Below are 55,221 nucleotides of genomic sequence, written 5' to 3' on the forward strand. Positions count from 1 at the left end.
CTCCGCCCGATCTCCAGCAGCGCGCGGCGCAGGATCGGCATGGGCTTGGTGAACCAGAAGTGGGTGTCCTCACGGAAGGCCACGCCCAGGCGGGCCCGTGCCACCAGGCGCTCCAGGAGCCGGCGCTGCCGGAGGCCGCGCCGGTCCAGCAGCCGCTTCATCGCCGCCTCGGCCAGGTCCTCGGCCGGGGGCGCGGGCGGCCGGGAGGCCAGCACGGCGATCAGGTCGCGGACCGTCCGCGGCGAGTCGGCCCACGTGGGCGGCGTGATGAGCACCGGGCTGACGGTCTCGCGGTTGCCGAACTCGGCCAGGAACGCGGGCAGCCGGTCCTCGACGTCCTCGCCGCGGCGCACGCGCTCGGCCAGCTCCTCCAGGGCCCGGTTGGCCGCCTGCGTCCGCGTCTCGGCGCCCATGACGAGGTCGGCCATCAGGCCGGTACGGCGCAGCAGCCGCAGCGTCAGCAGCAGCCGGGCCAGCGCCAGGCCCGCTCCCGGCAGGTAGTCGGCGCGCAGGCCGGTGATCGGCTCGACGAGCCTCAGGGCCCGCCTGGGCACGCCGACCAGCCGCTCCCACGGCAGGGCGGTCAGGTCCAGGCGCTCCAGTTCGCGCAGGTCGCGCAGGAAGCCGACGAAGCGCGGGTCCTGCTGCCAGCGCTCCAGGCGATGGCGGCGGGCGCGCCACAGCAGGATGAACGGCGCGGCCAGCACCCGCGGGGTGGGCCTGGGCGGCTGGGGGACCAGCCGGTAGACGACGCCGTCGACCTCCTCCAGGGCGCCCTCGAACAGGCCGCGCAGGCCGAGGCCGCGGGTGATGGACGCCATCATGCCCATCGGGCCGTGCGGCACCCAGGTGCTCATGTCGATCGGGTACGGCCGGACCGGCAGGTACTCCAGCAGCACCGAGCCGAGCCGCCGCTGGATCGCGTTGAGCTTGACGGGCGGGGGCGGCAGCGCGGTCATCGGGCGCGCCTGCACGAGCACGACCTTCTCGCCCGCGAGCGCCCACTCGATGTCCTGCGGGCGGCCGAAGTGGCCGGCCACGGCCGTGCCGAGCCGGGCCAGCTCCTTCAGGGTCGCCTCGCCCAGCAGCGGCTCGCCGGTCGCCCGGCCCTCCTCGCGGCCCACGCCGCCGCCGGGCGCGCTTGTGATGACCACCTCGCGGCGGCCGGGCGACCAGTCGCGCACGGCGCCGTCGCGGTCCAGCACGTAGTGGTCGGGCGTGACGAGCCCGGAGACCACGGCCTCGCCGAGCCCGCTGCCGGCGTCCACGACCAGCTCGGCCCGCTCGCCGGTCACCGGGTTGGCGGTGAACAGCACGCCGGCCGCCTCGGCGGGCACCATGACCTGCACCACGACCGCGATGCGCACGTCCGCCGGGTCGATGCCGAGGCGGGCGCGGTAGGCGACGGCGCGCTCGCCCCACAGCGAGCCCCAGCACCGCCGCACCGCCCGCAGGACCGCCTCCTCGCCCACGACGTTGAGGTAGGTCTCCTGCTGGCCGGCGAAGGCGGCGCCGGGCAGGTCCTCGGCGGTCGCGCTGGAGCGGACGGCGACCGGCCCCGCGCCCAGGGCGGCGTAGGCGTCCAGGATGGCCTCGCGCAGCTCCGCGGGCAGCTGCGCGGCCTCGACCGCCTCCCTGCCGGTGGCTCCCCGTACGGCTGCCGCGTAGGCGTGGGTGGTGACCACGAAGCCGTCGGGCACCGGGAATCCGGCGCGCAGCAGCTCGCCCAGGTTGGCGCCCTTGCCTCCGGCCAGCGCGAGGTCGGCGGCCTGCACGGCGCCGAGGGGGAGGACGAGGGGTGGTGTCATGACGGGCCTCCGGTGTGGGCGGTGGTGCGCAGCGGTCGCGCGGGCAGGGCGAGGGTGAGCAGGAAGGCGAGCCCCAGCAGTGGCGTCATGGCGGCGAAGACGGGCGGGAGGGCCTGGCCGAACGCGGCGGCGACGGCCTGCCGCGCGTCCTCGGGCAGCCGGGCGATGGCCTGCGGGGTCAGCTCGGTGACGGCGCCGCCGTACAGCTCGGTGAAGCGCCAGGTCGCCAGCGCTCCGGCGGCGGCCACCCCGAGCGAGGCGCCGACCTGCCGCAGCAGGGTGACGGCGGAGGTGGCCGCGCCGAGGTCGGCGTATGGCACGGCGTTCTGCGCGGCCAGCACCATGACCTGCATGACCAGGCCGACGCCCAGGCCGAGCAGCAGCAGGGCGGCCATGGCGGGCACGGTGCTGTCGGTCACGCTGTCGGTCACGGTGGTCGCGGCCAGCAGCGCCATGCCCGCCGTGGCCAGGGCGGTGCCGGCCACGGGGTAGGCCTTGTAGCGGCCGGTCCTGGTGATGAGCCGCCCGGAGCCGACCGTGGTGACCAGCACCCCGGCCATCAGCACGGTGACCACCGTGCCGGCCCCGGTCGCCGTGGCGCCCTGCGCGATCTGCAGGTAGGCGGGCAGGTAGGTCAGGGTGCCGAACAGGGCGAAGCCGATGAGGAAGCCGGTGGCGGCCGGGACGGCGAAGGCGCGGTCGCGGAACAGGCGCAGGGGCAGCACCGGGTCGGCGGCGCGCCGCGCGGTGGCCAGCCAGGCGAGCCCGGCCGCCGCCGCGAGGGCCAGCCACCCCGGGCCGCCGCCGGGGGCGGCGGTGACGCCCACGACCAGGCCCACGACGGTCAGGGCCAGCGTGAGCGCGCCGGCGTAGTCGACCGGCGGCCCCGCCGGGGGCCTGGGCAGGCGCAGGGTGCGCGTCAGCACCACCAGGGCGGCCAGCCCGAGCGGCGGGTAGACGGCGAAGATCCACCGCCAGCCGAGCCCGTCGACGACCAGCCCGCCCAGCACGGGGCCGCCCACGGCGGCCACGACGTAGGCCGCGCCGATCAGGCCGAGGTAGCGGCCCCTCTCGCGGGGGCTGACGAGCTCGCCGAGGACGGCCTGGGCGCCGATCATGAGCCCGCCGCCGCCCGCGCCCTGCACGGCGCGGAAGGCGACCAGCTGCGGCATGGTCGTGGCCAGCGCGCACAGCACCGCCCCGGCCACGAAGATCACGATGGCGGCCTGCATGAGCGGCTTGCGGCCGAACCGGTCGCCGAGCTTGCCGTACAGGGGCATGACGGCCGTGGCCGCCACGAGGTAGGCGGTCGCGACCAGCGGCATCTGGTCCAGCCCGCCGAGGTCGCCGGCCACGGCGGGCAGGGCGGGGGTCATCACCGTCTGGTCGAGCGCGCCCATCAGCATGGCGATGACCAGGCCGGGCAGGGCACGGGTTACGGGCGGCACGCCGCCTCCTCAGGTAGAGAACGATGCGTTCACTATTAGAGTACGCATCGTTCTCTAGGTTTTCCAGAGGTGTTTCCCCGGCCGCGGGCCATACACTGATCCCCATGCGCGCTCCCGACTGACCCGGCCGCTGCCGTCCCCTGACCACGACCTCCGGGAGCCTCTCCCCATCATGATCATTGCCACTGACATCGAACTGCGCGCCGGCTCGCGGCTGCTGATCGAGAACGCCACCTTCCGCGTCAATCCCGGCGACAAGATCGGCCTCGTCGGCCGCAACGGCGCCGGCAAGACCACGCTGACCAAGGTGCTGGCGGGCGAGGCCCTGCCCGCCGCCGGCAGCGTCACGCGCACCGGCAGCGTCGGCTACCTGCCGCAGGACCCGCGCACGGGCGACCTGCAGATCCTCGCGCGCGACCGGATCCTGTCCGCGCGCGGGCTGGACGAGGTGCTGCGCAGGCTACGCGAGGCCGAGCAGGGCATGTCGAGCCCCGACGAGCGGGTCAGGGAGAGGGCGGTCAGGCAGTACGGCAGGCTCGAGGACCAGATGCACGTCCTGGGCGGCTATGCGGCCGAGGCCGAGGCGGCCTCGATCGCCTCCAGCCTGGGCCTGCCCGACAGGGTGCTGCGCCAGCCGCTGGAAACGCTTTCCGGCGGCCAGAGAAGGCGCGTCGAATTGGCGCGAATTCTCTTCAGCGGCGCGGAGACTCTCCTCCTCGACGAGCCGACAAACCACCTCGATGCCGACTCAATCAGCTGGCTTCGTGATTTTTTGCGATCCCATCAGGGTGGTTTGGTGATCATCAGTCACGACGTCGGCCTCCTTGAAGCGACGGTCAACCGCGTCCTGCACCTGGACGCGAACCGGTGCGTGATCGACGCCTACAACGTCGGCTGGAAGGCCTACCTGGCCCAGCGCGAGACCGACGAAAAACGCAGAAAGCGCGAGCGCGCCAACGCGGAAAAGCAGGCCGGCGCGCTGCTGGCGCAGGCCGACCGGATGCGCGCCAAGGCCACCAAGGCCAAGGCCGCCCAGGACATGGAGCGCCGCGCCCGGCGGCTGCTGGCCGCCACCGAGGAGGAGCGCAGGAGCGACAAGGTCGCCAAGCTGCGCTTCCCGCAGCCGGCGCCGTGCGGCAGGACGCCGCTGCAGGCGGTGGGGCTGTCGAAGTCCTACGGGTCGCTGGAGGTCTTCACCGACGTCGACGTGGCCGTCGACCGCGGCAGCCGGGTGGTCGTGCTGGGGCTCAACGGCGCGGGCAAGACCACGCTGCTGCGCATCCTGGGCGGGCTGGAGCGGCCCGACGCCGGCGAGGTGCGCCCCGGCCACGGCCTCAAGCTGGGCTACTACGCCCAGGAGCACGAGACGCTCGACCCCGAGCGCACGGTGCTGGAGAACATGCGCTCGGCCGCGCCGCCGGAGGTGACCGACTCGGAGCTGCGCAAGCTGCTCGGCTCGTTCCTGTTCTCCGGCGACGACGTCGACAAGCCCGCCGGGGTGCTGTCCGGCGGCGAGAAGACCCGCCTGGCGCTGGCCACGCTCGTGCTCTCCAGCGCCAATGTGCTGCTGCTCGACGAGCCCACGAACAACCTTGATCCGATCAGTCGTGAACAGGTGCTGAACGCCCTAAGATCCTATTCTGGGGCGATCATCCTCGTTACCCACGACGAGGGTGCCGTAGACGCCCTGTCACCTGATCGGGTGATCTTGCTGCCGGACGGAACAGAGGACGCCTGGAGCGAAGAATTTTCCGATCTTGTGGCACTTGCCTGATCTTAATTTGAGCGGGTACGGATCTTTTCCTCTGGAGTAGGTAGCCGATCCCGCCGAAATGACTGATCATGGCGGAGTAACGCTGCGGAAGTCTGGCACTACAGGAGGTACTCGTGGCCGAGACTCTGAAGAAAGGCACCCGGGTCACCGGGGCCGACCGCGAGAAGCTGGCCGGCGATCTCAAGAAGCGCTACGCCGCGGGTGAGTCCATCCGCGCCCTGGCCGCTTCGACCGGCCGATCCTACGGGTTCATCCACCGCATCCTGTCGGAGTCCGGTGTGACTCTGCGCGGGCGCGGCGGAGCCACCCGAGGCAAGTCCAAGAGGTAACTCTGGACCAACATGGAACGCGCGTCCGCAGCCGCACGTCCCCAGTCAGCCGCCTCCGCCGCGCCCGAGCAAAGTTCTAGTAAGCTCGGGCGCGGCGGACCAGCGACTCAAGGGAGGCTGCGCGTGCAAGGGGGGAACCTGGAGGCCGTCGGCCTCCGCTTCGAGGTGGACGGTGAGATCGCGACGATCACGCTGGACCGGCCGGACAAGCGCAACGCACAAACGTTCGCCCTCTGGTCGGCCCTGGCCGGCATCGGAGAGACCCTGCCGGAGCAGGTCCGTGTCGTCGTGGTGAAAGGTGAGGGACCGTCCTTCTCGGCAGGTATCGACCTGTCCATGTTCGGGCAGATGACCGGCGCGACCGATCTCGAACGGCGGATCGAGGAGTTCCAGCAGGCGTTCCTGTGGCTGCGCCGTCCCGAGATCGTCTCCATCGCGGCGGTGCAGGGACACGCGATCGGGGCCGGCTTCCAGCTGGCGCTGTCCTGCGACCTGCGCATCGTGGCCGACGACGTCAAGTTCTGCATGAAGGAGCCCGCCCTGGGCCTGGTCCCCGACCTGACCGGCACCAAGCCGCTGGTCGAGCTGGTCGGCCTGGCCAAGGCGGTCGACATCTGCCTGACGGCCAGGACCGTCGGGGCCGAGGAGGCCTACCGGATCGGGCTGGCCGAGAGGGTCGTGGCCAGGGACGAGCTGGACCAAGCCGTCCAGGACAAGGCGGCCGAGCTGCTGTCGGTCGACCGCGACGCGGCCGCGGCCACCAAGAGGCTGCTCCAGGGCGCGAGGGGGCGCACCCTGGAGGACCAGTGCGCGGCCGAGCGCGCCGAGCAGATTGAGCGGCTCCGCTCCCTCGCGCGGCTCGCCGAGGTCCGCCGGTAGCGGCCGTCGGGGTCCGCGGACAGCGGCCCGCCGGGGTTCGCCCGCAGCAAAGCGCGGAATCGCCGCGCCCTGCCGTACGCTTCACTGACCATGGTGATGATGGGCGGGGGGTTCGGCTCCCAGGCGATGCGGTCGCTGCGGCGCGACGAGTCGGTCATGCGGCAACGGCTCCGCCCGGGCACGGTCCGGCGGATCGCCCGCTACGCCCGGCCCTTCTCCCGCCAGATCGCCGCCTTCCTGCTGCTCGTCGTGGCCGGCGCCGTCATCGTCGTCGCCAACCCGCTGCTGATGAAGGCGATCATCGACGACGGCATCCTGCCCAGGCGGGCCGGGCTGGTCGTCGGGCTGGCCGTCGCCATCGCCGCCCTGGCACTGGTCGACGCCGTTCTCGGCCTGGCCCAGCGGTGGTTCTCCGCCCGCATCGGCGAGGGCCTGATCTACAACCTGCGCACCGAGGTGTTCGACCACGTGCAGCGCATGCCCGTGGCGTTCTTCATGCGGGCGCAGACCGGCGCGCTGGTCTCCCGGCTCAACACCGACGTGATCGGCGCACAGCGGGCGCTGACCAGCACGCTGTCGTCGGTGGTGTCCAACGTGATCAGCCTGGTGCTGGTGCTGGGCGCCATGTTCGTGCTGTCGTGGCAGGTCACGCTGATCGCCCTGGTGCTGCTGCCGATCTTCATCGTCCCCGCCAAGTACGTCGGCCGCCGCATGTCGGCCCTCACCCGCGAGCAGATGCAGCTGGACGCCGAGATGAGCTCGGTGATGACCGAGCGGTTCAACGTGGCCGGCGCGATGGTGGCCAAGCTGTACGGCAGGCCCGAGGAGGAGGCCGAGGTGTTCGCCCAGCGGGCCGCGAGGGTCCGCGACGTGGGCGTGACGGTGGCGATGTACGGCGCGGTCTTCCGCATCGCGCTCGGCCTGGTCGCCGCCCTGGCCACGGCGCTGGTCTACGGCATCGGCGGCGTGCTGTCGGTCAACGACGTGTTCGAGCTGGGCACGCTGGTGGCTCTGGCCGCGCTGCTCATGCGCCTGTACGGCCCGCTCACCAGCCTGTCCAACGTGCACGTCGACGTGATGACCGCCCTGGTGAGCTTCGACCGGGTCTTCGAGGTGCTCGACCTCAAGCCGATGGTGGCCGAGAAGCCGGACGCCAGGCCGGTGCCGGACGGCCCGGTGACGATCGAGTTCGACGACGTGCACTTCCGCTACCCGGCCGCCGAGGAGGTCTCCCTGGCCTCCCTGGAGTCCGTGGCCCGCCAGGACACCGGCCCGTCCAACCCCGTGCTCAAGGGCGTGAGCTTCACCGCCCGCCCCGGCAAGCTGGTCGCGCTGGTCGGCCCGTCGGGCGCGGGCAAGACCACCATCACCGCGCTCGTCTCGCGCCTGTACGACGTCAACGAGGGCGCGGTGCGCCTGAACGGCCTGGATGTGCGCGAGGCCACCCTCGCCTCGCTGCGCGACACCGTGGGCGTCGTCATGCAGGACCCGCACCTGTTCCACGACACCATCGGCGCCAACCTCCGCTACGCCCGCCCCGGCGCCACCGACGAGGAGATCTGGGAGGCCCTGCGCGCCGCCCAGATCGCCGAGCTGGTGGAGGCGCTGCCCGAGCGGCTCGACACCGTCGTCGGCGAGCGCGGCTACCGGCTGTCGGGCGGGGAGAAGCAGCGCCTGGCGCTGGCCAGGCTGCTGCTGAAGGCCCCGCGCGTGGTGATCCTCGACGAGGCCACCGCCCACCTGGACTCCGAGTCGGAGGCGGCCGTGCAGCAGGCGCTGAAGTCCGCGCTGGCCGGGCGGACCTCGCTGGTCATCGCGCACCGGCTGTCGACCATCCGCGAGGCCGACGAGATCCTCGTCATCCAGGACGGCCGCGTGGCCGAGCGCGGCAGGCACGAGGAGCTGCTGGCGCGCGGCGGCCTGTACGCCGAGCTCTACCGCACCCAGTTCAGCACCCAGTCCGGCGGGGTCAGCCCGCCAAGTAGCCCAGCCGTGTGAGCTCCTGGCGGGCGACCTTCTCCACCAGCTCCCGGTCGGCCGGGCGCAACCGGCCGCCCGCCCGCCGGGTGCGCCTGCCGTACAGGGCCACCGTGGACACGGGCGTCTCCAGGAAGGCCGACAGGGCGGCCACGGCCGGGCCGGGGGAGGCCAGCAGCTCCTCGTAGCGCACGGTCATGAGCTGGTCGGGCGGCAGCTCCCGGCGCAGCTCGGCGCTCAGGCGCACGGCGCTGCGCCAGCGCAGCGCCGCCTTGCCCGCCACCGGCATGGCCTTCCAGCGCTCGCGGTGCTCGCCGCGGCTGACCCCCAGGAAGGGGTTGGGGAACTCGGTCTCCTCCGGCAGCATGGCCGGCTTGAACCACGCCAGGCAGGCCGGGTCGGCCAGCATGTCGGCGGCCACGTCGCGGCCGTCGCGGATGAGCTGCACGAACCGGGCGTCGGGGAAGGCCGCCAGCAGCGTGTGGGCGCTGTAGAGCAGGTCGGGGCTGGCGTCGCAGAACCGGGTGAGCGTCGCGGTGGACACGCACGGCCCCTCGCCGGTGACGCCGCCGGCCTCGCGGCACGCCTCGGCGCACTGGGCGCACGCCCCCGGCGCCACCTGCCAGGACTCGGCCATCGCGTCGCGCATCACCCGCACCGCCCCCGACGACCGGCCGATCGACGGCCGCCTGGCGAAGGCGTAGACCACGTGGGCCACGCAGGGCCGTCCCATGGTCACATGGAAGCCCGGAGAGCGCTTCAGGGCGCGCGCCAGAAGGTCCGTGCCCGAGTGCGGGGCGCCCAGGAGGAACACCGGCCGGCGGACCTTGATCCCGTTGACCACGAGGATGTGTCGCATACGGGGGTAAGTGTGGCACTGTTTGCCTGATGAACGTGACCGTCTTGACGGGCGCCGGGATCAGCACCGAGTCCGGCATTCCCGACTACAGGGGGCCGAAGGGGTTGTGGACCGCCGACCCCGACTACGAGAAGCTGGTCACCATCGACTACTACCTGGCCGACCCCGGCATCCGCCGCCGCTCCTGGGAGTTCCGCCGGGCCGGCCCGGCGCTGACGGCCGAGCCCAACGCCGGCCACCTGGCCCTGGTCGAGCTGGAGCGGGCCGGGCTGCTGGACCGGCTGATCACCCAGAACGTCGACGGCCTGCACCAGAAGGCCGGCAACGACCCGGCCAGGGTGCTGGAGCTGCACGGCAACATGTTCGGCGTGCGCTGCCTCGGCTGCGACGCGCGCTCCACCCTGCGCGAGACGCTGGAGCGCATCGACGCCGGGGAGGACGACCCGGCCTGCCTGGCGTGCGGCGGCATCCTCAAGACCACGACCGTGATGTTCGGCGAGCACCTGGACCACGACGTGATCTCGGCGGCCGTCTCCGCCACGCGGCGCGCCGACCTGTTCCTGGCCGTCGGCACCTCGCTGCAGGTGCATCCCGCCGCCGCCCTGGCCGGCATGGCCCGGCGCCTCGTCATCGTCAACGACCAGCCCACCCCCTACGACGCCGGCGCCGAGCGCGTGGTGCGCGAGCCGATCGGCGTGGCCCTGCCCGCTCTCGTCAAGGAGTTGATCCATGAGGCCCGGTGACACCGTCGCCGTCGTCTGCCCCTCCGGACCCGCCGACCCGCTGCGGCTGCGCCGCGGCGTGCGGCTGCTGGAATCGCTCGGGTTGAAGGTCGTCGTGGGCGAGCACGCGCTGGAGCGCGGCACGCCGGAGGGGCTGGGCTACCTGGCCGGCTCCGACGCCGGCCGCGCCGCCGACCTGCAGGCGGCCTGGTGCGATCCGGCCGTCACGGCGGTCTTCTGCGCCCGGGGCGGGTACGGCACGACCAGGCTCCTGGACCTGCTCGACTGGGAGGCCATGCGGGCGGCGGGTCCCAAGGTGCTCATCGGCTCCAGCGACATCACCGCCCTGCATCACGTCTTCGGCGTGGAGTTCGGCGTTCCGACCCTGCACGGGCCGATGCCCGCCTGCTCCACCCTCAGCGACGAGGACGGGCCCGAGCCGCTGACCTGGGCCAGCCTGCAGGCAGCGCTGTTCGGCGAGCCGCAGCCGGTCGCCGGCACGATGGCGCTCGCGCCCGGCCGCGCCGAGGGCGTGCTGGCGGGCGGCAACCTGTCCCTGCTGGCCGCCCTGTGCGGCACCCGCTACCAGCCGTCCTTCGACGGGAAGATCGCCTTCCTGGAGGACGTCGGCGAGGAGCCCTACCGCGTCGACCGCATGCTGACCCAGCTGCTCCAGGCGGGCGCGTTCGACGGGGTGCGCGGCATCGTGCTGGGCTCGTGGGTGGGCTGCGGCGACCCCTACCCGGTGCTGCGCGACCGGCTGCTCCCGCTCGGCGTGCCGATCCTGGCCGGGCTGCCGGTCGGGCATGGCAGCCCCCAGATGAGCGTGTGGTTCGGGGCTCTTGGGAGTTTCGATACCGAATCGTGCTCGCTGTCTGGTCGGCTGGGCGGCGCGGAGCAGGCAAGGTAGGACGGATAGGGGGACAAATCTGGAGAAAGGGCATGGAGGCGTGGACCGCACCTCACCGAGATCAGTCGAGGACGTGGACGTCGACTCACTCCTCGCCCTGGTCGCGGAGTCCCTGGGGTACACCTGCGTCTTCGCGCCGGACGGGGCGTCGCTGACGCTGCTGGGCGGCGCGGGCGCCGACGGGGACGGCCACCGGGAGATCCGCCGGGAGATCCCCCGGGAGATCACCGTCAGGGTGTCGGGGCTGCGCCGGGAGGCCGGCCGGCGGGCGCGCGAGGACTGGCCCATGCTCGTCTCCGAACACCTCGCCCGCCGCGTGGCCGACGCCGCCCTGCCCGATCCGTGCGACCTGGACCAGGTCAGGACCGCGCTGCGGGTCACCGTGGAGGCCGTCGACGACGTGCCCGACCTGTCCAGGGTCGTGGGCCGCCACCTGGGCAGCGACCTGGTCGAGCTGCTCACCGTGCGTTCGCGGCCGGTGCGTCCCGAGGAGGCCGGCTGCTGGCCCATCCCGCCCGCCCAGGCGCTGGAGGTCGCGCTGGCCAACATGCGCGGCGACCGGCGGCTGTCGGTCTCGCGCGCCGAGGAGCTGACCGGCGTGCGCGCCTGGCGGCTCAGCGGCGCCACCGCCTCGCACCTGCGCTGGCTGGGCGAGTACGTGGCCGTGCCGCGCGACGGGGTGCTGGTGGTGCTGCCCGACCGCGGTAGCGTGGTCGTCCACCCGGTGGAGGGCATCGGCGTCGTGCGCGCCATCGAGCGGCTGCGCATGCACGCGCTGCGCTCCGGCGGGCCCACCACGCAGGTGTACTGGTGGCACGAGGGCCGCCTGACCCGCATCAGGGCCGACATCGTGCTGCAGGAGGGACAGACCCGGCTGGTGGTCGTCCCGCCGCCGGACTTCGCGCGCGTGCTGGCCCGCCTGGCGGGCTGAGGCCCGGGCCGCTAGGACAGCGCCCGCGCGGCGTGGATGAGCGGCACGTGGCTGAAGGCCTGCGGGAAGTTGCCGACCAGCCGGCCGTAGCGCGGGTCGTACTCCTCCGCCAGCAGCCCGACGTCGTTGCGCAGCGCCAGCAGCCGCTCGAACAGCTCGCACGCCTCGTCCTTGCGCCCCTGCATGGCCATCACCTCCGCCAGCCAGAAGCTGCAGGCCAGGAAGGCGCCCTCGCCGCCGGGCAGGCCGTCCACGTCGTTGTCCCGCGCCACCGGGTAGCGCAGGACGAAGCCGTCGCTCATCAGCTCCCGCTCGATGGCCGCCACCGTGCCGGTCACGCGCGGGTCGTCGATCGGCAGGAAGCCCACGAGCGGGATGAGCAGCAGCGCCGCGTCCAGCTCCGAGGAGCCGTAGGACTGGGTGAAGGTGCCGCGCACCGTGTCGAACCCCTTGTCGCAGATCTCCTGGTGGATCCGCTCCCGCAGGGCGCGCCAGCGGTCGAGGGGCCCGACGCGGCCGAAGTTCTCCACGTACTTGATCGCCCGGTCCACCGCCACCCAGCACATGACCTTGGAGTGGGTGAAGTGCCGGCGCGGCCCGCGCACCTCCCACAGCCCCTCGTCCGGCTCGTCCCAGTGCTCCTCGACGTAGGCCAGCAGCTCGCGCTGGATGGACCAGGCGCGCTCGTCGGCCGCCAGGCCCGAGGTGCGCGCGGAGTACAGGCAGTTCATCACCTCGCCGTAGACGTCCAGCTGGAGCTGGTTGACCGCCGCGTTGCCGATGCGCACCGGCCGGGAGCCCTCATAGCCCGGCAGCCAGTCCAGCTGCATCTCCGGCAGCCGGCGTTCGCCCGCCACGCCGTACATGATCTGCAGGTCCTGGGGGCGGCCGGCGATGGCCCGCAGCAGCCACCTCCGCCACGCCTCGGCCTCGGCCAGGTAGCCCGAGCCGATCAGGGCGTCCAGCGTCAGCGTGGCGTCGCGCAGCCAGCAGTACCGGTAGTCCCAGTTGCGCACCCCGCCCAGGTCCTCCGGCAGGGAGGTGGTGGCCGCGGCGACGATGCCGCCGGTGGGGTCGTAGGTCAGCGCCTTGAGCGTGATGAGCGAGCGGATGACGGCCTCCCGCCAGGGGCCCTTGTAGGTGCAGTGGGCGACCCACTCGGCCCACATGGCCTCCGTCTCGCGCAGCTGGTCCTCGCAGGAGATGAGCTTGGGCATCGGCTCGTGCGAGGGGTGCCAGGTGAACAGGAACGGCAGGCGCTGCCCGGCCTCGACGGTGAAGGTGGCGCGGTGGGCGTAGTCGCCGCCGGTGAGCGGGACGGGGGAGTGCAGCCACACCGAGTCGGGGCCGCCGATGGCCTGCAGGTGGCCGTCGGAGCGGCGCACCCAGGGCACGATGCGCCCGTAGTCGAAGCGGATGCGCAGCTGCGTGGCCATCTCCACGCTGCCGCTGACGCCCTCGACGATCCGCACCACGTCGGGGTTGCGGTCGCGGGGCGGCATGAAGTCGATCACGCGGACGGTGCCGGTGGGCGTGTCCCACTCGGTCTCGAGGATGAGCGTGTCGGGCCGGTAACGGCGGCGCGTGCCCATGGGCCGGCCGGCCGGGCCCAGCCACCAGTGGCCGTTGCGCTCGCTGCCGAGCAGGGCCGCGAAGCAGGCGGGCGAGTCGAACCGGGGCAGGCACAGCCAGTCGATGGAACCGTCCCGGCCGATGAGGGCCGCCGACTGCATGTCTCCGATGAGCGCGTAGTCCTCGATCCGCATGCTTTGACGCTACTCGCCCGAGGCTGGATCAAGCGGGAACCACCTGGTGAAAAGGTGAGTTATCGGGCCGATGGCCACGGCGAACACCAGCGTGCCGATCCCGGCCTTGCCGCCCAGCAGCCACCCCAGCGCCAGCACGCCGGCCTCGATGAGGAAGCGCGCCAGCCGCACCGACAGGCCCAGCCGCACCAGGCCGGTCATCAGGCCGTCGCGCGGGCCGGGCCCCAGGCCGGCGCCGATGTAGAGCACGGTCGCGAAGCCGACGGTCACCACGGCCGCCGCCAGGTACAGCGCCGCCACGGCCCAGTGGCCGGGGTCGGGCAGCAGCCACAGCGTGGCGTCGGCGAACAGCCCCACCAGCAGCACGTTGCTGATCGTGCCCAGGCCGGGCCGCTGCCGCAGCGGGATCCACAGCAGCATCACCAGCGCGCCCACGATGATGATCCAGGTGCCGACCGACAGGCCCAGGCGGATCGACAGGCCCTGGTGGAAGACGTCCCAGGGGGCGCCGCCCAGGGCCGAGGAGATCTGCAGGCCGATGCCGGCGCCGTAGAGGGCCAGGCCGCCATACAGGCGCAGCAAACGGGTGGAGAGCGAGGTCGTCCGCATAATGGCCCCAGAGTGGCAGGCCATGGGCTTCCCATAACAGAGCCAATCCCGAAAAATGGCCTCATGAGGTTCGTGTCCGCTCCGCAGGTCGCCCGGCTCCTCGACGCGGACCGTACGGCCCGGCCGTACTACCGGGCGCTCGCCGACGCCCTGCGCGGCCTGGTCGTGGACGGCCGCATCCCCGTGCGGGTGCGCCTGCCGGCCGAGCGCGACCTGGCCAGGACGCTGGGCGTCAGCCGGACCACGGTCACCGCCGCCTACGACCTGCTGCGCGAGCGCGGCTACCTCGACAGCCGCCAGGGCTCGGGCAGCTGGACCACCCTGCCCGACCCGGCCACCACGGCGGACAACCCCTGGCTGTCCTCCGGCGGCGACGGGCTGCTGGAGCTGCACTGCGCCGCCCCCGCCGCGCCCGGCCAGCTTCAGCAGGCCGTCGCCGAGGCGGTGGCCGAGCTGCCCCGGTACGCCATGGGCGTGGGCTACGACCCGATGGGCCTGCCCGTGCTCAGGGAGCGCATCGCCGCCCGCTACACCGAGCGCGGCCTGGCCACCCGGCCGGAGCAGATCCTCGTCACCACCGGCTCGCAGGGCGCGCTGGCGCTGGTGATGAGCCTGCTGGCCGGCCCGGGCGACCCCGTGCTGGTGGAGTCGCCGACCTACCCGCACGCCCTCGACACCGTGCGCGGCCGGGGCGCCCGCCTCGTCCCGGTCGGCATCGGCGCGGAGGGCTGGCAGGCCGACCTGGTGACCTGCGCCATGCGGCAGTCCGCCGCCCGCCTGGCCTACCTCATCCCCGACTTCCACAACCCCACCGGCGCGCTGATGCCCGACGCTCTGCGCGCGGAGATCGCCGGCCAGGCCCGGCGCCTGGACATGACCGTCGTCGTGGACGAGGCCTGGGCGGAGCTGGCCGTCGACGAGGCGGCGCGGGCCGCGCCCCTGGCCGCCTTCGACACCGACAGCCGCGTAATCACGCTCGGCTCGGCCTCCAAGCTGTGGTGGGGAGGGCTGCGCGTGGGCTGGGTCCGCGCCACCGCCGCGCTGGCCCGCCGCCTGGCGGCCCACCGCGCCGCCCACGACATCGCGCCTCCCGTGCTGGAGCAGCTGGTGGCCGCCCGCCTGTTCGACCGCATCGAGGAGACCAGGACCGAGCGCCGCCGCACCCTGCGGGCCTCCCGCGACGCCCTGGTGGCCGCGCTGCGCGCCGAGCTGCCCGAGTGGTCCTTCAGGATCCCGCCCGGCGGGGGCACCCTGTGGGTACGGCTGGCCGGCGAGAGCGCCACCGCCCTGAGCGAGGCCGCGGCCTCCCACGGGGTACGGCTCGCGCCCGGCCCGTGGTTCGGGCTGTCCGGCGCGCTGGAGGGCTACCTGCGCCTGCCGTACACCCGGCCGGCGGCGGTGCTGGAGGAGGCGGTGCGGCGGATCGCCCGGGCCCGCCTGAGCGGCCCGCTGGGCGCGCGCCTGGCCGAGCCGGTCAGTCCGCTGGTGTGATGCCCCTGGCCAGCGGCGCCCGCCAGTTGAAGCGCATGGCGGCGATGCGCAGCGCGAAGGCCACCAGCGCGGCGGCCAGCGTGGCGGGCCAGCCGTGCAGGCCCGAGGCGAACTCCACGGCGCGCAGCGCCGAGCCGACCATGGCCGGGACGGCATACAGCTGGCGGTCGTACAGCAGCGTGGGGATCTCGCCCGCGAGCACGTCGCGCAGCATGCCGCCGCCGACCGCCGTCGCCACGCCCAGCAGGGCGGCGTGCAGCGGGCTGAGCCCCGCGCCCAGCGCCTTCTCGGTGCCGACCGCCGAGAACAGGCCCAGCCCCGCCGCGTCGAGCACCAGGATCGCGGGCATCACCCGGGCGACGTGCGGATGCCAGAAGACCACGATGACCGTCGCGGCCAGCGGGGTCAGCACGTAGCCGAGGTTCTCGAAGGCCGCCGGGCGGACGTTGAGGATCAGGTCGCGCACGACGCCGCCGCCCAGGGCGGTGATCTCGGCGAGCACGAGCATGCCCACGACGTCCAGGCGCTTACGCACGCCCATCAGGGCGCCGGTCAGGGCGAAGACGAAGATTCCGGCGAGGTCGAGAAGCTCTGACACGCTGCCGATGCTTTCACGCCACGGTGGGTCACGCCGCGGGGGCGTGGTCGTGCTCGGCCATCAGCCTCCGCAGCCGGCCTGCGAACACCGCCAGCACCACCGCCGCCAGCACGGCCGGCACGCCCAGCGCCAGGAAGAAGCCGCCCTCGCCGACCACCGGGACCAGGAACCTGCCGCCTGGCTCGGCCCGGCCTTGTGCCGTCATGGTCGCACCCCGTGCAGGCGATCCTCGCGGTGCCCCTTCCCTGGGGCTTGTGGCACGTAACGAGGTGTGGTGCGATGCAACCCATTGGTGCAAGAGAGCACTTACTGGGGAGGCGCCGTCATGGCCGACGTCCTGACCGACGTCCTGGAGACGAGGGCGGAGATCGAACGCGAGATCTCCGGCCTGACCGTTTGCGAGCAGCTCCGGCGGACCGCTGAGCGGTACCCGGACTCGCCCGCCTACTCCGACCCCGCCGAGGGCGGATGGACCACCCTGACCTACGGCGAGGCCCGCGGCCGCGTCCTGGAGATCGCCGCCGCCTTCGCCGCGCTCGGGCTGCGGCCCGGCGAGGCCGTGGCGCTGATGATGGTCAACAGGAGCGAGCACGTCCTGGCCGACCTCGGCGCGGTCCACGCGGGCGGCGTGACCTGCTCGATCTACTCCACCTTCGCGCCCGACCAGATCGCCTTCGTGGCCGGCGACGTGGCGGCCAGGTACGCCGTGCTCGGCGGCCCGGCCGAGCTGGCCCGCTGGGAGCCGGTGCTGGACCGGCTCCCCGGCCTGGAGAAGATCGTCGTTCTGGACGGCGCGCCGGCCGGCGACCGCTTCCTGAGCTGGACGGACTTCCTGGAGCTGGGCCGCGCCAGGCTGGCGGAGGACCCGGCCGAGGTGGAGCGGCGCTGGCGGGCCGTGACCGCCGAGGACGTCGCCACGGTGCTGTACACCTCCGGCACCACGGGCATGCCCAAGGGCGTCCCGCTGACCCACCACAACATCTTCTACGAGGTCGCCGCCACCGACCGCATGTCCAACCTCCCACTGCAGGGCACCCAGATCTCCTACCTCACCTACGCCCACATCGCCGAGCGCGTGCTCAGCCTCTACCTGCCGCTCACCAAGGTCTCCCACGTCCACTTCTGCACCGACCTGGCCAACCTCGGCGCCACGCTGGCGCAGGTGCGGCCGATGATGTTCTTCGGCGTCCCCCGCGTGTGGGAGAAGATGATGGCCAAGCTGCAGGCGCTGCTGGCCACCCAGCCCCCCGAGCAGCAGGACAAGGTACGGCAGGCGATGGCCGCCGGGGCGGCCTACGTCGAGGCCGGCCAGTACGGCAGGACCGTCACCCCCGAGATCCGGGCCGCCTACGAGGCCGCCGACTCGGCGCTGCTGTCGGTCGTGCGCGGCATGATCGGCTTCGATCGGGCCGAGTGGACCGCCACCGGCGCCGCGCCGTTCCCCGCCGACGTCCAGCGCTTCTTCGCGGGCCTGGGCCTGCGGGTCATCGACGTGTACGGCATGACCGAGACGACCGGCGCCTTCACCGGCAACAGCCCCTCGTGCTACAAGCTGGGCACCTGCGGCCGCGCCGAACCCGGCGTGGAGGTGCGCATCGCCGAGGACGGCGAGATCCTCACGCGCAGCCCGCTCAACACGCGCGGCTACCTCAACCGCCCGGAGGCCACCGCCGAGCTCATCGACGCCGAGGGCTGGCTGCACACCGGCGACATCGGCTCGATCGACGAGGACGGCTTCGTCAGCGTCGTGGACCGCAAGAAGGAGCTCATCATCACCGCGGGCGGGGAGAACATCTCGCCCGCCATGATCGAGAGCTACCTCAAGGAGCACCCGCTCATCGGCCAGGCCCTCGCCTACGGCGACAACCGGCCCTACCCGGTCGCCGTGCTGACGCTCGACGCGGAGGTGGCCCCCGGCTGGGCGCAGGGCCGCGGCATCGCCTTCTCCTCCCTGGCCGAGCTGGCCGAGCACCCCGACGTGCGCAAGGAGGTCGAAGCCGCCGTGCAGGCCGCCAACGAGAAGCTGGCGCGCGTCCAGCAGGTCAAGCGCTGGGCGCTGCTGGGCACGGAGTGGACGCCGGACACCGACGAGCTCACGCCCAGCCTCAAGCTCAAGCGGCGGGTGATCCACGCCAAGTACGCCGAGATCATCGAGTCGCTGTACTCGTAGCCCGCAGGCCCCGCCGCGGCACGGAGAGGGCTCGCGGCGGGGCCCGCGCAGCTCGCTCAGCGCTCGCTCACGCCGCCCGGGCGGCGGCCACGGCCCGGCGGGTCTCCTCGGCGACGAGGTCGGCGTTGATCTGGGCCGCCGCGGCCGCTCCCGCCGCGGCGGCGGCGCCGACCTGGGCGGACGGATCGGTCACGTTGCCCGCGACCCACACCCCCGGCACCTCGGTACGGCCGGCCGCGTCGGCGGGAACGTGCTCTCCCGCGCCGCTGGGATGCTCCACCGGGCGCAGCCCGAGCTCGCCCAGGAAGCCCGCACGCGCCACCATCCGGGGGGCCACGGCCAGCACCTCGCGGCGGACCAGCGTGCCGTCGCGCAGCCGTACCCCCGCGATCCGGTCGCCGGCGATCTCCAGGCCCGCCACCTCGCCCTCCACCACGCGGATGCCGCGGGCCGCCAGCTGCGCGGCCACCTCGCCGCCCGGCGGCTCGGCGGTGTGGCAGAAGAACGTGACATCGGAGCTCAGCTGCCGGAACAGCTGCGCCTGGTGCGCCGACAGCGGCCCGCTCGCCAGCACGCCGATGGCCCGGTCGCGGACCTCCCAGCCGTGGCAGTACGGGCAGTGCAGCACGTCCCGGCCCCACCGCTCGCGCAGGCCCGGCACGTCCGGCAGCTCGTCCACCAGCCCGCTGGCGACCAGCAGCCGGCGCGCCAGGACAGACCTGCCGTCGGCCAGCCGCACGGCGAACCGCTCGCCCTGCCGTACCGCCGAGACGACCTCTCCGGCCACCACCTCGCCGCCGTAGCCGCGGACCTCGGCCCTGCCGCGCTCCAGCAGCTCGGCGGGCGGCGTCCCCTCCCGGCCCAGCAGCCCGTGCACCCCCGTGGCGGGGGCGTTGCGCGGCGCGCCCGAGTCGATCACCACCACCGACCGGCGCGAGCGGGCCAGCATCAGCGCCCCGCTCAGGCCCGCCGCGCCGCCGCCGATCACCACCACGTCATAGCCGTCGTTCATGACCTTCACCTCCATGCCCCACCATGCGGGCCGCGCGCCCGCGGTGGCAAACTTTGTTGCCAATCTGGCAAAATGGCGGGCATGGAGGACGACCTCGACCGGGCCCTCGCGCAGGTCGGGCCGCGGCTTCGCGAGCTGCGCCGGGAGCGCGAGACCACGCTGGCCGACCTGTCGGCGGCCACCGGCGTCTCGGTGAGCACCCTGTCCCGGCTGGAGTCGGGCGCCCGCCGCCCGACGCTGGAGCTTCTGCTTCCGCTGGCCAAGGCGTACGGCGTCACGCTGGACGAGCTCGTCGACGCCCCGCCCACCGGAGATCCGCGCGTCCACCTGCGCCCGGTCACCCGCAACGGCATGACCATGCTGCCCCTGACCCGCCGGGCCGGCGGCATCCAGGCCTACAAGCTCGTGCTCCCGGCGGGAAGCGGCAAGAGGGAGCCGGATCCGCAGCGCCACGAGGGCTATGAGTGGCTGTACGTGCTCAACGGCCGCCTCCGGCTCGTGCTCGGCGACCGGGATCTCGTGCTCATGCCCGGCGAGGCGGCCGAGTTCGACACGCGCGTCCCGCACTGGTTCGGGGCCGCCGACGACGAGCCGGTCGAGTTCCTCAGCCTCTTCGGCACCCAGGGCGAGCGCGCCCACCTGCGCGCCCGCACCAGACCCCAGGATCCGCCCGGGCGATCCGCCTCCCGATCCCGGCAGTCGTGACGGACCTCGTCCGGGAGAGTGGCGAGGGGCCGCTTTTTTGCCGATCGGGGCGTGTGTCCTACACCTGGGCATGACCGGGCGGTTCCTACCGTCTTGATCATGACCAATCGACTGCTGCTCGCCGCGCTCGCGATCGGGGCGCTCACGGTGCCCGCCCCGGGCTCCGCCGCCGCGGCCGAGCCGGCCATCCGGGAGATCATCGTCCGGCCCGCCGAGCCCGTGGTCGGCCCGCGTGGGTCGGTGCGGCTGGTGATCGACGTCATCGCGCGCGGGGCCCAGAGCGAAAGCGGCGTGACCATCGACGTCGAGCCCGCGGGCAAGGCCGGGGGCGGGCGGTCCGGCTCCAAGGGGCCCGGCACGCAGCCGCCGCGGCCCAGCGTGCCGCCCGTCCTGCCCTCCGCCGAGCCCTCCGCCGAGCCCTCCGCCGAGCCTTCCGCCAAGCCTTCCGTCGTGCCCTCGGCGCCGCCCGTCGTGCCGTCCGCGCAGCCCTCCGGCGCGCCGCCGGGGTCGCCGACCGCGCCTCCCGTCGCGCCGTCGCCGCCGCCCGGCCTGCCCGTGCGCCCGCCTCTCGGCCAGTCTCCCGGCTACCTCGTCTACCCGGACGGCGCCGGGAGCGCGCAGCGGCTGGCGCTCGCCGTACCCGAACAGCAGGCGGCGGACGGCACGACGGACGGCACGGTGGACGGCTGGGAGACCTGGCGTTTCCTGCCCGCCCGCGGGCTGAACCGCTTCTACCCCTCGGGGCCGTGGACGGTCACCGCCACCGCGCACGCCGCCGACGGTTCGACCGCCACCCTGAGCACCACCTTCACCCTGCGCCGCGAGACCCGGCTGACGGACTTGCGGGCGGTGCGGGCGGGCGGCGGCAGGGTACGGCTGCGCGGCGCGCTGGAGCGCGTGGACCCGGCCGGGTACAGCGACTACTCGCCCTACGCCGGGCAGCAGGTGGAGATCCTGCACCGCCGGTCGGCCGGCGAGTCCTGGACGCGGGTGGCGACGGTGACGACCCGGCGGTCAGGGGAGTTCGCCAAGGTGGTTCCCGGCCGTGCGGACGGGGAATGGCGCCTGTACTTCCCGGGAAACGCGCACCATGCGCCAGATAGCACGAAAGCCCTTGAAGCCTGATAAATAAGATAAAAGCGATATAGCGGCGTATAACCGGCGTTGTGTAAATGTGATCGGCATTCCCGCAACCTTTCCCCGTCCCGCGTCGTCGTTGGGCGTAGGCGCGCTCCGCAGGAGGGCGTGCCGTCCGACGGGGAGAGGACTCTTCAGATGATGCGACGTCTGGCCGCCGTTGCCGCCTTGACCGCCGCGCTCGCGACCGCCCTGGCCACCGCCTCGCCCGCCTCGGCCACGACGCCTCCGGGGTACTGGGACGGCGACGACCGGGGCGCCACGCGCCTCAGCTTCGACGCCGCCCCCGAGCCCGCGTGGGCAGGGAAGGCGCTGTCGCTGGCCGGCAGGCTGTCGGTGGCCTGCGAAGAGGACTACATCGACGGGTTCGTGGTCGTCTTCCACGCCGACGACTGCAGCGCCGACGAGCGCTGGCACCGCCTGGGCTGGAAGAAGATCGTGATCCTGTTCCGCCCCGCCGGGTCGCACCGGTGGGAGTACGTCGACACGCTCAGGACCGACCGCTGGGGCTCCTTCTACACCGAGGTCCCGGCCTACACCTCGGGCACCTGGCGGGCGATCTTCGAGGGCTCGCACCACCTGCGGCCCAGCGAGGCCCGCGACTGGGTGAAGGTCATCCGCCACTGACCGCCTCGCGCGGCCCGGCGCCCGCCGGGCCGCGCGTTTCACTTGAGCTCGCGCGTTTAATTGAGTTGCGCGGGGTGCGCCGTCCCTGGCGTCATTGACCGAGGTTCGCGATCAGCGGGCGACTCGGAAGGGAGGCGACACACAGATGACGTACACGGAGGTAGCGGGCACCAGGCATCCCCTGCGGATGTGGGCGGACCCCGCCACGGTCGAGCCCGCGGCCATGCAGCAGCTGCGCAACGTCGCCGACCTGCCGTGGGTCCACGGCGTCGCCGTCATGCCCGACGTCCACCACGGCAAGGGCGCCACCGTCGGCTCGGTCATCGCCATGCGCAGCGCCGTCTCCCCGGCCGCGGTCGGCGTGGACATCGGCTGCGGCATGACGGCGGTCAAGACCAGTTACCGCACCTCGCAGCTCCCCGACAACCTGGCCTACCTGCGCGGCAAGCTGGAGCAGGCGGTGCCCGTCGGGTTCGCCCACCACAAGCGGCCGGTCGACCCGGCGAAGGTCCACGGCCTGCCCACCGCCGGGTGGAAGGAGTTCTGGAAGGCCTTCGACGACCTGGCGCCCGCCGTACGGGCCCGCCGCGACCGGGCCGAGGTGCAGATGGGCACGCTCGGCGGCGGCAACCACTTCCTGGAGGTGTGCGGCGACGACGAGGGCAACGTGTGGGTCGTCCTGCACTCCGGCTCGCGCAACATCGGCAAGGAGCTGGCCGAGCACCACATCGAGGTGGCGCGCGGGCTGAGCCACAACCAGGGGCTCGTCGACCGTGACCTGGCCGTCTTCCTCGACGGCACCCCCGAGATGGAGGCCTACCGGCGCGACCTGTTCTGGGCGCAGGACTACGCCCGCCGCAACCGCGCCGTCATGATGGGCCTGGTCTGCGACGTGCTGCGCCGCCACCTGCCGGGCATCACCTTCGAGGAGCCGATCTCCTGCCACCACAACTACGTGGCGGCCGAGCGGTACGACGGGGTGGACGTCCTGGTCACCCGCAAGGGCGCGATCCGGGCGGGCCGCGGCGAGCTGGGCATCATCCCCGGCTCCATGGCGACCGGCACCTACATCGTCAGGGGCCTGGGCAACCCGGCGGCGTTCAACTCGGCCTCGCACGGCGCGGGGCGGAAGATGAGCAGGGCCAAGGCCAAGAAGACCTTCACCCTCGAGGACCTGCAGCGCCAGACCCTGGGCGTGGAGTGCCGCAAGGACGCCGGGGTGATCGACGAGATCCCCGGGGCCTACAAGGACATCGAGGACGTCATGGCCGCCCAGACGGACCTGGTCGAGGTCGTCGCCCGCCTGCGCCAGCTGATCTGCGTCAAGGGCTGAGCGAGGGGGCCGGGGTCAGCTTCCCGGCGGCAGGAACACATACCGCTTCTTGCCGCCGGGAAGCCGCAGCTCGACCCGGGTCCACGAGGTGAGGAAGGGGGCGGGGGGCCGGCGGGTGGCCGTGATCACGGCCACCCGCTCGCCCCGCGCCATCGCGGCCCTGATGGAGGACGGCACGGACAACGCGCCGCCGTAGTTCCTGAAGACGGTCCTGAAGACGCCGTGCGAGGCGCACCGGGCCAGATAGCCGGTCTGGATGGCGTCGTGGCCGTACAGGAAGCACGGAGGGCGCAGGCCCAGCTGGGGGAGCCGGGAGGCCACCTCGGGGACGACGGCGCGCGCGGCGTGGACCTGCCTGCCGTGGACGTAGGCCGTCCTGCCCTGCAGGGCGAAGTAGCACAGGACCCCGGCGCAGGCGAGCACCGCGGTGCCGCGCCGCCGGCACAGCCACACGACGCTCACGGCCACCGGGAGCGCGAGCAGCGCGTAGGCGGGCAGCAGGAAGCGCGGAGCGGCGTAGCCGACGGTGAAGAGGTAGGCGAAGGCGAGCGAGGAGCCGCAGGCCAGGGCCGCCACGAGAGCACGCCGCCCCAGCCACGCGCCCAGCGCGGCGAAGACCGGCACGGCCGCGAACCAGGCGATGTGCGCCGGCGGGAAGCCCCCGCATTCGACGCCGAAGCGGCACAGCAGGGGCCCGTTCAGCGCGCGGAGGTGGTCGGGCAGGCTGAAGTGCAGCCCGGTCGCGTTCTCGGCCCCGGCCGCCCGCAGGCGGGCGAGCGGCCCGCCGAACAGGAGGGCCGCCTCGGCCATCCACTGCGCCCAGCCGATCGCGAGCCCGGCGGCCGTGGCGAGCGCCATGCGCGGGCGCCGCCGCGCGATGCCGTACCCGAGCAGCGGCAACGCCAGCCAGGTCGCGTCCGTGGGGCGGAGCAGCGAAGCCATCGCGAAGGCCGCCACGACCCCGGCGACGGCCGGGCGGGCTCTGGGGCGCGTCTCGGCCAGGCAGGCCAGGCCCACCCCGGCGACGCCGCAGTAGGCGACCCACATGTTGGGCATGGCCTCGTTGGCGTAGAACAGGGACAGCCACAGGCCGGCGAAGAGGGCGGCGGCGAGCGGCGCGACCGGTCCGGGGCGCAGCCGGATCCACGGCAGGTAGGCGAGGAACAGCGCGGTCCCGGACAGCAGGCTGAGATAGACCCGGATGGCGGTGACCGAGGGCGTGATCAGCGCGACCGGGGCGGCCAGGAGCTGGACGCCGCGGGCGCGCGGCGCGGTGTACTCGGCCGGGGGGACGCCGCGGGCCACCTGGCTCAGGTAGACGCTCTCGTCCCAGCCGAGCCCGATCCGGACGGTGAACGCCAGCTGAAGCGTCGTGTACGCGACGGCCACCAGCGCCAGCGCCGCGTGCGGCCGGTGCGCGGCCGGCCACGCCCGCGGGGCGCGCTCCCCGGCCCGCACAGCGGGGGCCGCCCGGCCCGCGGACGGATCAACGTCTGCCTCGTGCATGCCTCTCACGCTACGAACGGCGAGGTCAGGGCCTGTTCAGGGCAGGGTCGGCGCTCCGTATTCCCCTTCGCTGCCTTGGGCCGATCGTTGGAGCATCCGCCAAGGAATCGGGGGTGCGCGGACGGTGTTGTTCATAGGGTGACCCACCGGTTTTGGGGACTGTCGGCGCTCCGTCGTAGGCTGGCGCCCTGACCGGGAGAACAGGAGGTGACGCCCCGTGTTGCGAGACTCGTTCGGGCGGGTGGCGACGGATCTGCGGGTGTCCCTCACCGACAAGTGCAACCTGCGCTGCACGTACTGCATGCCGCCCGAGGGGCTCGACTGGCTGCCAACCGCGCAGGTGCTGACCGCCGACGAGATCGTCCGGCTCGTCCGCATCGGGGTGGAGATGCTGGGCATCACCGAGGTCCGCTACACCGGCGGCGAGCCGCTGGTCCGCCGCGAGCTGGTGGAGATCGTCCAGCGCACCGCCGCCCTGCGGCCCCGGCCGCAGATCTCGCTGACCACCAACGGCATCGGCCTGGCCCGCCTGGCCGAGCCGCTGCGGGCCGCCGGGCTGGACCGCGTCAACGTCTCCCTCGACACCCTCGACCGCGAGCACTTCAAGCGGCTGACCCACCGCGACCGGTTCGACGACGTGATCGCCGGGCTGCGGGCCGCGCACGAGGCGGGCCTGCGGCCGATCAAGGTCAACACGGTGCTCATGCGCGGCATCAACGAGGACGAGGCCGTCTCGCTGCTGCGCTTCTGCCTGGAGCAGGGCTACGAGCTGCGCTTCATCGAGCAGATGCCGCTCGACGCCCAGCACGGGTGGAGCCGCGCGGCCATGGTGACGGCCGACGAGATCCTGGCGAAGCTGTCGGCCGCGTTCGACCTGACGCCCGACCAGGAGGAGCGTGGCAGCGCCCCCGCCGAGCGCTTCCTCGTCGACGGCGGCCCGGCGCGGGTGGGCGTCATCGGGTCGGTGACGCGGCCGTTCTGCGGATCCTGCGACCGCGTCCGGCTCACCGCCGACGGCCAGGTGCGCAACTGCCTGTTCGCCAGGGAGGAGTCCGACCTGCGGGGGCCGATGCGCGCCGGGGCGTCGGACGAGGAGCTGGCCGAGCGCTGGCGCGCCGCCGTGCGCGGCAAGCGGGCCGGGCACGGCATCGACGACCCGTCGTTCCTGCAGCCCTCGCGGCCCATGTCGGCGATCGGCGGCTGAGCCGTACGGCGCACGGCAGGGTGGTTTCGACCCCGCTGGAGGGCTCCGCCGTGCCCGAACGGATCCTCCCCATCCTGCCGTGCCGTTCCATCGACGACGTCGGACCCTTCTGCGCCGCGCCCTCCGGACGGCGTGCGCCGGTTCCTCGGGACCGATCCGGCGGTGACTCCGTCCGTGGAGAACCGGAGGAGGGCAGGCTCGCGCGCTCGCTGAGGAACGTCCTCGTGATCGGGGAGTCCCGCGAGGACTACGCCCAGGCGGCCAGGATCCTGGACACGGCGCTGCGTTCCGCCGGTTCCGAGCCCGCCGTCGCGCCGGCGAGGACGCTCGTCGGCGCCTTTTGATCTACTTTGTAAAGGTGCCGGGCTGGTTGATCTCATGTCCAATCGGTCCCGGCCCGCCGGGGATTGGAGCACCGAGGGCGTCCCAGACGGCTCTGTGGCGGCTTCTGAGCCCTCCTGCGCCACACGGGATCATTACAAGGGCCGATGAGCGCCCAGGAGGGCTCTAAGAGCCCCTGACGCCGAGCTTCGCCTGCAGCAGACGGCAAAAGAAAAAGGCAAGGACGTCGAGCACTCCCTGCCACTTTCACCGTATACCGCACCGGGGGCCTTGCGGCAAGACCCGGGTCGTGCCGCAGAATTGGCGGCTCGGGCCAGGACCTGCGGAAACCAGAGGTTCGCCAAGCACGTGTGTCGTTGCCGGCGTCTGGGGCGCGCGGGATGCCGAGCCGCTGGCTGGACCCGGCGCGGAGGTGCGGGTGCGCGGGTGTGCGCGCCGCCGGACTGCGCGGCGGCCGGCCGGAATCCACTGTCGTCGAAGGGGTTTTCATGATTGACGTGATCGTGGTCGGCGGCGGGCCGACCGGCACGATGCTGGCCGGTGAGCTGCGGCTGCACGATGTGCGCGTGGTCGTGCTGGAGAAGGAGACCGAGCCGGCCAAGTACGTCCGCTCGCTCGGCCTGCACGTGCGCAGCATCGAGATCATGGACCAGCGGGGCCTGCTGGAGCGGTTTCTCGCGCACGGCCGGCAGTACAAGATCGGCGGTTACTTCGGCGGCATCCAGAAGCCGTGGCCCGACCGGCTGGACACCGCGCACCCCTACATCCTCGGCATCCCGCAGCCCATCACCGATCGCCTGCTGGAAGAGCGCGCCGCCGAGCTCGGCGCCGAGATCCGGCGCGGCTGCGAGCTGGTCGGGCTGAGCCAGGACGACCAGGGAGTGACCGCCGAGCTGGCCGACGGCACGCGGCTGCGCTCGCGCTACCTGGTCGGCTGCGACGGCGGCCGCAGCACGGTGCGCAAGCTGCTCGGCGTCGGCTTCCCCGGCGAGCCGTCCAGGGTCGATACGCTGCTGGGCGAGATGGAGGCGACCGAGGATCCGGCGAGGATCGCCGCCGCCGTCGCCGAGATCCGCGAGACCGAGAAGCGCTTCGGCCTCGGGTCCCTGGGGGACGGGGTGTACCGCGTCCTCGTGCCCGCCGAGGGGGTGGCCGAGGACCGCGCGGCCGCGCCGACCTTGGAGGAGTTCAGGCGGCGGCTGCGGGCGGTCGCGGGCACCGACTTCGGCGTGCACTCACCGCGCTGGCTGTCCCGCTTCGGCGACGCCACCCGGCTGGCCGAGCGCTATCGGGCCGGCCGGGTGCTGCTGGCCGGCGACGCGGCGCACATCCATCCGCCGGTCGGCGGGCAGGGGCTCAACCTCGGCATCCAGGACGCGGTCAACCTCGGCTGGAAGCTGGCCGCCGAGGTGGACGGCTGGGCGCCGGAGGGGCTGCTGGACAGTTACCAGGCCGAACGGCGCCCGGTGGCCGCCGACGTGCTGGACAACACCCGCGCGCAGATGGTGCTGCTGTCCACCGAGCCGGGGCCCCGGGCATTGCGCCGGCTGCTGTCGGAGCTGATGGACTTCGAGGAGGTGAACCGCCATCTGATGGAGAAGATCACCGCGATCGGGGTCCGCTACGACTTCGGCGAGGGCCACGACCTGCTCGGCCGGCGGCTGCGGGACGTGAGGCTGAAGCGGGGGCGCCTTTATGAGCTCATGCGCGGCGGCCGGGGGCTCCTGCTCGACCAGACCGGCCGGTTGTCGGTGGCGGGCTGGGCCGACCGGGTCGACCACGTCGTCGACGTCAGCGAGGAGCTGGACGTGCCCGCCGTACTGCTGCGGCCGGACGGCCACGTGGCCTGGGCCGGCGAAGCCCAGACGGATCTGCTCGACCGGCTGCCCAGGTGGTTCGGCGCGCCCGCCGGCTGAGCGCGTTTGTGGCCTGACAGGGCAGGCCGCCGGGGCCGATGCGAGCGGGCGCCGTGCGCCCGCTCCGGCCCGGCGGCGTAGCCTGGCCCCGTGACACAGCGGGCGGGCTACGACGCCGTCATCCTGGCCGGGGGAGCGGCCAGGAGGCTGGGCGGCGCCGACAAACCCGGACTGCGCGTGGCGGGCAGGACGCTGGTGGAGCGCGTGGCGGCGGCCGTGGCGGACGCGCGGCGGACGGTCGTGGTGGGCCCGCCGCGCGAGGTGCCCGGAGCGATCTTCACCAGGGAGGACCCGCCGGGCGCCGGCCCCGTCCCGGCCCTGCGGGCCGGCCTCGCCCACGTCACCGCCCCGGCCGTCGCGCTCCTGGCCGCCGACCTGCCGTTCCTGCGCCCCCACCACGTGCGGGCCCTGCTGGAGGCCGCCGAAGGCGCCGCGGGAGCTGTCCTGCTGGACGAGGACGGGCGCGAGCAGTGGCTGACCAGCGTGTGGCGGTCGGACGTGCTCAGGTCCGCCTTGGAGGGCTACGGCGGCAGCTCACTCAAGGGGCTCTTGTCCCCGCTTGGCCCGGTCCGTCGGCGGTTGCCGGGTATGCCATGGTTCGACTGCGACACCATCGACGATCTGGAGGAGGCTCGCATGAACGTGCTCACCGAATGGACGGCCCTGGTCTGCAAGGAACTGGGGCTGGACCCCTCGGCGGTGGACCGCGACGCGATCCTGGAGCTCACCAAGGAGGTCGCCCACGGGGTGGCCAGGCCGGCCGCGCCGCTGACGGCCTACCTGCTGGGCCTGGCGGAGGGCTCGGGCACCGCGCCGGCGGACGCGGTGGCGCGCCTGACGACGCTGGCGCGCAATTGGGAGCGGGCCACCACCGACACCTTGACGGACGGTTGACGGGCGCCCGAACTCGATCAGTCAAGCGAAGCTGAAGATTTCCTGGGAATTTGCTGCAAGCTCCCGGAAAGCGTTTCGGGAAAGCGGCCCTACCGGCCGTTATCGGACACCCTGTCAGAAAAAAGGTCCAGGAAAGGGCGACGCCGGGTGGTTACGGGGGCAAACCACCCGGCGTCGCGTCATCGGCGTTCCGACGGGGGCCCGGAACGCCGGCACCAGCACTCCGACGGGGGACCGGAGCGCTTGGTTAAAGCGTACACCTCCAACCCATGGGATGCGTCAAGAGTTAGTCACGACCCGATCTCGCGTCGATGCCGTGGTATCTCGGTTTGGTTAGCTTCCGGTGAGGTAAACGTGGGCGGAGGCAGCCCCTTACCCCGCTCATTGGCACCGATTACGGCTATGTATGGCAAAAAGACGGCGCCGGCGATGAACAGCAGCCGGTACGGCCAGGGCAGCGGCAACGCCACCGCCAGGATCAGGCAGATCGTGCGGATCCCCATCTGGATGAGGTACCGCTTCTCCCTGCGCCCGATGTCGGCGCTCAACGACGGCTGCGCGTCGGTCACCTGATGGACGACCCGCCTCCTGTGCCAGCCCTTCACGTCTCCACCCTACGCTTCGGTTATGACCGATCGAACGTACCGGGTGACCGAGATCGTCGGCACCTCCAGCGAGAGCGTTGACCAGGCCATCCGCAACGGGATCAGGAGAGCCGCGCAGACGCTGCGGCACCTGGACTGGTTCGAGGTGACCGAGATCCGCGGCCACATCGACCAGGGCGAGATCGCGCACATCCAGGTGGGGCTGAAGGTGGGGTTCCGGCTGGAGGACGCCTGAGCCACACTCGAGGGGTGAGGCTCCTCGCCGCGGCGCTCGCCGTACTCGCGCTCGTCTCCTGCGCGTCCGCACCCGCGGCGACCCCGCGGGGAGTGCTCCGGCAAAGCGCCCAGGACGTCGCCAGGACGGTCGCCACCCTGCGCCAGGTGGACGACCTGCCGCTGTATGAGATGACCTACCACGGCGGCTACGACGCCGAGGCGCCGCTGACGGAGGAGGAGCTGGCCCGCGGCTCGGAGGGCTGGGCCTGCTCGCTGTTCCTGCGCGGCACGGAGTTCGGGCGGAACTTCGACTGGGATCCCAACCCCGCCATGGTGGTCAGGGCCGACCCGCCCGCCGGCCACGCCTCGCTGTCGGTGGCCGACGTCTCCTACCTGCTGGGCCGCCCGGGCCCGCCGGACCTGCGCGACCCGCGGGACCGGCGCAGGCTCGCGCACGCCGTCCTGGCGCCCTTCGACGGGATGAACGAAAAGGGCCTGGCCGTGGGCCTGGCGGCGACGCCGGACGCCGAGCCGCCCGCCGACGACGGCCGCGTCACGGTCGGCAGCGTGCGGATCATCCGGCTGCTGCTGGACCGGGCCGCCACCGTGACCGAGGCCCTGGAGCTGATGAAGCGCTACCGGATCGACTTCACCGGCGGCCCGCAGGTGCACTACCTGATCGGCGACCGCACCGGCAGGGCGGCCGTCGTCGAGTACGGCCAAGGCCGCATGAACGTGATCGACGACCGCGTGCTGACCAACATCGCGATGACCGGCACCTCACGCCAGGACCGGCTGGCCGACGCCCGCTACCGGATGCTGGCCGAGGGTCTGCCGACCCGGGCGACGTCGCTGGAGCTGCTGCGGCGCGTCGCCCAGGGCCACACGCGGTGGTCGGTGGTCTACGACCTGGCCGCGGGCACGGCCAGGCTCGTCACGAACAAGCGGTGGGACACCGTCCACACCTTCGCGATCAGCTCGCCTGGCTGACCGTCGACATGTTGAAGTCCGGCACCCGCAGGGCGGGCATCCGGGTGCGGGTGAACCAGTCGTTCCACTCGCGGGGCAGCGTGGGCTCGCTCGCGCCGACCTCGGTGAGGCGGCCGAGCAGGTCCACCGGGCTCTCGTTGAAGCGGAAGTTGTTCACCTCGCCCACGACGTGGCCGTCCTCCACCAGGTAGACGCCGTCGCGGGTGAGGCCGGTCAGCAGCAGCGTCTGCGGGTCGACCGAGCGGATGTACCACAGGCACGTCAGCAGCAGGCCCCGCTCGGTCGCGGCGATCATCTCCGCCAGGCCGCGGCCGTCGCCCGGGCCCTCCATGACGAGGTTGTCGATGGAGGGCGTGACCGGCAGGCCGCTCAGCCGCGCCGAGTGGCGGGTCTGGCGCAGCGCCGCGAGCGTGCCCTCGGCCAGCCAGTCCGTCGGCGACAGCGGCAGGCCGTTGTCGAACACCGACGACTCGCGGCTGGAGGCGTGCGCGATCGTGAAGGGGGCGCAGGCCAGGCCCGGCTCCCCTGGATCGCTGCGCAGCGTCACCGGGATCGCGGCCAGCCGCTCGCCCACGCGGGTGCCGCCGCCGGGCTTGGAGAACACGGTGCGGCCGTCGAGCGCGTCGCGGGCGCCCATCGACCAGTACATGTAGACCATCAGGTCGGCGACGGCGCTGGGCGGCAGCAGCGTCTCGTACCGGCCGGCGGGCAGCTCCACCCGGTTCTTGGCCCACTCCAGCCGCTCGGCCAGCTGGGCGTCCAGCGCCGCGACGTCCACGTCGGCGAAGTCGCGGGTGGCCACGCCGCTCCAGGCCGAGCGCTTGAGGTCGGCCGACTTGGCGTTGACCTCCAGCCGGCCCGTCGGCTGGTCGTGGCGCAGCCGCAGGCCCCTGGTGGAGCCGACGAAGGTGGTGGTGAGGGTGTGCTCGGCGAAGCCGTACAGCCTCCTGCCGCCCCGCTCGGCGGCGGCGAACACCTCGCCCAGCGCGGGCGTGAAGCGGCCGAAGACGTCGATGTCGGTGGGCTGGAGCGGCTCGCCCCACGAGGCGCTGGGCTCGGTCCCGGCGATCAGGTCACCGGCGTCCTCGGCGGGCTGGGCCTCCCGCGCCGCCCGGTCGGCCGCGGCCACCAGCTCCTCCAGCTGGTCGGGCCGTACGGCGGAGCGCGACACCACGCCCGACGACCGCCCGGCGACGGAGATGACGGTGATCCTCGTCGACTCCATGGTGCCGTTGGTGGTCAGCGTGTTGCCCGCGAAGCGCAGGTTGGCGCTGGAGACGTGGTCGGCGATCACGATGCAGTCGTCGGCCCTGGACAGCTCCAGCGCCTTGTCGACCATCCCCTGCAAGCTCACTTGCCCGCCTCCTGAACCGTGTTGAGAATCCGGACGCCCCGGAACAGCGCGGCGGGGCAGCCGTGGCTGACCGGCGCGACCTGCCCGGGCTGGCCCTTGCCGCAGTTGAAGGCCCCGCCCAGCAGGTAGGTCTGCGGGCCGCCGACGGCCTCCATCGAGCCCCAGAAGTCGGTGGTGGTGGCCTGGTAGGCGAAGTCCTTGACCTGGCCGGCGAGCCTGCCGTGGTGGATGCGGTACGCGCGCTGGCCGGTGAACTGGAAGTTATAGCGCTGCATGTCGATCGACCAGCTCTTGTCGCCGACGATGTACAGCCCGCGCTCCACGCCCGCGATCAGCTCCTCGGTGCTCGGCCCGCCGGGCGCGGGCTGGAGGGAGACGTTGGCCATGCGCTGCATCGGCATGTGGCCGGGGGAGTCGGCGAAGGCGCACCCGTTGGACCGCCCGAGGCCCTTCATCAGCGCCATGCGCCGGTCCAGCTGGTAGCCGACCAGGATGCCGTCGCGCACGATGTCGAAGCTCTGGGCCTCGACCCCCTCGTCGTCGTAGCCGATGGTGGCCAGGCCGTGCACGGCGGTCCGGTCGCCGGTCACGTTCATCGGCGGCGAGCCGTACACCAGCTCGCCCAGCTGGTCGAAGGTGGCGAAGCTGGTGCCGGCGTAGGCGGCCTCGTAACCCAGGGCGCGGTCCAGCTCGGTGGCGTGGCCGATCGACTCGTGGATGGTCAGCCACAGGTTGGTGGGGTCGATGACCAGGTCGTAGGCGCCGGCCTCGACGCTGGGCGCGGCCAGCTTCTCGGCCAGCAGCTCCGGCAGCTGCGCCAGCTCGTTCTGCCAGTCCCAGCCGGTGCCGGTCAGATACTCGTAGCCGCGGCCGACCGGCGGGGCGAGCGTCGACATGTCCTCGAACCCCGACTCGCCGATCTTGACGGCGTTCAGCTCGGGGTGCAGGCGCACCCGCTGCTGCAGCGTGGAGGTGCCGGCGCTGTCGGCGTAGAACTTCTGCTCCTTGACCTGCAGCAGCCGGGCGCTGACGTGGTCGGCGCCCTTGAGCAGCGCGGCCGACCAGTCGGCCAGCAGCCCCACCTTCTCGCTCTGCGGCACCTCGAACGGGTCGATCTCGTAGGCCGAGACCCACTCCTGATCGGAGTACACCGGCTCGGGGGCCAGCTCGATGCGCTCGCGGTTGATGGGGGCGCTGACCTCGGCCACCCGCACCGCCTGCTCGGCGACCCTGACCGCGGCCTCCGGGGTGAGCTCCACGCCCGAGGCGAAGCCCCACGTCCCGTTCTTGACCACGCGCACGGCCAGGCCCAGATCGTCGGCGTCCAAGGCGCCCTCGAGCCGGGCGTCGTGGAGGGCGAGCGTCTCGGCCCTGATGCGCTCCAAGCGGAAGTCGGCGTGCTCGGCGCCAAGCTCGCGGGCGCGCTGGAGCGCGGCGTCGGCCAGCCGCCTCAGCGGCAGCGATCTGAAGTCGTCGTCGATCTGGCGCATGTCCACGATCCTAACCCCGTGATCTTGTGTCTCCCGGATAAGCGGATACCGGCCGGTAGCGGATAGCGTCAGGTCTCATGGCACGCTCTGTACTCGTCACCGGAGGCAATCGCGGCATCGGCCTGGCGATCGCCCGGGAACTCGCCGCGAACGGCGACGCCGTCGCGGTCACCTACCGCTCGGGGGAGCCGCCCGAGGGCCTGTTCGGCGTCCGCTGCGACGTGACCAGCACCGCCGAGGTGGAGGCGGCCTTCGAGAAGGTCGAGGCCGAGCAGGGCCCGGTGGAGGTCCTGGTGGCCAACGCGGGCATCACCCGCGACACGCTGCTGGCCATGATGAAGGAGGAGACCTTCACCGAGATCCTCGACGCCAACCTCACCGGCGCCTTCCGGGTCGCCAAGCGCGCCATCCGGCCCATGATGCGCCTCAAGCGCGGCCGGATCATCCTCATCTCCTCGGTGGTGGCCATGCTGGGCTCGGCCGGGCAGGCCAACTACGCCGCCTCCAAGGCCGGCCTGATCGGCTTCGGCCGCTCGCTGGCCAGGGAGTACGGCTCGCGCGGCATCACCGTCAACGTCGTGGCACCCGGCTTCGTGCAGACCGACATGACGGCCGACCTCGACCACGACGCGCTGGTCAAGAACATCCCGCTGGGCCGCCAGGCGCAGCCGGCCGAGATCGCCCGCGTCGTGCGTTTCCTGGCGAGCGACGACGCCTCCTACATCACCGGGGCCGTGATCCCCGTCGACGGCGGACTGGGAATGGGGCACTGAGCATGGGCATCCTCGACGGCAAGCGCATCCTCGTCACCGGCGTCATCACCGACGCCTCCATCGCCTTCTCGGTGGCCAGGCTGGCCCAGGAGCAGGGCGCGCAGGTGGTCCTGACCGGGTACGGCAGGCTGTCGCTGGTGGAGCGCATCGCCAAGCGGCTGCCGTCCCCGCCGCCGGTGGTGGAGCTCGACGTGCAGAACACCGAGCACCTCGACACCCTCGCCGACCGGGTGCGCGAGCACGTCGACGGGCTCGACGGGGTGGTGCACTCGATCGGCTTCGCGCCGCAGACCGCCCTGGGCGGCAACTTCCTCAACACGACCTGGGAGGACGTGGCCACGGCCCTGCACGTGTCCACCTACTCCTACAAGGCGCTGGCGGTGGCCTGCCTGCCGCTGATGAAGCAGGGCGGCGCGGTGGTCGGGCTGGACTTCGACGCCTCCAAGGCGTGGCCGGTCTACGACTGGATGGGCGTGGCCAAGGCCGGGCTGGAGTCGTGCAACCGCTACCTGGCCCGCGACCTGGGCCGGCAGGGGATCCGGGTGAACCTGGTGGCCGCCGGGCCGCTGCGGACCATGGCGGCCAAGTCGATCCCGGGCTTCAAGGAGTTCGAGGACAGCTGGCCGGAGAAGGCGCCGCTGGGCTGGGACCTGGCCGACCCGCTGCCGACCGCCAAGGCGTGCGTCGCGCTGCTGTCGGACTGGTTCCCCGCCACCACGGGCGAGATCGTCCACGTGGACGGCGGCGTCCACGCCATCGGCGCCTAGCGGGCCGCTCGCGAGGCGGGCGGCCTCGGGCGGGGGCGTCAGAGGCCGGCCAGGCGGTGGCGGCCGCCCGCGCGCACCGGCTGGAAGGGGATGGACGCGCTGTCCTCCTCGCGGCGGCGCCGCTGCTGCACGATCCGCGTGGCCAGCACGGCCGAGGCCAGCAGTGCGGCGGTGAGCGCGGTGCCCAGCACGTCGGGCCCGCGCTCGCTGGGCCGGACGACGTCCTGGCCGGTCATCGGCCCCTCGAGGCGCTCGGCGAACGGGTTGGGCCACAGCAGGTCCAGCCGTGGCAGGTCGGTGTCGGCCGCCCGCTGCGCCGGCTCGGCGAGGACCCGCTCGCCGGTGTCGATCAGGTGCGGCTCCCTGCGGGGCGGCCGGGGCGCCTCGGTGGGCAGCAGGGACTCCTCACGCGGAGTGGGAGAGCCGCTGGGCCGCGGCCTGGGCTTGGCGGGCCGTGCCGTGGGAGCCGGCGTGCGGCCGACCACGCCGTCCAGGACGCCCTCGCCCTCGCAGGCCAGCCCGGGCAGGCAGACCTCCTCCAGCACCGACGGCAGCAGGCCCGACGGGGTCGGCGTGGGCTCGCCACGCTGCGAGGGCGGCTGCCGCGTGGGGGTCGGCGCGACCTTGCCCACGGTCTCGTTGACGCCCTGGACGGCCTTGTCCGCGGTGTCGGTCACCGGGCCGAGGCTGTCGCCGGTGACCGCGTCGACGGTGTCGGTCACGTCGTCGACGAGGTCGCACAGGCGGTCGGTGAGACCGGATAACACGCCTTGCCCCCGGTCGCAGTCCCCGGCCGCGACTGCCGGGGCGGCGCTGAGCGCCACCGCCGTCAGGGCGACCGACAGGACTCCGGCCGTGCGTCGCATCGGGATCCTCCCCATAGCGGTACTGTCGGGGACATCTTTACGGACATCCCCATCGCTCCCCACGGAAAGTTGCGATTCGGTATCGACTAGTGATACGCGAGTCGGTATCTCGTTCGGTTTCTCAGTCGCTTTTCCCGTCGTTTTTCTCAGTCGGCCGACACGTCGTCGAGCGCCTCCCGGATCTCGCGGGGCAGGACGACCTCCTCGGCCTGCAGGATGGCCTTCAGCTGCGCGCAGGTGCGGGCGCCGACGATCGCCGAGCAGACGCCCGGCTGGTCGCGCACCCACGACAGCGCCACGGCCAGCGGCGAGCACCCCAGGCCGTCGGCGGCGGTCATCACCGACTCCACCACGCGGCGCGAGCGCTCATCCAGGTAGGGGCGGACGAAGTCGGCGAAGTGCGGCGTGGCGGCGCGGGAGTCGGCGGGGACGCCGGTGCGGTACTTGCCCGTCAGCACCCCGCGGCCCAGCGGCGACCAGGCCAGCACGCCCACGCCGCAGTGCTCGGCCGCCGGGATCAGCTCCCGCTCGGCGTCGCGGGCCAGCAGGGAGTACTCCACCTGGGCGCTGGTGATGGGGACGCGGCCGGGGACCACCCGCTGGGCGGTGGCGGCGGCCGCCAGCTGCCAGCCGGTGTAGTCGCACACGCCCGCGTAGACCGCGCGGCCGGAGGTCACGATGGCGTCCATGGCGGCCAGCGTCTCCTCCAGCGGCACCTCCGGGTCGTAGGTGTGGAGCTGCCACAGGTCGACGTAGTCGACGCCGAGGCGGGCCAGGGACTCGTCGACGGCGGCGAGCAGGTGCCGGCGCGAGGCGTCGCGCGGGCGGCGCCCGGCCGGGGTCACCACGGCCTTGGTGGAGATGACGATCTCCGAGCGCGGGACCGCCTCGCGCAGGAGCCGCCCGAGCAGGCGCTCGGCGTCGCCCGCCGTGTAGACGTCGGCCGTGTCGACCAGCGTGCCGCCCGCCTCGACGAAGGTGCGCAGCTGGACGGCGGCGTCGTCGGCGTCGGTGTCGCGCCCCCATGTCATGGTGCCCAGCCCGAGGCGGGAGACCGGCAGGCCACTGCGGCCGACATAGCGTTGCTCCATGATCAGGCTAGACTACGCCACCGGCCTGCGGGGCTGGCCATACTTTGCAGTGTGACGACTGTGCTGCTGGCCCGCCATGGGCTGACGGATCTGACGGGGCCGGTGCTGGCCGGGTGGACGCCCGGCGTCCACCTCAGCGAGGCGGGCAGGAAGCAGGCCGAGGCCCTGGCCGGGCGGATCGCCGAGGTGCGGCTGGACGCCGTGGTCTCCAGCCCGCTGGAGCGCTGCCGCGAGACGGCCGCCGCCGTGGCCGAGGGGCGCGACCTGGCCGTGGAGGTCGACGAGCGCTTCGGCGAGTGCGGCTACGGCGAGTGGACCGGGCGGGAGCTGAAGGAGCTGGCCAAGGAGCCGCTGTGGCAGGTGGTCCAGGCGCATCCCAGCGCCGCGGTGTTCCCCGGCGGCGAGGCGGTGGCGGACATGCAGCGGCGCGCCGTCAAGGCGGTCAGGGAGTGGAATGATCGTCTTGGGGAGAAGGCTGTCTACCTGGTGTGCAGCCACGGAGATGTGATCAAGTCGATCGTGGCCGACGCGCTCGGGCTCCATTTGGATCACTTTCAGCGGATTACGGCGGACCCGGCCGCGCTCACTGTCATTCGCTATACCCCCATTCGTCCCTTTGTGCTGAGGCTTAACGATATGGGGGAATTGCGGTTGCCTGAGGGTTCGGAGGAGAAAGACGGGGGAGAAAACTTCACCGGGAGCGATGCCGCCGTCGGGGGCGGATCGGGAACCACGTAAGGTTCGGGTTATGCCGGTCTTCGACTACGACCCACCAGAGAGGTTCGTGGCCGGTGCCGTGGGGCAGCCGGGCTCGCGGGCCTTCTTCCTGCAGGTTAGAGGAGAGGGCAGACTGACGACGGTGGCGCTGGAGAAGCTGCAGGTGGCGATGCTCGCCGACAGGCTCGACGAGCTGCTGGACGAGGTGCTGCGCCTCAGCGGCGGCACGGCCCGCGTCCCCGCGCTGCCGCCCGCCGACCTGACCGACGACGACCCGCTCGAGACACCCATCGAGGAGGACTTCCGGGTGGGCACGATGACGCTGGCGTGGGACGAGGAGCACGCCCAGGTCGTGATCGAGGCGCAGGAGCTGGTCGACGCCGAGCAGGACGAGGGCGGCGCCGAGCCCGCGGTGCTGCGCGTGCGGATCAGCGCCGGGATGGCGCGCGCCTTCTCCCGGCGCGCCATGCAGATCGTCGCCGCCGGGCGCCCGCCCTGCCCGCTGTGTTCCCAGCCCCTGGACGCCGAGGGGCACATCTGCGTCAGGCTCAACGGGTACCGCGGGGGTGAGCTGGCATCGTGAGCGAGCGGACGCGGCCGATGCGCGGGCACGGATGAGCAGCGTGCCGGACAGCGAGCCCGCCGTCAGCCCCCTGCCCCCCGCCGCGGGGGGAGAGGAGGGCACGCTCAAGCTGCTCGCAGAGGGACGCATGGAGGTCGTCGGCCGGCTGGTCGAGGCCACCAACATGACCCTGTACTGCACGGTCGCCCTCGCAGGGCGCACCGCCGCCTGCGTCTACAAGCCCGTGCGGGGCGAGCGCCCGCTGTGGGACTTCCCCGACGGCACGCTGGCCGCCCGCGAGGTGGCCGCCTTCGAGGTGTCCCAGGCGATGGGCTGGCGCATCGTGCCGCCCACCGTCTACCGCGACGGCCCCTTCGGCCCCGGCATGTGCCAGCTGTGGATCGAGACCGAGCACGAGGTGGACCTGATGGCGCTGGTGCGCAGCCGCAACCCGGCGCTGCGCCGGATGGCCGTCTTCGACGCGGTGGTCAACAACGCCGACCGCAAGGGCGGTCACCTGCTGCCCATGCCCGACGGGCACGTCTACGGCGTCGACCACGGCGTGTGCTTCGCCGAGGAGGACAAGCTGCGCACGGTGCTGTGGCAGTGGCGCGGCAAGACGCTGCCCCGCGAGGCGGTCACGGCCCTCGCGGCGCTGGAGCGCGACCTGGACTCCGGGCCGCTCCACCGCCGACTGCGCGAGCTGCTCACCCTGGCCGAGGTCGAGGCCACCTGGCGGCGGGTCAAGCGGCTGCTCGACACCGGCGTCCACCCCTACCCCTCCAAGGACTGGCCCGCCGTACCGTGGCCGCCGATCTAGACGAAACCGGACTCCCCCGATGTGCACAGTGATCGTCAGACCCGGCAAGCTCATGGGCATCAGGGACGAGTTCGCCGACCGCCCGTGGGAGGGGCCGGGGGAGCACTGGCCCGAGGAGTACCCCGGCGTGGTCGGCGGGCGCGACCTGAAGGCCGGCGGCACGTGGCTGGCCGTCCACCGGGCCGGCGGGCGGGTGGCGGCGCTGCTCAACGGGCGCGGCGTCATGGCCGAGGAGACCGTCCGCGTCTCGCGCGGCGACCTGCCGCTGCGCGCCGTCGTGGCCGGCGGGCTGCCCGAGGCCGACCTGTCCCGCTACGACCCGTTCCACCTGGTGCTGGCCGACTCCTCGGGCGCGCGCCTGTGGTCCTGGGACGGGGTACGGCTGAGCCGTACCGGCCTGCCCGACGAGACCGTCATGATCGTCAACACCGGCCTGGACCCCGACAGCCCCCGGGTGCGCGCCCACCTGCCGCGCTTCCGCGCCACCGACGACTGGTGGTCGCTGACGCGGGAGGAGCCCTCCAGCGCCCCCGAGGCGCTCATCCTGCGCCACGAGCTGCCCGACGGCCGCGTCTTCGCCTCCCTGTCGATCACCCAGGTCACACCCGGGACCTACGAGTTCCACGACCTTGGAGGGCATATAGGCTCGAATCCATGAGATCGTGGTCGGCCCCGAACATCCCCCGGCTTCCAGGTGACAGCGTCCCTCTGCGGCTTTACGACACGGCCACCAAGGAGATCAGGCCGACCGACCCGGGACCGACCGCCCGGCTGTACGTGTGCGGCATCACGCCGTATGACGCCACCCACCTCGGCCACGCCAACACCTACCTGGCCTTCGACCTGGTCGGCCGGGTGTGGCGGGACATGGGCCGCCAGGTGCACTACACGCAGAACGCCACCGACGTCGACGACCCGCTCCTGGAACGTGCCGACAAGACCGGCCAGGACTGGCGCGAGCTGGCCGAGCGCGAGATCGAGCTGTTCCGGTCCGACATGGAGGCGCTGCGCGTCATCCCGCCCCGGGACTACGTCGGCGTGACCGAGGTCGTCGGCGAGGTCGCCGAGCTGGTGCGGCGCCTGGGCCCCAGCACCTACACCCTCGAGGGCGACATCTACTTCGACCGGGCCGACGCCCCCAAGTTCGGCGAGGTCTCCGGCTACTCCGAGGCGCAGATGCTGGCCCTGTCGGCCGAGCGCGGCGGCGATCCCGCCCGCCCCGGCAAGCGGGACCCGCTCGACTGGCTGCTGTGGCGCGCCGAGCGGCCCGGCGAGCCGGCCTGGGACACCGTGCTGGGCCGCGGCCGGCCCGGCTGGCACGTGGAGTGCACCGCCATCGCGCTGGCCACGCTGGGCGCCGGCTTCGACGTGGCGGGCGGCGGCTCGGACCTGATCTTCCCCCACCACGAGTGCGGCGCCTCCGAGGGCCACGCCGCCACGGGGGAGTGGCCCTTCGCCCGCTTCTACTCGCACGCCGGCATGGTGGGCCTGGACGGGGAGAAGATGTCCAAGTCCAAGGGCAACCTCGTCTTCGTCTCCAGGCTGCGCGAGCAGGCCGACCCGATGGCCGTCCGCCTGGTGCTGCTGGCCCACCACTACCGCGAGGACTGGGAGTACACCCCCGGGCAGCTGGCCGCCGCCGAGGCCCGGCTGGCGCGCTGGCGCGCCGCGGTCGCCGGCGACAGCGGCCCGGACCCCGAGCCGCTGCTGGCGGCCGTGCGCGAGCGGCTGGCCGACGACCTGGACGCCCCGGGCGCCCTGCGCGCGATCGACGCCTGGGCCGAGGAGGCGCTGGCCGGACGCGGCGACCGGCCGGCCGGGCTGGTGCGGGACCTGGTGGACGCCCTGCTGGGCGTCGAGCTCTGAGTTTCACCGGCCGTCGTCGGGGCAGGCGGGCAGAATCCAGGACGAAAGGAAGGATCATGCCCACTGCTCGCGACATCATGACGCCCAACCCCGAGTGCGTCAACGCCGATGAGACGGTGCTCGAGGCGGCGGAGAAGATGGCCAGGCTCGACGTCGGATCCCTGCCGATCTGCGGCACCGACAACAGGCTCAAGGGCATGCTCACCGACCGCGACATCGTCGTGAAGGTGCTCGCCCAGGGCAAGGACCCCAAGTCCACGCTGGCCGGAGAGCTGGCCCAGGGCGAGGCCGTCACCATCGGCGCCGACCACGACGTCAAGGAGATCCTGCGCACCATGGCCAGGCACAAGGTCCGGCGGCTGCCCGTCATCGACGGTCACACGCTCGTCGGCATCGTCGCCCTGGCCGAGGTCACGCGGGCGGTGCCCGACGCGACCGTCGGCGACCTCCTCGACGTCCTCACCTCCGACTGAGGACGCCGAGTTCGGCGCGGAACCACTCGATGGTCCTGCGCAGTCCCTCCTCGGCGGGGACCCGTGGCCGCCAGCCCAGGTGCTCGGCGGCCACGGTCGTGTCCGGGCGGCGCACCCGCGGGTCGTCGGCGGGCCGGTCGACGAACTCGATCGGGGAGTCAGACCCCGCCAGCTCCCTGATCAGCTTGGCGAGGTCGGCCATGGTCATCTCGTCGGGGTTGCCGATGTTGACGGGCCCGGGGAAGTCGCCGAAGGCCAGCGCCAGGATCCCGTCCACGGTGTCGTCGACGTAGCAGATCGACCGCGTCTGGGTGCCGTCGCCGGTGACCGTGATCGGCTCGCCGCGCAGCGCCTGGCGGATGAAGGTCGGGATGGCCCGGCCGTCGAAGGGCCGCATCCTGGGCCCGTAGGTGTTGAAGATCCGCACGATGCCGGTGTCGGCGCCGCGCGACTCGCGGTAGGCCGTGGTCAGCGACTCGGCGAAGCGCTTGGCCTCGTCGTAGACGCTGCGCGGGCCGACCGGGTTGACGTTGCCCCAGTAGGTCTCCTTCTGGGGGTGTTCGAGCGGGTCACCGTACACCTCGCTGGTGGAGGCGAGCACGAAGCGGGCGCCCTTCTCGCGGGCCAGGCCGAGCGCGTGCAGGGTGCCGATGCTGCCCACCCGCAGCGTCTCGATGGGGTAGCGCAGGTAGTCGGCGGGGGAGGCGGCCGAGGCGAAGTGCATCACGAGCGCCACCTCGCCGGGCACGTGGACGAAGCCGGTCAGGTCGCACTCGACGATCTTGAAGTTGGGGCGGCCGACGAGATGCTCGACGTTGCGCGGGCTGCCGGTGAGGAAGTTGTCCATGCAGATCACCTCCCAGTCCCGCTCGACCAGCCGCTCGCACAGGTACGAGCCCAGAAAGCCCGCGCCCCCCGTCACCACCGCCCTCATGGCAGCACCTCCAGCACATCGCAGACCGAGATCTTCAGCAGGCCCGGATCCGGTTCCAGGCCGTGCGGGTCGCCCTCGCACCCCGCCCACAGCACCACGTGGCCGCGCCCGGGCGGCGGGCCCCACAGCTCGGGCGAAGTGGGCCCGAACAGCAGCACCGACGGCACGCCGAACGCGGTCGCCAGATGCCCCACGCCGGTGTCGCCGCAGACCACCAGCCGCGCGGTGGCCATCAGCGCGGCCAGCTCGCCCAGATCGGTCCGTCCGGCCAGGACCCGGCCGGCGGGCAGGCCGGCCAGGTCCGCCACCCGGCGGGCCGGCTCCGCCTCGCCGGGGCCGCCGGTGACGACCACGTCCTCGCCCAGCGCCCTGGCCACCTCGGCGAACCGCTCGGGCGGCCAGCGCCGGGCGGGGTAGGCCGCGCCGGGGTGGACGATCGCCGGGCCGCTCCTGTCGGTCCGGCCGAGTGCCAGGTCGCCGGGATCGCAGGCGATGCCGTACCACTCCAGCAGGTCGCACCAGCGGCGCACCTCGTGCACCCGCTCCGGCCAGGCCGGGCCGGCGCCGTAGCTGAGCAGCGCGCCGGGGCGCGTGGCCCGCAGCGCCTCGATGCTCTGCGGGCCGCGTCCGTGCAGGTTGACGGCCAGGCCGGGCCGCTCGAACGGCACCGGCCCCGGCCCGGAGACGTCCAGCAGCTCGTCCACCGCGCCGATGAGCGGCAGCAGCGGCCGCAGCGGCTCGGGGGCCGCCAGCGTGATGCGGCAGCCGGGCAGGGCCCGGCGCAGCCCGCGCAGGGCCGGGACCGCGGTCAGCAGATCGCCCAGCCCCAGCCCGCGCAGGACCAGCGCCTCTAGGGCCACGACGGCTCCCGCGAGGGGCACACCACCAGCTCGCGCACCTCGCACCCGGGCGGCTGGCCGAGCGCGAACACCACCGCCCGCGCCACGTCCTCGGGCCGGTTGAGCTGGGCGTCGGGCCCCGGCTTGTACTGCTCGTCGCGCCCGTCGAAGAAATGGGTGGCCATGCCGCCCGGCACCAGCAGCGTCACGCCCACGCGCCCGGCCAGCTCCACGGCCAGCGCCCGGGTGAAGCCCACGACGCCGAACTTGGAGGCACAGTAGGCCGTCGCGTCGCTGAGCGCGCGCAGCCCCAGCGTGGAGGCCACCGTGACCACCCGTCCCCCCGACTCCAGCAGGTACGGCAGCGCCGCGCGCACGACGGCCGCCGTCCCCAGCAGGTTGACCTTGACGACCCGGTCCCAGTCGCCGGCCGGGACGTCGGCCAGCTGCCCGCAGGCGTCCACGCCCGCCGCGGTGACCACCCCGTGCAGGCCGCCCGCCCGGCCGGCCAGCTCCCTGACGGCGCGCTCGGCGGCGTCGCGGTCGGCCAGGTCGGCCACCGCGTGCTCGAACTGCGGGTCGGGCGCCTTGATGTCGACGACCAGCGGCCGCCAGCCCTCCTTGGCCACGGCGTGCGCTGTGGCCTCGCCCAGCCCGGAGGCTCCGCCGGTGATCAGGATGTTCACGAGATCTCCCTCCGTAGGGCCAGCACCGGCGCGACGGCCTGCACGCGCAGGGCGGACGCGCCGCCCGCCGCCACGAACCGGGAGGCCTCGCCGACGCCGATGGTGACCGCGTCCTCCATTGACTTGCCCTCGCACAGCGCGAGCGCCGCGGCGGCGGCCAGGCGGTCGCCGGCCCCGCAGGCGTCCCGGTCGGCGTAGCAGTCCGGCGCCGGGATCCTGGTGACCGCGGCGCCCTCCTGGGCCAGCGCCGCTCCGCGCTCGCCCAGCGTCACCGCCACCGCCTGCGCGCGCAGGCCGCGCAGCAGCTGGGTGGCGGCCTGGTCGGGGCCGATGTACGGCTGGCCGCACATCAGCCGCGCCTCCGACTGGTTGGGCGTCACCAGCGCGCACCCCGGGACCGGCACGGCCCCCTTGGGGTGCGGGTCCCACACCAGCGGCGTCCGCAGGTCGCGCAGCAGCTCCCGGGTGGCCTCCACGACGCCCCTGCCGTAGTCGGAGACGAGCACCGCCCCGGCCTCGGCGACGGTCTCGGCGATGAGCGCCCGGCCCTCCTCGGCGGCCCGGCGGGCGCGCCCGTCGCCGGTGTCGAGCCTCAGCAGCGTCTGGCCGGAGGCCCGGATCCTGGTCTTGCGCACCGTCGCGCCGCGCATCGGCAGCGGCATCAGCCGGACGGCGGCCCGCAGCATGGCGCGCAGCCGCCGCCCGCCGGAGTCGTCGGCCAGCGCGGTGACGAGCACGACCTCGGCGCCGTCGCGGGCGGCCAGCAGCGCGGCCAGTCCCGCGCCGCCCGGCCGCATCCGCTCCTCGACGCCCTCGACGACGGGGACGGGCGCGTCCGGGCACAGCCGCTCGGCCTGCCCGACCAGGTCGACGTCCAGCAAAGTGTCGCCGATCACCACCAAGGGGCTCATAGGGCTTCCTCCACGGACTGACACAGCATGTGGATCATGGCCAGGTGCACCTCCTGGACGGTCGCGGTGTCGGGGGAGGGGACGGAGACGGCCTGGTCGCACAGGGCGGCCAGCGGGTTGGGCGCCCGGCCGGTCATGGCCCACGTGACCACGCCCACCTCGTGCGCGGCCCGGGCGGCGGCCAGCACGTTGGGGCTGGCCCCGCTCGTGGACAGGCACAGCAGCACGTCGCCCGGCCTGCCGTGGGCGCGCACCTGCCGGGCGTAGACCTCCTCGGCGCCGAAGTCGTTGACGATGGCGGTGACCGAGGAGGTGTCGGCGTGCAGGGCGATCGCGGCGAACGGCGCCCGGTCCTCCCGGAAGCGGCCCACCAGCTCCGCGGTCAGGTGCTGGGCCTCGGCGGCCGAGCCGCCGTTGCCGCAGGCCATCAGCCGCCCGCCGCCGCGCAGCACGGCCGCGAGCTTGGCTCCCCACACCTGGATCCTGTCGGACTCCTCCTCGACCAGGGCGATCACCTCGGTCAGGCGGCGCAGATGCTCGTGCACGCTAACCTCCGTAGGCGAACAGCCGCGGGACCCGGTCCCGGGTCACCTGCTCGTAGACCGCCTCCACCTGCTCGGCGACGCGCGGCCAGCCGTACCTGTGCCTGGCCCGCCGCACGCCCGCGTGGCCGAGCCGCACCCGCTGCTCGGGGGCCTCCAGCAGCCGGCGCAGGGTCCTGGCCAGGGCCTGCGGCCGGCGGGGCGGGATCAGCACGCCGCAGTCGGCGACGGTGTCCAGGTGGCCGCCGACCGCCGAGGCGACCACGGGGACGCCACAGGCCATCGCCTCGACGGGGACCATGCCGAACGGCTCGTACCAGGGCACGGAGACCACCACGTCGGCCGAGCGCATCAGCGCCGGGACCTGGTCGCGGGGGACGCTGCCGATGACGCTCACGCGGTCGGCCATGCCGTACCCCTCGGCCAGGCGGCGCAGCCGCACGGCCTCCTCGTCGCCGGGCGAGCCGCCGGCCACGACCAGCTCGACGCCGGGCAGCTCGCGCAGAGCCCGCACGACGGTGTCCACGCCCTTGCGCGGCACCAGGCGGCCGATGCTGAGCACCCGCGGGCGCCGGCCGCGCGGGGCCCGCGGCCCGTCGGGGCGGAAGCGCTCCAGGTCCACCCCGCAGGGGACGATCGTGATGCGGTCCCCCGGCACGCCCATGGCGTGCAGCTCGCTGACCTCGTCGGTGCAGGTCGCCAGGATCGCCGCCGCACGCCTGCCGATCTCGCACTCCACCGCCACCCGGTGGGGCGGGCTGGTGTCGGCCCGGCCCTGCCAGCGGCGCTTGACCGTGCCCAGGGCGTGGTAGGTGTGCACGACCGGGATGGCGCCCGCCGCGTCCAGGGCGGCCTGGCCGCTCATCCAGAAGTGCGCGTGCACCACGTCCGGCCGCCGCGCCCGCCACCGGCGCCTGAGGTGTTCGGCGAACTCCGGCATGTGCGGCGGCAGCTCGTCCTTGGGCAGCGGGACGGCCGGGCCCGCCGGAACGTACTCCACCGTGACGCCCGGCGCCATCGCCACCGCCTCCGGCCGGCCGGGGTCGGTGCGGCGGGTGTGGACCACCACGTCGTGCCCGCGCGCGGCCAGCGCCTCGGCCAGCGCGGCGACGTAGACGTTCTGGCCCCCCGCGTCGACGCCGCCGACGGCCGCGAGCGGGTCGGCGTGTTCGGTGATGAGGTCGATCTTCATGAGCTCAGCTCCCTGATGGCCTTGACGACGTCGTCGGGTCGCACGGTGGTCAGGCACGGATGCCCGTCGACCGGGCAGCGCCTGGCCCTGCTGCCCGCGCACGGCGCGTGCTGGTCGCCCAGCAGCACCGCCGGGACCCCGTACGGCGCCCACCGCTCGGCCGGGACCACCGGCGCGAACAGGCTCACCACCGGCGTCCACACCGCCGCCGCCAGGTGCGCGGGGCCGGTGTTGCCCGCCACGAGCGCCACCGCGCGTTCCAGCACGGTGGCCAGCTCGGCCAGGCTCGTCCTGCCGCCCAGGTCCACTCCGGCCCGGCCGGCGACGTAGGCGGTCAGCTCGCGTTCCCCCGGCCCGCCGGTCACCACCACGCGGTGGCCGTCGGCCGCCAGCGCCTCGACGGCCTGGCGGTGCAGCTCGCGCGGCCAGGCACGGGCCGGGACGGACACGCCGGGATGGACCACCACGTACGGCTCGGCGGGCACCTCGAAGGGCGGCAGCGGCCGGCGCACCGCCAGCCTGCCGTCGTCGACCGGCTCGTAGCCCGCGGCGCGGACCACGGCCAGCATGCGTTCCGGCTCGGGGACGTGCCGCGTCTCGTCCCACGTGACCCGTACGTCCAGCAGCGAGCCGGGATAGTCGTTGCTGATGGCGGTGATGCGGCCGACGCCCGCCAGGCGCAGCAGCAGCGCCGCCGGCAGGGCGGACTGGTGGAAGGAGGTCAGGATGATCGCCTCGTCCAGGCCCGCCACCTGCCGCAGCAGCGCCTCCACGTGCCGCCGGGTCACGCGCGGCGGCTCCGGGTCGATCCACGGCGTGAGCCACTCGATCACCCGGCCGACCCCCGGCAGCAGGCGCGCGGCGGCCGTGCCGTGCGGCCCCGTCAGCAGCGCGACCTCGGCCCTGGCGGCGACCGCCCTGATCGCAGGCCCGGCCAGCAGGACGTCCCCGGCGTTGTCCGGCCTGACGACCAGTACCCTGCGGCTCATAGCCGCGCCCTGACCTCTCCCAGCAGCCGGTGCAGGCACGCCGCGGGCGGGATCGCCGCACTGGTCACGATCATGCGCAGGACCTCCTCCCGCGTCCGCGGGCCCGGCTTGATCCGCGCCCACGCGAACTCGGCGGTCAGGGCGGCCCACCCGGCCGCCGCCGCGCCGCCCGCCGCCTTCCAGCCCGGCCCGCGCCCGGCTGCCGCCTCAACCGCCGCCCCGGCTCCCAGCAGGCCGAGCGCGGTCGCCAGCACGTGCCGGGGGAGGCGCCCCGGCGGGCCGCCCAGCAGCTCGCGCCAGCCCCGGCCGTAGCGGCGGCGCATCAGCGCGTCGTCGGCGTTGCCGCGCTGGCGGCGCACGCTGGCCCAGAACCCGTCGTCGCGGACGGGATGCCGGCTGCGCCGCTCGCCGCGCACCAGGCGCAGGCCCAGCTGCCGCACCCGCAACGCCAGGTCGGCGTCCTCGCGGTAGGCGCGCGGGAAGCGCTCGTCGAACCCGCCGGCGCGGTGCAGCACGTCGCGCCGGTAGGCCATGTCCGCGGTGATCCACTCGGCGCCGGCCAGCCCCGCGGTGTTGCGCTCCTCGTCGGTGGGCGGCCGGTCGGCGGGCAGCGGCACCTCGATGCGGCCCTGCGAGCCCGCCACGTCGGGCGGCAGGTCCTCCAGGTCCCGCCGCGCCGCCTCCGCCCAGCCCGGCTGGGGGATGACGTCGTCGTCCAGGAAGGCCACCCACGGCGTGCTCGCGGCCAGCCACCCCACGTTGCGCGCGGCGGCCGGGCCCCGGCCGCCCGAGCGCAGCACCCGCACCTCGCGCCCCGCCGTACGGGCCAGGGGGAGGGGAGCAGAGGCGGCGGGCCGGTCGTCCACGACCAGCAGCGGCAGCGACGGGTCGAGGGCGGCCACGGCGGCGGCCAGGCTCGGCCGGCCCACGGTGGGGATCACCACGGTGATCATGACGCGAACGCCTCCCCCCTCCTGATCACGTACGGCCCGAGGACGAGCACGTCCACGGGGGAGGAGCCGAAGCACTCCAGCGCGTCGCGCGGGTCGTCGACCATGGGCCGCCCGGCGGTGTTGAGGCTGGTGTTGACCACGACCGGCAGCCCGGTCAGCGCCTCGAAGCACTCCAGCAGCCGCGCCACCAGCGGCTCGCGCCCGGGCGAGACCGACTGGATGCGGGCCGTGCCGTCCACGTGCACCACCGCCGGGATCCGCGCCCGCCAGGCGGGGCTGACGTCGTGGACGAAGAGCATGTACGGCGAGCGGGACGGCCCCCGGGAGAAGATCTCGCCCGCCCGCGACTCCAGCACCATCGGCGCGATGGGCCGGAACTGCTCGCGGCCCTTGACGTGGTTGAGCCGCTCGGTGTTGGCCGCGTACCCGGGGTGGGCCAGCAGCGAGCGGTGGCCCAGGGCGCGCGGGCCGTACTCGCTGCGCCCCTGGAACCAGGCGACGATCCTATCGTCGGCGAGCTCCCGCGCGACGGCCGCGGCCAGGTCGGCGGGCTCGCTGTACGGCACGCGCGCCACCTCCAGCCAGGCGCGCAGCTCCTCGCCGGTCCAGCCGCGGCCCAGGTCGGCGCCCGGCATCGGCGCGGGCCGCTCCCCGTGCGCCCGGGCCAGGTGCAGCGCGCCGCCCAGGGCGGTGCCCGCGTCCCCGGCGGCCGGCTGCACCCAGATCTCCTCGAACGGCCCCTCATCCAGCAGGCGCGTGTTGGCCACGCAGTTGAGCGCCACTCCGCCCGCCATGGTCAGCACCCGCTCCCGGGTCCGGCCGTGCAGCCAGGACGCCAGCTCCAGCAGCACCTCCTCCAGGCGCTTTTGCACGCTGGCGGCCAGGTCGGCGTGGTCGCCGTTCCAGGAGCCGCCCCGGAGGACCTTCTTGGCGTAGACGTTCCAGTCGATCGGCTCGACCCGGAAGCCGCCGTCGCCGGTGGTGTAGATCAGCTCGCGCAGCGACTCCAGGTGCCGCGGCTGGCCGTAGGAGGCCAGGGCCATGACCTTGTACTCGTCGCTGGAGCGCAGGAAGCCCAGGTGCTCGGTGACCTCCTCGTACATCAGGCCGAGCGAGTGCGGCAGCTCCTGGGCGGCCAGGACGGCCAGCTCGCCGTCGCGGTAGTGCCCGGCCAGGTGGGAGGCCGACTCGCCGCGGCCGTCGCAGACCAGCACGGCGGAGCTGGCATGGGGGGCGGCCAGCCCGGCGGAGGCGGCGTGCGCGATGTGGTGCGGGACATAGGACACCTGCGCGGGATCCAGGCCCGGCAGGGCGGTGGCCAGGAAGTTCGGCGCCCGCACGGCGTAGGTCGTGCGCAGGTCCTCCCAGCGCTCGTCCAAGCCCTGCTGCCCGGGGCGGACCAGCGCCGGATCGTAGGAGTAGGCGACCGCGTCCAGGTCCTCGGGCTTCAGCCCGGCCTCGGCCAGGCACCAGGCGGCGGCCTGCTCGGGCAGCTCCCAGGCCGAGAACGGGACCGGGCGCTTGCCGTGCTTGCGGCGGCTGAAGCGCTCCTCCTCCGCGGCGGCCACGATCTCCCCGTCGACGACCAGCGCCGCAGCAGGATCATGGAATATCGCGTTTACCCCTAGGAACTTCACTTGTCATCCTCCCCGCAGGCAGACAGAACCGCTACCGAGAGAAGCGCTTCTCAAACATTTCCCAGGACATTCCTGCTCTTGGCTACTCTCCGTAACCGTTTGCGGATCTTGGCGGGGGGTAGCCGCGGGGCATGGAGAACCGCCGCCCCGCCGCCGTTCTGTTCGACCGCGACGGCACCCTGATCGCGAACGTCCCCTACAACGGCGATCCGGAAAAAGTCGTGCCGATGCCCGGCGCCGCCGAGGCACTCAGCCGCCTGCGCCGCGAGGGCGTGTTCGTGGCCGTCGTCACCAACCAGTCCGGCGTGGCCAAGGGCCTCATCAGCCCCGATCAGATGCACCAGGTCAACGCGCGGGTGGAGGAACTGCTCGGCCCCTTCGACGCCTGGGCCATCTGTGTGCACGACGACGCCGACGGCTGCTCCTGCCGCAAACCCAAACCCGGGCTGATCATCCGGGCCGCCGCCACCATGGACGTCAGCCCCCTGGACTGCGCGCTCATCGGCGACATCGGCAGCGACATGGAGGCCGCGCGCGCCGCCGGGACCCGCGGCATCCTCGTGCCCACGGCCGAGACGCTGCCCGAGGAGATCGCCGCCGCCCCCGAGGTCGCCAAGGACCTCACCACGGCCGTGGACCGCATACTGGCGGCCGACCCGATGGACGAGCTCAACCGCCTGGTGTCCGGCGGGGCGCTGAGCCGGGCCCAGATCGCCCACTGGAGCCGCTGGTGAGGATCCTGGTCTGGCACGTGCACGGCTCCTGGACGACCGCGTTCGTCCAGGGACGGCACGAGTACCTGGTGCCCCTGGTCCCCGACCGCGGGCCCGACGGGCGGGGCAGGGCGCGGACCTACGACTGGCCCGGCAGCGTCCGCGAGGTGCCGTGGGACCGGCTGGCCGCCGAGGACGTGGACGTGGTCGTCTATCAGCGCCCGCACGAGATCGACCTGGCCAGGGAGTGGCTCGGCCGCGAGGTGCCCGGCGTCTACGTGGAGCACAACACCCCCAAGGGGGACGTGCCGCACACCCGGCATCCGCTGGCCTCGCGCTCGGACATCCCGCTGGTCCACGTCACGCACTTCAACGAGCTGTTCTGGGACAACGGCCGGGCGCCCACCCGGGTGATCGAGCACGGCGTCGTCGACCCCGGCCACCGCTACACCGGCGAGCTGGCCCGCGCGGCCGTGGTGGTCAACGAGCCGGTCAGGCGCGCCAGGGTCGCGGGGACCGACCTGCTGGCGCGCTTCGCCGAGGCGATCCCGCTGGAGGTCTTCGGGATGAAGGCCGAGGCGCTGCCGTACCCGTCGCAGGACCTGCCGCAGGTGCGGCTCCATGAGGAGATGGCGCGGCGGCGCGTCTACCTGCACCCCTATCGGTGGACCTCGCTGGGGCTGGCGCTGATCGAGGCCATGCACCTGGGGATGCCGGTGGTGGCGCCGGCGGCCACGGAGGCGGTGGAGGCGGTGCCGCCCGAGGCGGGGGTGATCTCCACGCGGGTGGACACGCTGGTCGCGGCGCTGCGGGAGTTCGCGGCCGACCCCGAGTCGGCCCGGCGGGCGGGCAAGGCGGCGCGGGACGCGGCGCTGGCCCGGTACGGCCTGCGGCGCTTCCTCGACGACTGGGATCGGCTGCTCGCGGAGGTGTGATGCGGCTCTGACGGGGTAGGGCCGCGCCCACGAACTACCACAAACGGGACAATCATGGGTGCCTTCATTGACTGGACCGACAGCGCCGCGTGCCTGAGCGAGGACCCGGAGCTGTTCTTCCCCATATCCCAGCAGGGCCCCGGCCGCGCCCAGGTTGAGCGGGCCAAGGCGGTGTGCCGCCGCTGCGGGGTACGGCAGGCATGCTACGACTTCGCGATCCGGACCAAGCAGCCCCACGGCGTGTGGGGCGGCGCGGACCCCGAGGAGAGACGGGCGGCCACCGCCTGGGCCAGGACGGCCTGACCCGGCCCTCAGGCCAGGTTGTCCGCCGCGGGCAGCCGGTCGGTGAACAGCACGCCGTCCAGGTGGTCCGCCTCGTGCTGCAGCACCCTGGCCAGCGTGCCGATCGCCCGCACCGTCAGCGGCTTGCCGTACATGTCGCGGCCCCGCGCCGTGACCGCGAAGGAGCGTTCCAGCGGCCGCCACATCCCGGGGGCCGACAGGCACGCCTCGTCGGCCACCACCGTGCGCTCCGACAGCTCCAGGCGCGGGTTGACCAGGTGCCCGGCCTTGCCGTCGCAGTCGAAGACGACCACCCGCAAGGGGACGCCCAGCTGCGGGGCCGACAGCCCGGCCCCGCCGGTGGCCCGGCGCATCGCCAGCGTCAGCGCTTTGACCAGCCGCCTCAGCTCCTTGTCGAACGCGGTGACCGCCTCGGCCGCCGTCCGCAGGGCAGGGTCGTCGAAGGCACGGATGAACACACGCAACTCCCCGAAGCGTCGCGACGTCACCGCCAGGATTCCCCGCGCCGCCTCCCGCCAACCGCGCCCGCGTGTTAACGCCGTGTTGCCCGCGTGACCGTGAAGTAACCGGCGCACAGTCGCTCAACGTCAAAGTGCGTAACGGGCGATTCCTAATCTCGCCGCCATGACGCGATGGATCACCGACTGGCGCCCCGACGAGGCGGCCTTCTGGGAGAGCACCGGCAAGCGGGTGGCCAGGCGCAACCTGGTCTTCTCCATCTTCGCCGAGCACCTCGGTTTCACGGTCTGGACGTTGTGGAGCATCGTGGCCGCCAAGCTCGGCGCCTACGAGTTCACCACCGACCAGCTGTTCTGGCTGGTCGCCCTGCCCAACCTCGTCGGCTCGGCGCTGCGCATCCCCTACACGTTCGGCCCGGCGCGCTTCGGCGGGCGGAACTTCACGGTCGTGAGCGCCCTGCTGCTGCTCATCCCCGCGGCGCTGCTGGGCGTGGCCGTGAGCAGCCCGGACACGCCGTACTGGCTGTTCTTGGTGATCGCCGCCACCGCCGGGTTCGGCGGCGGCAACTTCGCCTCCAGCATGGCCAACATCACCTACTTCTACCCGCAGTCCAAACAGGGCTCGGCGCTGGGGCTGAACGCCGCCGGGGGCAACATCGGCGTCAGCTCGGTGCAGCTGGTGATGCCGCTGGTGATCGGCGCGTTCGGGCTGGCGGCGGCCGGATGGTTCTGGATCCCGCTCATCGTGGTCGCCGCGGCCTGCGCGTGGTGGTTCATGGACAACCTGGCCGTGGCCAAGGCCTCCCCGCGCGAGCAGCTGAAGGTGGCCGGCAAGGGCCAGACGTGGGTGATGTCGTTCCTCTACATCGGCACCTTCGGCTCATTCATCGGCTACTCCACCGCCTTCCCCCTGCTGGCCAAGAGCCTGTTCCCCGGATCGCCCTGGGCGTCGGTGGCCTTCGCCGGGCCGCTGGTCGGCTCGCTCATCCGGCCCGTGGGCGGCTGGCTGTCGGACCGGCTCGGCGGCGCGCCGGTGACGCTGTGGAACTTCGCCGCCATGGGCGCCGGCGTGCTGCTGGTGTGGCTCACCAGCGCGGCGGGGAACTTCTGGCTGTTCTTCCTGTCCTTCCTGCTGCTGTTCGTCACCGCCGGCATCGGCAACGGCTCGACCTACCGCATGATCCCCGCCATCTTCCGCGCCAAGGCGGTCGAGGAGCGCGGCGAGGAGAGCGAGGCGGCCATCGCCCTGGGCAAGCGCTGGGCGTCGGCGGCGGTCGGCATCATCTCGGCGGTGGGCGCCTTCGGCGGCTTCCTCATCAACCGCGCCTTCGGCATGTCCTTCGCCGCGACCGGCAGCCCCGGCTCCGCGCTGGCCGCCTTCGGCCTGTTCTACGTGGCCTGCTTCGCCGTCACGTGGTGGTGCTACATGCGCACGGTCGGCGTCTCCCGCGTTCCCAGCCTGGCCCACGCGAGGGTCTGACCTGCGGGTGTGTCGCCTCACGAACGCGTGTGAGCCGGTGTTAGCACGCTGGTAACAGAAGGGACCCAGGTGTGAAATCACCCGAAAGCAGCATCGAGCCCGTGAAGACGCACTGCCCGTACTGCGCCCTGCAATGCGGCATGACCCTGACGCCGGGCGCCCCCGTCGTGGTCGGCCCCAGGGACGACGTCCCCGCCAACGCGGGCGGTGCGCTGTGCCAGAAGGGCTGGACGGCGGCCGAGCTGCTGACCCACCGCGACCGGCTGACCACGCCGCTCCTGCACGGCGAGCCGGCGAGCTGGGGGGAGGCGCTGGACTACGTCGCCGGGCGGCTGCGCGCGCTGCGCGCCGAGCACGGCCCGGACTCGGTGGCGGTCTTCGGGGGCGGCGGCCTGACCAACGAGAAGGCCTACCAGCTGGGCAAGTTCGCGCGGGTGGCGCTGGGCACCAGCCAGATCGACTACAACGGCCGCTTCTGCATGTCCTCGGCCGCCGCCGCGTCGATCAGGGCGTTCGGCATGGACCGCGGCCTGCCGTTCCCCGTCACCGACCTGGCGCAGGCCGAGGTGGTGCTGATGGCGGGGGCCAACGTCGCCGAGACCATGCCGCCGTTCGTGCGCCACCTGCCCCGGCTCATCGTGATCGACCCCCGCCGCACCGCCACCGCCCGCCTGGCCTGGCTGCACCTGCAGCCCGCCCCCGGCACCGACCTGGCCCTCGCGCTGGGCCTGCTGCACCTGGTGATCGCCGAAGGGCTGCTGGACAAGGGCTACATCGCTGAGCGCACCACCGGCTTCGAGGCGGTGCGCACCTCCCTGGCCAGCTGGTGGCCCGAGCGGGTCGAGCGCGTCACCGGCGTGCCCGTCGCCCGCATGCGCCAGGCCGTCCACGCCCTCGCCGGCGCCGCCAAGGCCGTCGTCCTCACCGGCCGCGGCGTCGAGCAGCACGCCAAGGGCACCGACACCGTCACCGCCTTCATCAACCTCGCCCTCGCGCTCGGCCTGCCGGGCCGCCCGGGCTCCGGCTACGGCTGCCTCACCGGCCAGGGCAACGGGCAGGGCGGCAGGGAGCACGGCCAGAAGGCCGACCAGCTGCCCGGCTACCGCAAGATC

Annotated in this window: 55 protein-coding genes (2 of these 55 running past the window's edge); 31 read left to right on the forward strand and 24 right to left on the reverse strand. The window is 73.4% G+C overall.

Annotation, left to right across the window (positions count from 1 at the left end; all coding sequences use genetic code 11):
• Nucleotides 1-1,808, reverse strand: the 5' portion of a protein-coding gene (locus BSB02_RS09065) for a PEP/pyruvate-binding domain-containing protein (protein WP_084958255.1). The gene continues 532 nt to the left of window position 1, outside the view; 1,808 of the gene's 2,340 nt are visible here — the first part of the coding sequence; it begins with the start codon at nt 1,806-1,808; its stop codon lies beyond the left edge, outside the window.
• Complete coding sequence (locus BSB02_RS09070) at nt 1,805-3,256, reverse strand: MFS transporter (RefSeq protein ID WP_240506293.1); 1,452 nt, start codon at nt 3,254-3,256, stop codon at nt 1,805-1,807. Before BSB02_RS09070 ends, BSB02_RS09065 begins: the two co-directional genes overlap by 4 nt.
• Nucleotides 3,257-3,428: 172 nt before the next feature.
• Here BSB02_RS09070 and BSB02_RS09075 point away from each other — a divergent pair, with 172 nt between their 5' ends.
• The 4 genes from BSB02_RS09075 to BSB02_RS09090 all read left to right on the forward strand — a co-directional run bounded on the left by BSB02_RS09075 (nt 3,429) and on the right by BSB02_RS09090 (nt 8,236).
• On the forward strand, nt 3,429-5,030 hold the full coding sequence (locus BSB02_RS09075; protein WP_084958256.1) for an ABC-F family ATP-binding cassette domain-containing protein: 1,602 nt from the start codon (nt 3,429-3,431) through the stop codon (nt 5,028-5,030).
• A 113-nt stretch (nt 5,031-5,143) separates the two neighbouring features.
• Nucleotides 5,144-5,359, forward strand: coding sequence for a helix-turn-helix domain-containing protein (locus BSB02_RS09080; protein ID WP_020547488.1), 216 nt, complete (start codon nt 5,144-5,146; stop codon nt 5,357-5,359).
• A gap of 123 nt (nt 5,360-5,482) precedes the next feature.
• The gene (locus tag BSB02_RS09085) at nt 5,483-6,238 is read left to right on the forward strand and encodes an enoyl-CoA hydratase/isomerase family protein (protein ID WP_240506294.1); all 756 of its coding nucleotides are present in this window, start codon (nt 5,483-5,485) and stop codon (nt 6,236-6,238) included.
• Nucleotides 6,239-6,328: 90 nt separating this feature from the next.
• Nucleotides 6,329-8,236 (forward strand): ABC transporter ATP-binding protein, encoded by a 1,908-nt coding sequence (locus BSB02_RS09090; protein WP_084958258.1) that lies wholly within the window; start codon nt 6,329-6,331, stop codon nt 8,234-8,236.
• Here the strand turns inward: BSB02_RS09090 and BSB02_RS09095 are convergent.
• The gene (locus BSB02_RS09095; protein ID WP_084958259.1) at nt 8,208-9,074 is read right to left on the reverse strand and encodes a sulfotransferase family protein; all 867 of its coding nucleotides are present in this window, start codon (nt 9,072-9,074) and stop codon (nt 8,208-8,210) included. The genes BSB02_RS09090 and BSB02_RS09095 overlap by 29 nt on opposite strands.
• Nucleotides 9,075-9,103: 29 nt before the next feature.
• On the opposite strand from BSB02_RS09095, the gene BSB02_RS09100 reads away from it, so the two are divergent.
• The 3 genes from BSB02_RS09100 to BSB02_RS09110 are packed head-to-tail and all read left to right on the forward strand — an operon-like array spanning nt 9,104 to nt 11,637.
• Nucleotides 9,104-9,817 carry an SIR2 family NAD-dependent protein deacylase gene (locus tag BSB02_RS09100; protein ID WP_084958260.1) on the forward strand — a complete coding sequence of 238 codons (714 nt, stop codon included), beginning with the start codon at nt 9,104-9,106 and terminating at the stop codon, nt 9,815-9,817.
• Nucleotides 9,804-10,706, forward strand: a complete 903-nt coding sequence (locus tag BSB02_RS09105) for a S66 peptidase family protein (RefSeq protein WP_084958261.1) — start codon at nt 9,804-9,806, stop codon at nt 10,704-10,706. The genes BSB02_RS09100 and BSB02_RS09105 overlap by 14 nt, the downstream gene beginning before the upstream one ends.
• A 40-nt stretch (nt 10,707-10,746) precedes the next feature.
• Nucleotides 10,747-11,637, forward strand: a complete 891-nt coding sequence (locus BSB02_RS09110) for a hypothetical protein (RefSeq protein ID WP_084958262.1) — start codon at nt 10,747-10,749, stop codon at nt 11,635-11,637.
• Between the two features lie 11 nt (nt 11,638-11,648).
• On the opposite strand, the gene BSB02_RS09115 is transcribed toward BSB02_RS09110, so the two are convergent.
• Together BSB02_RS09115 and yczE are read right to left on the reverse strand one after the other, a co-directional pair.
• Nucleotides 11,649-13,403: a glycoside hydrolase family 15 protein gene (locus BSB02_RS09115; protein WP_084958263.1), complete on the reverse strand. Its 1,755-nt coding sequence runs from the start codon at nt 13,401-13,403 to the stop codon at nt 11,649-11,651.
• Nucleotides 13,404-13,412: 9 nt separating this feature from the next.
• A complete protein-coding gene (gene yczE, locus BSB02_RS09120; protein ID WP_143590401.1) occupies nt 13,413-14,012 on the reverse strand; it encodes a membrane protein YczE in 600 nt (199 codons plus the stop codon).
• Between the two features lie 63 nt (nt 14,013-14,075).
• Between yczE and yczR the strand changes: the two genes are divergently transcribed.
• On the forward strand, nt 14,076-15,503 hold the full coding sequence (gene yczR / locus BSB02_RS09125) for a MocR-like transcription factor YczR (protein WP_084958265.1): 1,428 nt from the start codon (nt 14,076-14,078) through the stop codon (nt 15,501-15,503).
• Here the strand turns inward: yczR and BSB02_RS09130 are convergent.
• Both BSB02_RS09130 and BSB02_RS40525 read right to left on the reverse strand, forming a co-directional pair.
• A complete protein-coding gene (locus tag BSB02_RS09130) occupies nt 15,487-16,101 on the reverse strand; it encodes a trimeric intracellular cation channel family protein (RefSeq protein WP_084958266.1) in 615 nt (204 codons plus the stop codon). The two genes, yczR and BSB02_RS09130, sit on opposite strands and share 17 nt — an antisense overlap.
• A 28-nt stretch (nt 16,102-16,129) precedes the next feature.
• The gene (locus tag BSB02_RS40525; protein WP_158088589.1) at nt 16,130-16,306 is read right to left on the reverse strand and encodes a hypothetical protein; all 177 of its coding nucleotides are present in this window, start codon (nt 16,304-16,306) and stop codon (nt 16,130-16,132) included.
• Between the two features lie 120 nt (nt 16,307-16,426).
• On the opposite strand from BSB02_RS40525, the gene BSB02_RS09135 reads away from it, so the two are divergent.
• On the forward strand, nt 16,427-18,271 hold the full coding sequence (locus BSB02_RS09135) for an AMP-dependent synthetase/ligase (protein ID WP_084958267.1): 1,845 nt from the start codon (nt 16,427-16,429) through the stop codon (nt 18,269-18,271).
• Between the two features lie 67 nt (nt 18,272-18,338).
• On the opposite strand, the gene BSB02_RS09140 is transcribed toward BSB02_RS09135, so the two are convergent.
• A complete protein-coding gene (locus tag BSB02_RS09140; RefSeq protein ID WP_084958268.1) occupies nt 18,339-19,298 on the reverse strand; it encodes an NAD(P)/FAD-dependent oxidoreductase in 960 nt (319 codons plus the stop codon).
• 66 nt (nt 19,299-19,364) lie between these two features.
• On the opposite strand from BSB02_RS09140, the gene BSB02_RS09145 reads away from it, so the two are divergent.
• From BSB02_RS09145 to BSB02_RS09160, 4 genes are all read left to right on the forward strand, one after another.
• A complete protein-coding gene (locus tag BSB02_RS09145) occupies nt 19,365-19,988 on the forward strand; it encodes a helix-turn-helix domain-containing protein (RefSeq protein WP_084958269.1) in 624 nt (207 codons plus the stop codon).
• Between the two features lie 99 nt (nt 19,989-20,087).
• Nucleotides 20,088-21,113 carry a hypothetical protein gene (locus tag BSB02_RS09150; RefSeq protein ID WP_143590403.1) on the forward strand — a complete coding sequence of 342 codons (1,026 nt, stop codon included), beginning with the start codon at nt 20,088-20,090 and terminating at the stop codon, nt 21,111-21,113.
• 150 nt (nt 21,114-21,263) lie between these two features.
• Nucleotides 21,264-21,752, forward strand: a complete 489-nt coding sequence (locus tag BSB02_RS09155) for a hypothetical protein (RefSeq protein WP_084958271.1) — start codon at nt 21,264-21,266, stop codon at nt 21,750-21,752.
• Nucleotides 21,753-21,897: 145 nt separating this feature from the next.
• Complete coding sequence (locus tag BSB02_RS09160; RefSeq protein WP_084958272.1) at nt 21,898-23,085, forward strand: RtcB family protein; 1,188 nt, start codon at nt 21,898-21,900, stop codon at nt 23,083-23,085.
• A 15-nt stretch (nt 23,086-23,100) separates the two neighbouring features.
• On the opposite strand, the gene BSB02_RS09165 is transcribed toward BSB02_RS09160, so the two are convergent.
• Entirely contained in the window at nt 23,101-24,591 is a 1,491-nt protein-coding gene (locus BSB02_RS09165) for a hypothetical protein (protein ID WP_143590405.1), read from the reverse strand.
• A 217-nt stretch (nt 24,592-24,808) separates the two neighbouring features.
• Between BSB02_RS09165 and moaA the strand changes: the two genes are divergently transcribed.
• The 3 genes from moaA (at nt 24,809) to BSB02_RS09185 (ending at nt 28,947) form a co-directional block, all read left to right on the forward strand.
• On the forward strand, nt 24,809-25,795 hold the full coding sequence (moaA, locus tag BSB02_RS09170; protein ID WP_084958274.1) for a GTP 3',8-cyclase MoaA: 987 nt from the start codon (nt 24,809-24,811) through the stop codon (nt 25,793-25,795).
• An 830-nt stretch (nt 25,796-26,625) separates the two neighbouring features.
• Nucleotides 26,626-28,053: a rifampin monooxygenase gene (gene rox, locus BSB02_RS09180; protein ID WP_084958276.1), complete on the forward strand. Its 1,428-nt coding sequence runs from the start codon at nt 26,626-26,628 to the stop codon at nt 28,051-28,053.
• Nucleotides 28,054-28,143: 90 nt separating this feature from the next.
• Nucleotides 28,144-28,947: an NTP transferase domain-containing protein gene (locus BSB02_RS09185; protein WP_084958277.1), complete on the forward strand. Its 804-nt coding sequence runs from the start codon at nt 28,144-28,146 to the stop codon at nt 28,945-28,947.
• A gap of 290 nt (nt 28,948-29,237) precedes the next feature.
• On the opposite strand, the gene BSB02_RS09190 is transcribed toward BSB02_RS09185, so the two are convergent.
• Nucleotides 29,238-29,552 carry a DUF3099 domain-containing protein gene (locus BSB02_RS09190; RefSeq protein ID WP_084958278.1) on the reverse strand — a complete coding sequence of 105 codons (315 nt, stop codon included), beginning with the start codon at nt 29,550-29,552 and terminating at the stop codon, nt 29,238-29,240.
• A gap of 22 nt (nt 29,553-29,574) precedes the next feature.
• Between BSB02_RS09190 and BSB02_RS09195 the strand changes: the two genes are divergently transcribed.
• Together BSB02_RS09195 and BSB02_RS09200 are read left to right on the forward strand one after the other, a co-directional pair.
• Nucleotides 29,575-29,787, forward strand: a complete 213-nt coding sequence (locus BSB02_RS09195) for a dodecin (RefSeq protein ID WP_084958279.1) — start codon at nt 29,575-29,577, stop codon at nt 29,785-29,787.
• Nucleotides 29,788-29,801: 14 nt separating this feature from the next.
• Entirely contained in the window at nt 29,802-30,758 is a 957-nt protein-coding gene (locus BSB02_RS09200; RefSeq protein ID WP_084958280.1) for a linear amide C-N hydrolase, read from the forward strand.
• Here the strand turns inward: BSB02_RS09200 and BSB02_RS09205 are convergent.
• Nucleotides 30,742-32,097 carry a metallopeptidase TldD-related protein gene (locus BSB02_RS09205; protein ID WP_084958281.1) on the reverse strand — a complete coding sequence of 452 codons (1,356 nt, stop codon included), beginning with the start codon at nt 32,095-32,097 and terminating at the stop codon, nt 30,742-30,744. The genes BSB02_RS09200 and BSB02_RS09205 overlap by 17 nt on opposite strands.
• Nucleotides 32,098-32,108: 11 nt before the next feature.
• Nucleotides 32,109-33,602 carry a TldD/PmbA family protein gene (locus BSB02_RS09210; RefSeq protein WP_084958282.1) on the reverse strand — a complete coding sequence of 498 codons (1,494 nt, stop codon included), beginning with the start codon at nt 33,600-33,602 and terminating at the stop codon, nt 32,109-32,111.
• Between the two features lie 77 nt (nt 33,603-33,679).
• On the opposite strand from BSB02_RS09210, the gene fabG reads away from it, so the two are divergent.
• Together fabG and fabI are read left to right on the forward strand one after the other, a co-directional pair.
• A complete protein-coding gene (gene fabG, locus BSB02_RS09215) occupies nt 33,680-34,375 on the forward strand; it encodes a 3-oxoacyl-ACP reductase FabG (protein WP_084958283.1) in 696 nt (231 codons plus the stop codon).
• Nucleotides 34,376-34,377: 2 nt separating this feature from the next.
• Nucleotides 34,378-35,142 (forward strand): enoyl-ACP reductase FabI, encoded by a 765-nt coding sequence (gene fabI / locus BSB02_RS09220; protein WP_084958284.1) that lies wholly within the window; start codon nt 34,378-34,380, stop codon nt 35,140-35,142.
• Between the two features lie 38 nt (nt 35,143-35,180).
• Here fabI and BSB02_RS09225 read toward each other — a convergent pair whose 3' ends face one another.
• Nucleotides 35,181-36,008, reverse strand: a complete 828-nt coding sequence (locus tag BSB02_RS09225; RefSeq protein ID WP_084958285.1) for a hypothetical protein — start codon at nt 36,006-36,008, stop codon at nt 35,181-35,183.
• A 146-nt stretch (nt 36,009-36,154) separates the two neighbouring features.
• Complete coding sequence (locus BSB02_RS09230; protein WP_084958286.1) at nt 36,155-37,099, reverse strand: aldo/keto reductase; 945 nt, start codon at nt 37,097-37,099, stop codon at nt 36,155-36,157.
• Between the two features lie 51 nt (nt 37,100-37,150).
• On the opposite strand from BSB02_RS09230, the gene BSB02_RS09235 reads away from it, so the two are divergent.
• The 6 genes from BSB02_RS09235 to BSB02_RS09260 are packed head-to-tail and all read left to right on the forward strand — an operon-like array spanning nt 37,151 to nt 41,537.
• Nucleotides 37,151-37,837 carry a histidine phosphatase family protein gene (locus BSB02_RS09235; RefSeq protein ID WP_084958287.1) on the forward strand — a complete coding sequence of 229 codons (687 nt, stop codon included), beginning with the start codon at nt 37,151-37,153 and terminating at the stop codon, nt 37,835-37,837.
• A gap of 10 nt (nt 37,838-37,847) precedes the next feature.
• Nucleotides 37,848-38,399, forward strand: coding sequence for a DUF3090 domain-containing protein (locus tag BSB02_RS09240; RefSeq protein WP_084958288.1), 552 nt, complete (start codon nt 37,848-37,850; stop codon nt 38,397-38,399).
• Nucleotides 38,400-38,430: 31 nt separating this feature from the next.
• On the forward strand, nt 38,431-39,198 hold the full coding sequence (locus BSB02_RS09245; RefSeq protein ID WP_084958289.1) for an SCO1664 family protein: 768 nt from the start codon (nt 38,431-38,433) through the stop codon (nt 39,196-39,198).
• A gap of 28 nt (nt 39,199-39,226) precedes the next feature.
• A complete protein-coding gene (locus tag BSB02_RS09250) occupies nt 39,227-39,856 on the forward strand; it encodes an NRDE family protein (RefSeq protein ID WP_158088590.1) in 630 nt (209 codons plus the stop codon).
• Complete coding sequence (gene mshC / locus BSB02_RS09255) at nt 39,853-41,064, forward strand: cysteine--1-D-myo-inosityl 2-amino-2-deoxy-alpha-D-glucopyranoside ligase (protein ID WP_084958291.1); 1,212 nt, start codon at nt 39,853-39,855, stop codon at nt 41,062-41,064. The genes BSB02_RS09250 and mshC overlap by 4 nt, the downstream gene beginning before the upstream one ends.
• Before the next feature lie 56 nt (nt 41,065-41,120).
• Nucleotides 41,121-41,537, forward strand: a complete 417-nt coding sequence (locus BSB02_RS09260) for a CBS domain-containing protein (RefSeq protein ID WP_084958292.1) — start codon at nt 41,121-41,123, stop codon at nt 41,535-41,537.
• On the opposite strand, the gene BSB02_RS09265 is transcribed toward BSB02_RS09260, so the two are convergent.
• Genes BSB02_RS09265 through BSB02_RS09305 form a run of 9 tightly spaced genes read right to left on the reverse strand, consistent with a single transcriptional unit; the run spans nt 41,524 to nt 50,220 of the window.
• Entirely contained in the window at nt 41,524-42,471 is a 948-nt protein-coding gene (locus BSB02_RS09265) for a UDP-glucuronic acid decarboxylase family protein (protein WP_084958293.1), read from the reverse strand. The genes BSB02_RS09260 and BSB02_RS09265 overlap by 14 nt on opposite strands.
• Nucleotides 42,468-43,331 (reverse strand): glycosyltransferase family 9 protein, encoded by an 864-nt coding sequence (locus BSB02_RS09270; protein WP_084958409.1) that lies wholly within the window; start codon nt 43,329-43,331, stop codon nt 42,468-42,470. The genes BSB02_RS09265 and BSB02_RS09270 overlap by 4 nt, the downstream gene beginning before the upstream one ends.
• A complete protein-coding gene (locus tag BSB02_RS09275; protein WP_084958294.1) occupies nt 43,322-43,996 on the reverse strand; it encodes an SDR family oxidoreductase in 675 nt (224 codons plus the stop codon). Before BSB02_RS09275 ends, BSB02_RS09270 begins: the two co-directional genes overlap by 10 nt.
• Nucleotides 43,993-44,907 carry a bifunctional heptose 7-phosphate kinase/heptose 1-phosphate adenyltransferase gene (locus tag BSB02_RS09280; protein ID WP_084958295.1) on the reverse strand — a complete coding sequence of 305 codons (915 nt, stop codon included), beginning with the start codon at nt 44,905-44,907 and terminating at the stop codon, nt 43,993-43,995. Before BSB02_RS09280 ends, BSB02_RS09275 begins: the two co-directional genes overlap by 4 nt.
• Nucleotides 44,904-45,452, reverse strand: a complete 549-nt coding sequence (locus BSB02_RS09285; RefSeq protein ID WP_084958296.1) for a D-sedoheptulose-7-phosphate isomerase — start codon at nt 45,450-45,452, stop codon at nt 44,904-44,906. The genes BSB02_RS09280 and BSB02_RS09285 overlap by 4 nt, the downstream gene beginning before the upstream one ends.
• A gap of 1 nt (nt 45,453) precedes the next feature.
• Nucleotides 45,454-46,641, reverse strand: a complete 1,188-nt coding sequence (locus BSB02_RS09290) for a glycosyltransferase (RefSeq protein ID WP_084958297.1) — start codon at nt 46,639-46,641, stop codon at nt 45,454-45,456.
• Nucleotides 46,638-47,630, reverse strand: a complete 993-nt coding sequence (locus tag BSB02_RS41050) for a glycosyltransferase family 9 protein (RefSeq protein WP_084958298.1) — start codon at nt 47,628-47,630, stop codon at nt 46,638-46,640. Before BSB02_RS41050 ends, BSB02_RS09290 begins: the two co-directional genes overlap by 4 nt.
• Complete coding sequence (locus BSB02_RS41055) at nt 47,627-48,583, reverse strand: glycosyltransferase family 2 protein (RefSeq protein ID WP_084958299.1); 957 nt, start codon at nt 48,581-48,583, stop codon at nt 47,627-47,629. Before BSB02_RS41055 ends, BSB02_RS41050 begins: the two co-directional genes overlap by 4 nt.
• Complete coding sequence (locus BSB02_RS09305; RefSeq protein ID WP_084958300.1) at nt 48,580-50,220, reverse strand: carbamoyltransferase family protein; 1,641 nt, start codon at nt 50,218-50,220, stop codon at nt 48,580-48,582. The genes BSB02_RS41055 and BSB02_RS09305 overlap by 4 nt, the downstream gene beginning before the upstream one ends.
• A 131-nt stretch (nt 50,221-50,351) precedes the next feature.
• Between BSB02_RS09305 and BSB02_RS09310 the strand changes: the two genes are divergently transcribed.
• From BSB02_RS09310 to BSB02_RS09320, 3 genes are read left to right on the forward strand one after another with little or no spacing between them, the layout of a single operon-like run.
• On the forward strand, nt 50,352-50,954 hold the full coding sequence (locus BSB02_RS09310; RefSeq protein WP_084958301.1) for a D-glycero-alpha-D-manno-heptose-1,7-bisphosphate 7-phosphatase: 603 nt from the start codon (nt 50,352-50,354) through the stop codon (nt 50,952-50,954).
• Nucleotides 50,951-51,868, forward strand: coding sequence for a glycosyltransferase (locus BSB02_RS09315; protein WP_084958302.1), 918 nt, complete (start codon nt 50,951-50,953; stop codon nt 51,866-51,868). The genes BSB02_RS09310 and BSB02_RS09315 overlap by 4 nt, the downstream gene beginning before the upstream one ends.
• A 54-nt stretch (nt 51,869-51,922) precedes the next feature.
• Nucleotides 51,923-52,171 (forward strand): WhiB family transcriptional regulator, encoded by a 249-nt coding sequence (locus BSB02_RS09320; RefSeq protein WP_206184593.1) that lies wholly within the window; start codon nt 51,923-51,925, stop codon nt 52,169-52,171.
• A gap of 8 nt (nt 52,172-52,179) precedes the next feature.
• Here BSB02_RS09320 and BSB02_RS09325 read toward each other — a convergent pair whose 3' ends face one another.
• Nucleotides 52,180-52,629 (reverse strand): peptide deformylase, encoded by a 450-nt coding sequence (locus tag BSB02_RS09325; protein WP_240506297.1) that lies wholly within the window; start codon nt 52,627-52,629, stop codon nt 52,180-52,182.
• A gap of 166 nt (nt 52,630-52,795) precedes the next feature.
• Here BSB02_RS09325 and BSB02_RS09330 point away from each other — a divergent pair, with 166 nt between their 5' ends.
• Both BSB02_RS09330 and BSB02_RS09335 read left to right on the forward strand, forming a co-directional pair.
• On the forward strand, nt 52,796-54,109 hold the full coding sequence (locus BSB02_RS09330; protein WP_084958304.1) for an MFS transporter: 1,314 nt from the start codon (nt 52,796-52,798) through the stop codon (nt 54,107-54,109).
• 140 nt (nt 54,110-54,249) lie between these two features.
• Nucleotides 54,250-55,221 carry the 5' portion of a molybdopterin oxidoreductase family protein gene (locus BSB02_RS09335; RefSeq protein ID WP_206184600.1) on the forward strand. 999 nt of this gene lie beyond the right edge of the window, so 972 of the gene's 1,971 nt are visible here — the first part of the coding sequence; the start codon lies at nt 54,250-54,252; the stop codon falls past the right edge of the window.

Origin of the sequence: Thermoactinospora rubra, from assembly GCF_002093975.1 — a bacterium.
In the GTDB taxonomy this organism is placed as follows: domain Bacteria; phylum Actinomycetota; class Actinomycetes; order Streptosporangiales; family Streptosporangiaceae; genus Nonomuraea; species Nonomuraea rubra_A.

Excerpts from the sequence above, each read along its gene's own strand:
- BSB02_RS09075 (WP_084958256.1), top strand. The coding sequence starts at position 3,429 with ATGATCATTGCCACTGACATCGAACTGCGCGCCGGCTCGCGGCTGCTG.
- BSB02_RS09090 (WP_084958258.1), top strand. The coding sequence starts at position 6,329 with ATGGTGATGATGGGCGGGGGGTTCGGCTCCCAGGCGATGCGGTCGCTG.
- BSB02_RS09095 (WP_084958259.1), bottom strand. The coding sequence starts at position 9,074 with ATGCGACACATCCTCGTGGTCAACGGGATCAAGGTCCGCCGGCCGGTG.
- BSB02_RS09100 (WP_084958260.1), top strand. The coding sequence starts at position 9,104 with ATGAACGTGACCGTCTTGACGGGCGCCGGGATCAGCACCGAGTCCGGC.
- BSB02_RS09105 (WP_084958261.1), top strand. The coding sequence starts at position 9,804 with ATGAGGCCCGGTGACACCGTCGCCGTCGTCTGCCCCTCCGGACCCGCC.
- BSB02_RS09115 (WP_084958263.1), bottom strand. The coding sequence starts at position 13,403 with ATGCGGATCGAGGACTACGCGCTCATCGGAGACATGCAGTCGGCGGCC.
- yczE (WP_143590401.1), bottom strand. The coding sequence starts at position 14,012 with ATGCGGACGACCTCGCTCTCCACCCGTTTGCTGCGCCTGTATGGCGGC.
- yczR (WP_084958265.1), top strand. The coding sequence starts at position 14,076 with ATGAGGTTCGTGTCCGCTCCGCAGGTCGCCCGGCTCCTCGACGCGGAC.
- BSB02_RS40525 (WP_158088589.1), bottom strand. The coding sequence starts at position 16,306 with ATGACGGCACAAGGCCGGGCCGAGCCAGGCGGCAGGTTCCTGGTCCCG.
- BSB02_RS09135 (WP_084958267.1), top strand. The coding sequence starts at position 16,427 with ATGGCCGACGTCCTGACCGACGTCCTGGAGACGAGGGCGGAGATCGAA.
- BSB02_RS09140 (WP_084958268.1), bottom strand. The coding sequence starts at position 19,298 with ATGGAGGTGAAGGTCATGAACGACGGCTATGACGTGGTGGTGATCGGC.
- BSB02_RS09145 (WP_084958269.1), top strand. The coding sequence starts at position 19,365 with ATGGAGGACGACCTCGACCGGGCCCTCGCGCAGGTCGGGCCGCGGCTT.
- BSB02_RS09150 (WP_143590403.1), top strand. The coding sequence starts at position 20,088 with ATGACCAATCGACTGCTGCTCGCCGCGCTCGCGATCGGGGCGCTCACG.
- BSB02_RS09155 (WP_084958271.1), top strand. The coding sequence starts at position 21,264 with ATGATGCGACGTCTGGCCGCCGTTGCCGCCTTGACCGCCGCGCTCGCG.
- BSB02_RS09160 (WP_084958272.1), top strand. The coding sequence starts at position 21,898 with ATGACGTACACGGAGGTAGCGGGCACCAGGCATCCCCTGCGGATGTGG.
- BSB02_RS09165 (WP_143590405.1), bottom strand. The coding sequence starts at position 24,591 with ATGCACGAGGCAGACGTTGATCCGTCCGCGGGCCGGGCGGCCCCCGCT.
- rox (WP_084958276.1), top strand. The coding sequence starts at position 26,626 with ATGATTGACGTGATCGTGGTCGGCGGCGGGCCGACCGGCACGATGCTG.
- BSB02_RS09195 (WP_084958279.1), top strand. The coding sequence starts at position 29,575 with ATGACCGATCGAACGTACCGGGTGACCGAGATCGTCGGCACCTCCAGC.
- BSB02_RS09205 (WP_084958281.1), bottom strand. The coding sequence starts at position 32,097 with ATGGTCGACAAGGCGCTGGAGCTGTCCAGGGCCGACGACTGCATCGTG.
- BSB02_RS09210 (WP_084958282.1), bottom strand. The coding sequence starts at position 33,602 with ATGCGCCAGATCGACGACGACTTCAGATCGCTGCCGCTGAGGCGGCTG.
- fabG (WP_084958283.1), top strand. The coding sequence starts at position 33,680 with ATGGCACGCTCTGTACTCGTCACCGGAGGCAATCGCGGCATCGGCCTG.
- fabI (WP_084958284.1), top strand. The coding sequence starts at position 34,378 with ATGGGCATCCTCGACGGCAAGCGCATCCTCGTCACCGGCGTCATCACC.
- BSB02_RS09225 (WP_084958285.1), bottom strand. The coding sequence starts at position 36,008 with ATGCGACGCACGGCCGGAGTCCTGTCGGTCGCCCTGACGGCGGTGGCG.
- BSB02_RS09230 (WP_084958286.1), bottom strand. The coding sequence starts at position 37,099 with ATGGAGCAACGCTATGTCGGCCGCAGTGGCCTGCCGGTCTCCCGCCTC.
- BSB02_RS09240 (WP_084958288.1), top strand. The coding sequence starts at position 37,848 with ATGCCGGTCTTCGACTACGACCCACCAGAGAGGTTCGTGGCCGGTGCC.
- BSB02_RS09245 (WP_084958289.1), top strand. The coding sequence starts at position 38,431 with ATGAGCAGCGTGCCGGACAGCGAGCCCGCCGTCAGCCCCCTGCCCCCC.
- mshC (WP_084958291.1), top strand. The coding sequence starts at position 39,853 with ATGAGATCGTGGTCGGCCCCGAACATCCCCCGGCTTCCAGGTGACAGC.
- BSB02_RS09260 (WP_084958292.1), top strand. The coding sequence starts at position 41,121 with ATGCCCACTGCTCGCGACATCATGACGCCCAACCCCGAGTGCGTCAAC.
- BSB02_RS09265 (WP_084958293.1), bottom strand. The coding sequence starts at position 42,471 with ATGAGGGCGGTGGTGACGGGGGGCGCGGGCTTTCTGGGCTCGTACCTG.
- BSB02_RS09280 (WP_084958295.1), bottom strand. The coding sequence starts at position 44,907 with ATGAGCCCCTTGGTGGTGATCGGCGACACTTTGCTGGACGTCGACCTG.
- BSB02_RS09290 (WP_084958297.1), bottom strand. The coding sequence starts at position 46,641 with ATGAAGATCGACCTCATCACCGAACACGCCGACCCGCTCGCGGCCGTC.
- BSB02_RS41050 (WP_084958298.1), bottom strand. The coding sequence starts at position 47,630 with ATGAGCCGCAGGGTACTGGTCGTCAGGCCGGACAACGCCGGGGACGTC.
- BSB02_RS41055 (WP_084958299.1), bottom strand. The coding sequence starts at position 48,583 with ATGATCACCGTGGTGATCCCCACCGTGGGCCGGCCGAGCCTGGCCGCC.
- BSB02_RS09310 (WP_084958301.1), top strand. The coding sequence starts at position 50,352 with ATGGAGAACCGCCGCCCCGCCGCCGTTCTGTTCGACCGCGACGGCACC.
- BSB02_RS09320 (WP_206184593.1), top strand. The coding sequence starts at position 51,923 with ATGGGTGCCTTCATTGACTGGACCGACAGCGCCGCGTGCCTGAGCGAG.
- BSB02_RS09330 (WP_084958304.1), top strand. The coding sequence starts at position 52,796 with ATGACGCGATGGATCACCGACTGGCGCCCCGACGAGGCGGCCTTCTGG.